General features: G+C 71.5%; 45 protein-coding genes and 4 pseudogenes (2 of these 49 running past the window's edge). 20 read left to right on the forward strand and 29 right to left on the reverse strand.

Translation table 11 applies throughout. The features are described from left to right. The 5 genes and pseudogenes from ENC19_RS18050 to rapZ all read right to left on the reverse strand — a co-directional run. On the reverse strand, window positions 1-538 hold the beginning of the coding sequence (locus ENC19_RS18050; protein WP_164448291.1) for a phosphoglycerate kinase. It extends 662 nt beyond the left edge of the window; the window shows 538 of its 1,200 coding nt (coding positions 1-538); the start codon lies at window positions 536-538; its stop codon lies off the left edge, out of view. Continuing rightward, window positions 535-1,539 (reverse strand): type I glyceraldehyde-3-phosphate dehydrogenase, encoded by a 1,005-nt coding sequence (gene gap / locus ENC19_RS18055; RefSeq protein WP_093401453.1) that lies wholly within the window; start codon window positions 1,537-1,539, stop codon window positions 535-537. The genes ENC19_RS18050 and gap overlap by 4 nt, the downstream gene beginning before the upstream one ends. Window positions 1,540-1,787: 248 nt before the next feature. After that, the gene (gene whiA / locus ENC19_RS18060) at window positions 1,788-2,768 is read right to left on the reverse strand and encodes a DNA-binding protein WhiA (protein WP_093401454.1); all 981 of its coding nucleotides are present in this window, start codon (window positions 2,766-2,768) and stop codon (window positions 1,788-1,790) included. A gap of 54 nt (window positions 2,769-2,822) precedes the next feature. Further along, window positions 2,823-3,793 (reverse strand): annotated as a pseudogene (locus ENC19_RS18065) (gluconeogenesis factor YvcK family protein). After that, window positions 3,790-4,638, reverse strand: a complete 849-nt coding sequence (gene rapZ, locus ENC19_RS18070) for an RNase adapter RapZ (RefSeq protein WP_164448394.1) — start codon at window positions 4,636-4,638, stop codon at window positions 3,790-3,792. Before rapZ ends, ENC19_RS18065 begins: the two are co-directional and overlap by 4 nt. Window positions 4,639-4,905: 267 nt before the next feature. On the opposite strand from rapZ, the gene ENC19_RS18075 reads away from it, so the two are divergent. After that, the gene (locus tag ENC19_RS18075; RefSeq protein WP_164448292.1) at window positions 4,906-5,559 is read left to right on the forward strand and encodes a hypothetical protein; all 654 of its coding nucleotides are present in this window, start codon (window positions 4,906-4,908) and stop codon (window positions 5,557-5,559) included. A 107-nt stretch (window positions 5,560-5,666) separates the two neighbouring features. Then, a pseudogene (gene recQ, locus ENC19_RS18080) lies at window positions 5,667-7,546 on the forward strand (DNA helicase RecQ). A 185-nt stretch (window positions 7,547-7,731) separates the two neighbouring features. On the opposite strand, the gene uvrC reads toward recQ, so the two are convergent. Beyond that, entirely contained in the window at window positions 7,732-9,714 is a 1,983-nt protein-coding gene (gene uvrC / locus ENC19_RS18085) for an excinuclease ABC subunit UvrC (RefSeq protein WP_164448293.1), read from the reverse strand. A 179-nt stretch (window positions 9,715-9,893) separates the two neighbouring features. Between uvrC and ENC19_RS18090 the strand changes: the two genes are divergently transcribed. After that, entirely contained in the window at window positions 9,894-13,151 is a 3,258-nt protein-coding gene (locus ENC19_RS18090; protein WP_164448294.1) for a penicillin acylase family protein, read from the forward strand. A gap of 56 nt (window positions 13,152-13,207) precedes the next feature. Here the strand turns inward: ENC19_RS18090 and ENC19_RS18095 are convergent, their stop codons facing one another. The 3 genes and pseudogenes from ENC19_RS18095 to rsgA all read right to left on the reverse strand — a co-directional run bounded on the left by ENC19_RS18095 (window position 13,208) and on the right by rsgA (window position 18,087). Continuing rightward, on the reverse strand, window positions 13,208-13,678 hold the full coding sequence (locus ENC19_RS18095; RefSeq protein WP_164448295.1) for a Rieske (2Fe-2S) protein: 471 nt from the start codon (window positions 13,676-13,678) through the stop codon (window positions 13,208-13,210). A gap of 162 nt (window positions 13,679-13,840) precedes the next feature. Next, window positions 13,841-16,783: an excinuclease ABC subunit UvrA gene (gene uvrA / locus ENC19_RS18100; RefSeq protein WP_164448296.1), complete on the reverse strand. Its 2,943-nt coding sequence runs from the start codon at window positions 16,781-16,783 to the stop codon at window positions 13,841-13,843. A 262-nt stretch (window positions 16,784-17,045) separates the two neighbouring features. Next, window positions 17,046-18,087, reverse strand: a pseudogene (gene rsgA, locus ENC19_RS31875) (ribosome small subunit-dependent GTPase A). Window positions 18,088-18,299: 212 nt separating this feature from the next. Here rsgA and ENC19_RS18110 point away from each other — a divergent pair. Together ENC19_RS18110 and ENC19_RS18115 are read left to right on the forward strand one after the other, a co-directional pair. Further along, window positions 18,300-19,016 (forward strand): maleylpyruvate isomerase family mycothiol-dependent enzyme, encoded by a 717-nt coding sequence (locus ENC19_RS18110; RefSeq protein ID WP_164448297.1) that lies wholly within the window; start codon window positions 18,300-18,302, stop codon window positions 19,014-19,016. Window positions 19,017-19,022: 6 nt separating this feature from the next. After that, a complete protein-coding gene (locus tag ENC19_RS18115; RefSeq protein WP_164448298.1) occupies window positions 19,023-19,676 on the forward strand; it encodes an MBL fold metallo-hydrolase in 654 nt (217 codons plus the stop codon). 12 nt (window positions 19,677-19,688) lie between these two features. Here ENC19_RS18115 and ENC19_RS18120 read toward each other — a convergent pair whose 3' ends face one another. Beyond that, window positions 19,689-20,012: a nuclear transport factor 2 family protein gene (locus tag ENC19_RS18120; RefSeq protein WP_164448299.1), complete on the reverse strand. Its 324-nt coding sequence runs from the start codon at window positions 20,010-20,012 to the stop codon at window positions 19,689-19,691. A 135-nt stretch (window positions 20,013-20,147) separates the two neighbouring features. Beyond that, window positions 20,148-20,756, reverse strand: coding sequence for a DedA family protein (locus ENC19_RS18125; protein WP_164448300.1), 609 nt, complete (start codon window positions 20,754-20,756; stop codon window positions 20,148-20,150). A gap of 235 nt (window positions 20,757-20,991) precedes the next feature. Here ENC19_RS18125 and ENC19_RS18130 point away from each other — a divergent pair, with 235 nt between their 5' ends. Continuing rightward, window positions 20,992-21,195, forward strand: coding sequence for a cold-shock protein (locus ENC19_RS18130; RefSeq protein WP_164448301.1), 204 nt, complete (start codon window positions 20,992-20,994; stop codon window positions 21,193-21,195). 78 nt (window positions 21,196-21,273) lie between these two features. Here ENC19_RS18130 and ENC19_RS18135 read toward each other — a convergent pair whose 3' ends face one another. The 3 genes from ENC19_RS18135 to ENC19_RS18145 all read right to left on the reverse strand — a co-directional run bounded on the left by ENC19_RS18135 (window position 21,274) and on the right by ENC19_RS18145 (window position 24,529). Continuing rightward, on the reverse strand, window positions 21,274-22,170 hold the full coding sequence (locus ENC19_RS18135; RefSeq protein ID WP_164448302.1) for a hypothetical protein: 897 nt from the start codon (window positions 22,168-22,170) through the stop codon (window positions 21,274-21,276). Window positions 22,171-22,333: 163 nt separating this feature from the next. After that, entirely contained in the window at window positions 22,334-24,010 is a 1,677-nt protein-coding gene (locus ENC19_RS18140; protein ID WP_164448303.1) for a CocE/NonD family hydrolase, read from the reverse strand. Window positions 24,011-24,013: 3 nt separating this feature from the next. Further along, window positions 24,014-24,529, reverse strand: coding sequence for a MarR family winged helix-turn-helix transcriptional regulator (locus ENC19_RS18145; protein WP_164448395.1), 516 nt, complete (start codon window positions 24,527-24,529; stop codon window positions 24,014-24,016). Between the two features lie 165 nt (window positions 24,530-24,694). Here ENC19_RS18145 and ENC19_RS18150 point away from each other — a divergent pair. Continuing rightward, window positions 24,695-26,823, forward strand: a pseudogene (locus ENC19_RS18150) (MMPL family transporter). Here the strand turns inward: ENC19_RS18150 and ENC19_RS18155 are convergent. Both ENC19_RS18155 and ENC19_RS18160 read right to left on the reverse strand, forming a co-directional pair. After that, on the reverse strand, window positions 26,769-27,506 hold the full coding sequence (locus ENC19_RS18155; RefSeq protein WP_408058080.1) for a transglycosylase SLT domain-containing protein: 738 nt from the start codon (window positions 27,504-27,506) through the stop codon (window positions 26,769-26,771). The pseudogene ENC19_RS18150 and the gene ENC19_RS18155 sit on opposite strands and share 55 nt — an antisense overlap. Before the next feature lie 325 nt (window positions 27,507-27,831). After that, the gene (locus ENC19_RS18160) at window positions 27,832-29,184 is read right to left on the reverse strand and encodes a DedA family protein (RefSeq protein ID WP_164448305.1); all 1,353 of its coding nucleotides are present in this window, start codon (window positions 29,182-29,184) and stop codon (window positions 27,832-27,834) included. A 124-nt stretch (window positions 29,185-29,308) separates the two neighbouring features. On the opposite strand from ENC19_RS18160, the gene typA reads away from it, so the two are divergent. Together typA and ENC19_RS18170 are read left to right on the forward strand one after the other, a co-directional pair. Further along, a complete protein-coding gene (gene typA, locus ENC19_RS18165) occupies window positions 29,309-31,177 on the forward strand; it encodes a translational GTPase TypA (RefSeq protein WP_164448306.1) in 1,869 nt (622 codons plus the stop codon). Between the two features lie 8 nt (window positions 31,178-31,185). Beyond that, window positions 31,186-32,088, forward strand: a complete 903-nt coding sequence (locus tag ENC19_RS18170; protein WP_164448307.1) for a serine hydrolase — start codon at window positions 31,186-31,188, stop codon at window positions 32,086-32,088. On the opposite strand, the gene ENC19_RS18175 is transcribed toward ENC19_RS18170, so the two are convergent. Both ENC19_RS18175 and ENC19_RS18180 read right to left on the reverse strand, forming a co-directional pair. Beyond that, entirely contained in the window at window positions 32,042-32,854 is an 813-nt protein-coding gene (locus tag ENC19_RS18175; protein WP_164448308.1) for a tyrosine-protein phosphatase, read from the reverse strand. The two genes, ENC19_RS18170 and ENC19_RS18175, sit on opposite strands and share 47 nt — an antisense overlap. Window positions 32,855-32,994: 140 nt before the next feature. Further along, window positions 32,995-33,993 carry a TerC family protein gene (locus ENC19_RS18180; RefSeq protein WP_164448309.1) on the reverse strand — a complete coding sequence of 333 codons (999 nt, stop codon included), beginning with the start codon at window positions 33,991-33,993 and terminating at the stop codon, window positions 32,995-32,997. 193 nt (window positions 33,994-34,186) lie between these two features. Between ENC19_RS18180 and ENC19_RS18185 the strand changes: the two genes are divergently transcribed. Further along, window positions 34,187-34,480, forward strand: a complete 294-nt coding sequence (locus tag ENC19_RS18185) for an antibiotic biosynthesis monooxygenase family protein (RefSeq protein ID WP_164448396.1) — start codon at window positions 34,187-34,189, stop codon at window positions 34,478-34,480. 163 nt (window positions 34,481-34,643) lie between these two features. On the opposite strand, the gene ENC19_RS18190 is transcribed toward ENC19_RS18185, so the two are convergent. The 3 genes from ENC19_RS18190 to ENC19_RS31025 all read right to left on the reverse strand — a co-directional run bounded on the left by ENC19_RS18190 (window position 34,644) and on the right by ENC19_RS31025 (window position 38,166). After that, the gene (locus ENC19_RS18190; protein WP_164448310.1) at window positions 34,644-35,498 is read right to left on the reverse strand and encodes a helix-turn-helix domain-containing protein; all 855 of its coding nucleotides are present in this window, start codon (window positions 35,496-35,498) and stop codon (window positions 34,644-34,646) included. 109 nt (window positions 35,499-35,607) lie between these two features. After that, on the reverse strand, window positions 35,608-37,716 hold the full coding sequence (gene uvrB / locus ENC19_RS18195) for an excinuclease ABC subunit UvrB (RefSeq protein ID WP_164448311.1): 2,109 nt from the start codon (window positions 37,714-37,716) through the stop codon (window positions 35,608-35,610). A 324-nt stretch (window positions 37,717-38,040) separates the two neighbouring features. After that, window positions 38,041-38,166: a hypothetical protein gene (locus ENC19_RS31025; protein ID WP_268968045.1), complete on the reverse strand. Its 126-nt coding sequence runs from the start codon at window positions 38,164-38,166 to the stop codon at window positions 38,041-38,043. 122 nt (window positions 38,167-38,288) lie between these two features. On the opposite strand from ENC19_RS31025, the gene ENC19_RS18200 reads away from it, so the two are divergent. The 3 genes from ENC19_RS18200 to ENC19_RS18210 all read left to right on the forward strand — a co-directional run bounded on the left by ENC19_RS18200 (window position 38,289) and on the right by ENC19_RS18210 (window position 39,722). Next, window positions 38,289-38,720 (forward strand): hypothetical protein, encoded by a 432-nt coding sequence (locus ENC19_RS18200; RefSeq protein ID WP_164448312.1) that lies wholly within the window; start codon window positions 38,289-38,291, stop codon window positions 38,718-38,720. Next, complete coding sequence (locus ENC19_RS18205; RefSeq protein ID WP_164448313.1) at window positions 38,717-39,160, forward strand: hypothetical protein; 444 nt, start codon at window positions 38,717-38,719, stop codon at window positions 39,158-39,160. The genes ENC19_RS18200 and ENC19_RS18205 overlap by 4 nt, the downstream gene beginning before the upstream one ends. Before the next feature lie 406 nt (window positions 39,161-39,566). Then, on the forward strand, window positions 39,567-39,722 hold the full coding sequence (locus ENC19_RS18210) for a hypothetical protein (protein ID WP_164448314.1): 156 nt from the start codon (window positions 39,567-39,569) through the stop codon (window positions 39,720-39,722). Window positions 39,723-39,767: 45 nt separating this feature from the next. Here the strand turns inward: ENC19_RS18210 and coaE are convergent, their stop codons facing one another. Both coaE and rpsA read right to left on the reverse strand, forming a co-directional pair. After that, window positions 39,768-40,949, reverse strand: a complete 1,182-nt coding sequence (gene coaE, locus ENC19_RS18215; protein WP_164448315.1) for a dephospho-CoA kinase — start codon at window positions 40,947-40,949, stop codon at window positions 39,768-39,770. Window positions 40,950-41,189: 240 nt separating this feature from the next. Next, entirely contained in the window at window positions 41,190-42,683 is a 1,494-nt protein-coding gene (gene rpsA, locus ENC19_RS18220) for a 30S ribosomal protein S1 (RefSeq protein WP_099844791.1), read from the reverse strand. Window positions 42,684-43,000: 317 nt separating this feature from the next. Between rpsA and ENC19_RS18225 the strand changes: the two genes are divergently transcribed. The 5 genes from ENC19_RS18225 to ENC19_RS18245 all read left to right on the forward strand — a co-directional run bounded on the left by ENC19_RS18225 (window position 43,001) and on the right by ENC19_RS18245 (window position 46,603). After that, window positions 43,001-43,807: a class I SAM-dependent methyltransferase gene (locus tag ENC19_RS18225; RefSeq protein ID WP_164448316.1), complete on the forward strand. Its 807-nt coding sequence runs from the start codon at window positions 43,001-43,003 to the stop codon at window positions 43,805-43,807. A gap of 160 nt (window positions 43,808-43,967) precedes the next feature. Then, on the forward strand, window positions 43,968-44,570 hold the full coding sequence (locus ENC19_RS18230) for a Uma2 family endonuclease (protein ID WP_235944861.1): 603 nt from the start codon (window positions 43,968-43,970) through the stop codon (window positions 44,568-44,570). 91 nt (window positions 44,571-44,661) lie between these two features. Further along, complete coding sequence (locus ENC19_RS18235) at window positions 44,662-45,873, forward strand: esterase-like activity of phytase family protein (protein WP_164448317.1); 1,212 nt, start codon at window positions 44,662-44,664, stop codon at window positions 45,871-45,873. A gap of 93 nt (window positions 45,874-45,966) precedes the next feature. Then, window positions 45,967-46,185: a hypervirulence associated TUDOR domain-containing protein gene (locus ENC19_RS18240; RefSeq protein ID WP_164448318.1), complete on the forward strand. Its 219-nt coding sequence runs from the start codon at window positions 45,967-45,969 to the stop codon at window positions 46,183-46,185. Next, entirely contained in the window at window positions 46,172-46,603 is a 432-nt protein-coding gene (locus ENC19_RS18245; protein WP_164448319.1) for a DUF3140 domain-containing protein, read from the forward strand. Before ENC19_RS18240 ends, ENC19_RS18245 begins: the two co-directional genes overlap by 14 nt. A gap of 314 nt (window positions 46,604-46,917) precedes the next feature. On the opposite strand, the gene polA is transcribed toward ENC19_RS18245, so the two are convergent. Then, window positions 46,918-49,617 carry a DNA polymerase I gene (polA, locus tag ENC19_RS18250; protein ID WP_164448320.1) on the reverse strand — a complete coding sequence of 900 codons (2,700 nt, stop codon included), beginning with the start codon at window positions 49,615-49,617 and terminating at the stop codon, window positions 46,918-46,920. 474 nt (window positions 49,618-50,091) lie between these two features. Between polA and ENC19_RS18255 the strand changes: the two genes are divergently transcribed. Both ENC19_RS18255 and ENC19_RS31460 read left to right on the forward strand, forming a co-directional pair. Then, on the forward strand, window positions 50,092-51,591 hold the full coding sequence (locus ENC19_RS18255) for an AfsR/SARP family transcriptional regulator (protein WP_164448321.1): 1,500 nt from the start codon (window positions 50,092-50,094) through the stop codon (window positions 51,589-51,591). Further along, entirely contained in the window at window positions 51,477-52,856 is a 1,380-nt protein-coding gene (locus tag ENC19_RS31460) for a tetratricopeptide repeat protein (RefSeq protein WP_164448322.1), read from the forward strand. The genes ENC19_RS18255 and ENC19_RS31460 overlap by 115 nt, the downstream gene beginning before the upstream one ends. 59 nt (window positions 52,857-52,915) lie before the next feature. Here ENC19_RS31460 and ENC19_RS18265 read toward each other — a convergent pair whose 3' ends face one another. The 5 genes from ENC19_RS18265 to ENC19_RS18285 all read right to left on the reverse strand — a co-directional run. Then, window positions 52,916-53,626 carry an ABC transporter ATP-binding protein gene (locus ENC19_RS18265; protein WP_164448323.1) on the reverse strand — a complete coding sequence of 237 codons (711 nt, stop codon included), beginning with the start codon at window positions 53,624-53,626 and terminating at the stop codon, window positions 52,916-52,918. Next, window positions 53,616-54,539, reverse strand: a complete 924-nt coding sequence (locus tag ENC19_RS18270) for an ABC transporter ATP-binding protein (protein ID WP_208020938.1) — start codon at window positions 54,537-54,539, stop codon at window positions 53,616-53,618. Before ENC19_RS18270 ends, ENC19_RS18265 begins: the two co-directional genes overlap by 11 nt. Continuing rightward, window positions 54,529-55,701: a branched-chain amino acid ABC transporter permease gene (locus ENC19_RS18275; protein WP_164448325.1), complete on the reverse strand. Its 1,173-nt coding sequence runs from the start codon at window positions 55,699-55,701 to the stop codon at window positions 54,529-54,531. Before ENC19_RS18275 ends, ENC19_RS18270 begins: the two co-directional genes overlap by 11 nt. After that, the gene (locus ENC19_RS18280) at window positions 55,698-56,672 is read right to left on the reverse strand and encodes a branched-chain amino acid ABC transporter permease (RefSeq protein WP_164448326.1); all 975 of its coding nucleotides are present in this window, start codon (window positions 56,670-56,672) and stop codon (window positions 55,698-55,700) included. The genes ENC19_RS18275 and ENC19_RS18280 overlap by 4 nt, the downstream gene beginning before the upstream one ends. Before the next feature lie 67 nt (window positions 56,673-56,739). Continuing rightward, on the reverse strand, window positions 56,740-57,671 hold the 3' portion of the coding sequence (locus tag ENC19_RS18285) for a branched-chain amino acid ABC transporter substrate-binding protein (RefSeq protein ID WP_164448327.1). It continues 223 nt past the right edge of the window; only the last 932 of its 1,155 coding nucleotides appear in the window; its start codon lies off the right edge, out of view; it ends in the stop codon at window positions 56,740-56,742.

The raw sequence follows: 57,671 nt of genomic DNA on the forward strand, positions 1-57,671 counted from the left end.
CCAGCCGGCCGGCGAAGTGCGGCAGCCGCGCCGGCACGTCGTGGACGCTGGCGTGCTTGCGGTGCACCGCGCCGAACGCGTCGTCGACGTACACGTCGCCGAGGGCGGCGAGCTGGTCGGCGAAGGCGCCCCGCTCGGCGTCGTCCTTGCTGGTCTCGCCCTTGTTGAAGCGGAGGTTCTCCAGCAGTGCCACCTCACCGTCGGCGAGCGCCGCCACCGTCGCCCGGGCCGACTCGCCGACCGTGTCGGTGGCGAAGTGCACCGCCGTGCCGAGCAGCTCACCGAGCCGCCCGGCGACCGGGGCGAGGCTGAACTGCGGGTCCGGCGCACCCTTCGGCCGGCCCAGGTGGGAGCAGACGACGACCTTGGCGCCGGCCTCGGTCAACGCGCCGAGGGTCGGCAGCACCGCCCGGATCCGGCCGTCGTCGGCGATCTGGCCGGTCTGCTTGTCGAGCGGGACGTTCAGGTCGGCGCGCACCAGCACGCGCCGACCCGAGACCCCCTCGGCGAGCAGGTCGTCGAGGTTACGGATGCTCACAGCGACGAACCAACCAGCTTCACCAGGTCGACCAGGCGGTTGGAGTAGCCCCACTCGTTGTCGTACCAGCCGACGACCTTCACCTGGTTGCCGATGACCTTGGTCAGCGGCGCGTCGAAGATGCACGACGCCGGGTCGGTGACGATGTCGGCGGAGACGATCGGGTCCTCGTTGTAGGTCAGGATGCCCCGCAGCGGGCCCTCGGCGGCGGCCTTCAGCGCGGCGTTGACCTCGTCCACCGAGGTCTCCCGACCGACGGTGACGGTGAGGTCGGTGGCGGAGCCGGTCGGGATCGGCACCCGCAGCGCGTACCCGTCGAGCTTGCCCTTGAGGTCCGGCAGCACCAGGCCGATGGCCTTCGCGGCGCCGGTCGAGGTCGGCACGATGTTCAGCGCGGCGGCCCGGGCCCGGCGCAGATCCTTGTGCGGCGCGTCCTGGAGGTTCTGGTCCTGGGTGTACGCGTGGATGGTGGTCATCAGACCCTGCTGGATGCCGAACGTGTCGTGCAGGACCTTCGCCATCGGCGCCAGGCAGTTGGTGGTGCAGGAGGCGTTCGAGATGATGTTGTGCTTCGCCGGGTCGTACTGGCCGTCGTTGACGCCCATCACGACCGTGACGTCCTCGTTCTTCGCCGGAGCGGAGATGATGACCTTCTTGGCCCCGCCGTCGATGTGCGCCTTGGCCTTGGTGGCGTCGGTGAAGAAGCCGGTCGACTCGATGACCACGTCCGCGCCGACGTCGCCCCACGGCAGCGCCGCCGGGTCCTTCTCGGCGTACGCCTTGATGGACTTGCCGCCGACGGTGATCTCGTCGGCGGTGGCCTTGACCTCCTGCGGGAGGCGGCCCAGGATGCTGTCGTACTTGAGCAGGTGGGCGAGCGTCGCGTTGTCGGTCAGGTCGTTGACGGCCACGACCTCGACGTCAGCGCCGGACGCCAGCACTGCCCGGAAGAAGTTACGGCCGATCCGGCCGAAGCCGTTGATGCCAACCCGGATGGTCACAGGTCCCATCTCCTCGCGTTCTGGTCCGCCGGCGTGGAGACCCTCGGCCGGCGAAGTGGTGTGCGCCGACCGTTGGAGCCGGCCGTTGACGGTTCATCCCGGCCACCTCGCCGCGGTCCGAGGGACCTGACCGCCGTCGAGGCGGTGGATACGGCGGGGAGCACCGGTGCCGGCCCCCTTGCCGTACGCAGCGACCATATCCGAGCGCGCCGAGCCACGCTGCGCCGGGTGGTCGCCCCACCGTCCTATCAGACCACGAGCATGTCGGGCGTGACGGCCGCTTCGGTATCCGGGATGCCGAGGTCGCGGGCCCGCTTGTCGGCCAGGGCCAGCAACCGGCGGATCCGTCCGGCGATGGCGTCCTTGGTCAGCGGCGGGTCGGCGAGCGCCCCCAGCTCCTCCAGGGACGCCTGCCGGTGCTCCAGCCGCAGCCGGCCGGCCGAGGTCAGATGCTCCGGCGCGTCGTCGGCGAGGATCTCCAACGCCCGGGTCACCCGGGCCGCGGCGGCGACCGCCGCCCGGGCCGAACGGCGCAGGTTGGCGTCGTCGAAGTTCGCCAACCGGTTGGCCGTCGCCCGCACCTCGCGCCGGACCCGGCGCTCCTCCCACGCCAGCACGCTGGAGTGGGCACCGATGCGGGTGAGCAGCGCGGCGATCGCGTCGCCGTCCTTGACCACCACCCGGTCGACGCCGCGCACCTCCCGGTTCTTGGCGGTGATGCCCAGCCGCCGGGCCGCGCCGACAAGCGCCAGCGCCGACTCCGGTCCCGGGCAGGTGATCTCCAGTGCGCTGGAGCGACCCGGTTCGGTCAACGAGCCGTGCGCCATGAACGCGCCCCGCCAGGCGGACACCGCGCAGCAGACGCTGGCCGCGACCACGTGCGGCGGCAACCCGCGCACCGGCCGACCGCGCACGTCGAGCAGCCCGGTCTGCCGGGCCAGGGCCTCGCCGTCCTTGACCACCCGGACGATGAAGTGGCTGCCCTTGCGCAGCCCACCGGAGGCGAGCACGTGGATCTCGCTCGGATAGCCGTAGACCTCGGCGATCTCGCGCCGCAACCGCCGGGCCACCGCGCCGGTGTCGAGCTCGGCCTCCACCACCACCCGCCCGGACACGATGTGCAGCCCACCGGCGAACCGCAGCAGCGCCGCCATCTCCGCCCGCCGGCAGCAGGGCTTGGGCACGTCGACCCGACTCAGCTCGTCCTTGACCGCCGCGGTCATCGCCATTGTGCGTCCCCTCACGGACCGGTTCCGGCGTGTCGCCGGAGATTACGTACGTGTCTAACGATCGGCGCCCAGTACAGGCACCAGGGCGGCGCCCAGAGCAGCCGGATCATGACGGGGAGTGCCGTCGTCGACCGCGACGGGAGCGAGGACCAGCCGGGCTCCCAGGGATTCTGCCGCACCGTGGACCGGTTCGGGGTCACCGACCGCCTTGGCGTCGGCGAGCACGAAGTCGACCGTCAGCTCCGGCAGGTACCAGCGCAGCGCCGCCAGGTGGTCGGCGACCGAGAGACCGAGCGTCTCCTTCTCGGCGGCGAGGTTGAGGGTGACCAGTCGCCGAGCCGGGCTGGCCAGGATTGCGGCGGCCAGCTGCGGCACCAGCAGGTGCGGCAGCACGCTCGTGTACCAGCTGCCCGGCCCGAAGATCAGCCAGTCGGCGGCACCGATCGCGGCGACCGCCTCCGCGCACGCCGCCGGCGCCTGCGGGGTTAGCCGCAGCGACTCGACCCGCCCGGTGGTGACCGCGACCTGGTGCTGTCCGCGTACGGTGCACACCTCGTCGGGTCGTGCGGGGTCGGCCCCGCGTACCCGGGCCTCGATGTCGACCGGCTGGCGGGACATCGGCAGCACCCGGCCGACCGAGCCGAGCATCGCCCCGGCGTGCTCCAGCGCCGCCACCGGGTCGCCGAGCAGCTCCATCAGCCCGCAGAGCACCAGGTTGCCAACCGCGTGCCCGGCCAGTCCGTCGGTCCGGCCATCCGCCGCCAGCTCGGCGAAGCGGTGCTGGAACAGCCCCGCGCTGCGCCGGGTCGCGGGATGGTCGCCGGACAGCGCGACGAGCGCCTGGCGCAGGTCACCGGGGGCAACCCACCGCGTTCGGCCCGCAGCCGGCCGCTGGAGCCGCCGTCGTCGCCGACGGTCACCACCGCCGTGATGTCCAGATCCAGCTCCGGTGCGCACCGGCGCAGTGCCCGCAGCGAGGCGGACAGGCCGTGCCCGCCGCCGAAGGCCACCACCCGGATCGTCATTCCCGCCCCAGGTCGCGGTGTTGGGCGTTGGCGGCCAGCCCGGCGCGACGCAGTCGGGCGGCCAGCTCCTCGGCGATCGCCACGCTGCGGTGCTTGCCGCCGGTGCACCCGACCGCCACGGTCAGGTACCGCTTGCCCTCACGCTCGAAGCCGGCCGTGGTGGCGTTCACCAGGTCCGCGTACGCGTCGACGAAGGCGTCCGCGCCCTCCTGTCCCAACACGTACGCGCTGACCGCCTCCTCGCGCCCGGTGTGCTCGCGCAGTTCGGGCACCCAGTAGGGGTTGGGCAGGAACCGGGCGTCCATCACGAAGTCGGCGTCCGGCGGCAGGCCGTACTTGAAGCCGAAGGAGATCACCGTCAGCCGCAGCCGGCGGGCGTCCTCCCCACCGAACAGCTCCTCGACCCGGCGGCGCAACTGGTTCACGTTGAGGTGACTGGTGTCGATGATCACGTCGGCCTGGTCGCGGGCCTCCTCCAGCAGGCCCCGCTCGACGGCGATGCCGTCGGCGAGCCGGCCGTCGCCCTGCAACGGATGCGAGCGGCGCACGCTCTCGAACCGGCGGATCAGCACCTCGTCGTCCGCGTCGACGAAGACCACCCGGGGGGCGTAGCCACGCTCCCTCAGCTCTCGGATCGCCTCGGCCAGATCGGTGGAGAAGGCTCGGGAGCGCACGTCCAGCACCATCGCGGTACGCCGGGCCGCTCCACCCGCCTTGACGGCCAGCTCGGCCATGTCCAGCAGCAGCGCCTGCGGCAGGTTGTCGACGACGTAGAAGCCCACGTTCTCCAGTGCCCGGGCCACGGTGCTGCGGCCCCCACCGGACAGCCCGGTGACCACGACCAGTGTGGTGTCCGCTTCGGCGGTCGCCCCGGTCTGCTCACCGGGTACGCCCGCACGGTGACCGGTCGTGTGCGCCTCGCCCACCCGTCTGCCCCTCCAACCGCGCCGCCCCGGCCGATCCGGCCGGGCATGGTCAAGCAGCGACTCTAGCTCGCCGGGGTCGGGCTCCGCGGGACGCACCGCCGCCGCGTCGCAGGGCCATCGGAAGCGCGCACCCGTCGTGTCGGCTGACTGACGGCGCGCGACGCGCGACGCGGCTATCCTCCGGCCATGGGCAGGCACGGGGCGCGGCTGCGCTGGGTGGTTGCCCTGGTGTCGGTCACGGTCGCCGTGCTGGCCACGGTGGACCGCTACGTCGACCGGGAACGCGAGTGGGCACGCGGCGGCGACCGGGTGGCGGTGACCGTCGAGGCCGTGCTGCCAAAGCCGGACGGGGTGGCGGGCGCGGTCGTCGCGTTCGGCTGGCCCGAGCCGGTGGACAACGTCATCGGCGACCCCGACCGGCAGTCGGTGGTGTTGCGGCTGCGCTGGTCCGGGCCGCCCCGCAAGGGCCACTACCAGGTCATCCTGCTCGACTCTCGGGTGGAACCCGCCCGGGTGGTGCAACCCTACGCGGGCTGGGACGCCGCCGGCGGCACCGGTTCCAACTGGGCCGGAGCGTACGACGTGCTGGCCGACCGCTACCCCTGGCTCGCCGACACCGCCACCCGCGAGGAGCCCGAGGGCACGTTCACCACCGGGCCCAACGTCGGCGCGGTGGGCACCCGCGCCGTCGCCGACGGCAGCCTGATCGCCGTCTTCCGGCTGGTGCCCGGCGCCCTGCCGCTGACCGACCCGTCGCGCCTGGCGGTGGCGTTCTGCTACGTCGATCCCGACGGCGACGTCCGCTGGGCCAAGCGTGTCCCCGTCCCACCCGCCCGATAACCGGCCCCGCTTCGAACTGTGGCAGCGTAGGTAGTCGACACGCCGGGCCGACAGCACCGGCACTGCCACAGATCGAACGGAAAGTCAGCCGCTCGTAGAATTCCCGGATGGTCTCTCCCGCCGACGTGAGCGTCACCGACCTGGCCAGCTCCGACGCCCCGACCGGGGAGAAGGTGACCGCGGCGCTGGACGTGTTGCGGCGGGTCTTCGGGTACGACTCGTTCCGGGGTTTCCAGCGGGAGGTCATCGACCACGTGGTGGCCGGCGGGGACGCGCTGGTGCTGATGCCGACCGGCGGCGGCAAGTCGTTGTGCTATCAGATCCCCGCGCTGGTCCGCGACGGCGTCGCCGTGGTGATCTCGCCACTGATCGCGCTGATGCAGGACCAGGTCGACGCGTTGACCGCGGTCGGGGTACGGGCCGGTTTCCTCAACTCGACCCTCGACCCGGACACCCGCCGGCTGGTCGAGGCGGAGTTCGTGGCCGGCGAGATCGACCTGCTCTACCTCGCGCCGGAGGCGCTGGCCAGCCGGGGCACGTTGAACCTGCTGGACCGGGGGCGGATCGGCCTGTTCGCCATCGACGAGGCGCACTGCGTGTCGCAGTGGGGCCACGACTTCCGGCCGGACTACCTGAACCTGTCGATGCTGCACGAACGCTGGCCGGGCGTACCCCGCATCGCGCTGACCGCCACCGCGACCAGCGCCACCCGCTCCGAGATCGCCACCCGGCTCAGTCTCACCGAGGCACGGCACTTCGTGGCCAGCTTCGACCGGCCGAACATCCAGTACCGGATCGTGCCGAAGCGGGAGCCGCGCAAGCAGCTGCTCGCCCTGCTGCGCGACGAACATCCCGGCGAGGCGGGCATCGTCTACTGCCTGTCCCGCGCCTCGGTGGATAAGACCGCCGAGTTCCTGGTCGCCAACGGCATCGACGCGCTGCCGTACCACGCCGGTCTGGACGCGGCCACCCGCGCCGCCAACCAGCAGCGCTTCCTGCGCGCCGACGCCGTGGTGATGGTGGCGACGATCGCCTTCGGGATGGGTATCGACAAGCCCGACGTGCGGTTCGTCGCCCACCTCGACCTGCCCAAGTCGGTCGAGGGCTACTACCAGGAGACCGGCCGCGCCGGCCGTGACGGGTTGCCGTCGACCGCCTGGCTGGCGTACGGGCTCCAGGACGTGGTGCAGCAGCGGAAGATGATCGACACCTCCGAGGGCGACCTGGCGCACCGGCGCAACCTCGCCGCCCACCTCGACGCGATGCTGGCGCTCTGCGAGACGGTCCGCTGCCGCCGGGCACAGTTGCTTGAGTACTTCGGCGAGCCGGCCACCGGCGGCTGCGGCAACTGCGACACCTGCCTGGAGCCGCCCGAGTCCTGGGACGGCACGGTGGCCGCGCAGAAGCTGCTCTCCACCGTCTTCCGGCTGGACCGGGAGCGCAACCAGCGGTTCGGCGCCGGGCACTGCGTCGACATCCTGCTCGGCCGCGCCACCGACAAGATCACCCAGCATCGGCACGACTCGCTCACCGTGTTCGGCATCGGTGGTGAGCTGAGCGAGGCGGAGTGGCGTGGCGTGGTCCGGCAGCTGCTCGCCGAGGGGCTGCTCGCCGTCGAGGGCGACTACGGCACGCTGGCGCTCACCGACGCCAGTGCCGAGGTGCTCGGCCGGCGGCGCACCGTGATGCTGCGCCGGGAGGCGGCACGCCCGGCGAAGGCGGCCAAGCTCGGGGCGCGGCCACCGTGGTCGCCGAGTTGCCGGCGGAGGCGGCCGGCACGTTCGAGCGGCTGCGGGCCTGGCGGGCGGCCACCGCCAAGGAGCAGGGCGTACCCGCGTACGTCATCTTCCACGACGCGACGCTGCGCCAGATCGCCGCCGACGCGCCGTCGTCGCTGGCCGAGCTGTCCCGGATCAGCGGCGTCGGCGAGAACAAGCTGGCCCGCTACGGCGAGCAGCTCCTCGGGGTGCTCGCCGCCGTCGACTGAGGTGACAGACCGCCGGCCGGTCAGGTTGAGGTGGGGACGCTGTCGAGCTGACCCGTCCACGCTATCGCCGTGGGCGATCCGTTCGTGCTCTCAGCTCGACAGGGGCGACACCCCACACCGGCACCCCGGCCACCGCGGTGCCCGGCCGTCCGACCGCCGGGGGTGCAGCACCGCTGCGACGGCGGTCAGGTGGTGGACTGCTTCTGCTCGCCGCCGGCACCGAGCGCGGCCAGGATCGCCTCGGCGGTGCGCCGGCCGACACCGGGCACCTCGGTGATCTCCTCCACGGTGGCGGCCGAGAGGCGTTTCAGCGAGCCGAAGTGACGCAGCAGCGCCTTGCGGCGTACCTCGCCCAGCCCGGGGACGTTGTCCAACGCCGAGGTGGTCATCCGCTTGGAGCGGCGCTGCCGGTGGAAGGTGATGGCGAAGCGGTGCGCCTCGTCGCGTACCCGTTGCAGCAGGTAGAGCCCCTCGGAGGCGCGCGGCAGGATGACCGGGAAGTCGTCGTCGGGCAGCCAGACCTCCTCCAGCCGCTTGGCCAGCCCGCACAGCGCCACGTCGTCGACGCCCAACTCGGCGAGGGCCTGCGCGGCGGCGGCGACCTGCGGCGCTCCGCCGTCGACCACCACCAACTGCGGCGGGTACGCGAACCGGCGCGGCCGGCCGGTGGTCGGGTCGACAAGGGCACCGATCCGCGGTTCGTCGCCGCCGTCGGTCGCGTCCAGCTCAGCGGGCAGGGCATCGGCTTCGACACCGGCCTCGCCCGTCTCGGCGCGGGCGTCGAGGTAGCGGGCGAAGCGGCGGCGCAGCACCTCGGACATCGCCGAGAGGTCGTCGGTGGCGCCCCGGATGATGAAGCGGCGGTATTCGCTCTTGCGGGGCAGCCCGTCCTCAAAGACGACCATGCTCGCCACCACGTCGGTGCCCTGGATCTGCGAGATGTCGAAGCACTCGATGCGCAGCGGCGCGGTCCGCAGCCCGAGCGCCTCGGTGATCTCGTCGAGGGCCTTGCTCCGGGTGGTGAGGTCACCGGCCCGCTTGAGCTTGTGCCGGGCCAGGGCGTCCTTCGCGTTGCGCTCGACCGTCTCCATCAGGGCCCGCTTGTCACCGCGCTGCGGCACCCGCAGGGTCACCCGGCCGCCGCGGTGGGTGGAGAGCCAGTCGGCGAGGGCGTCGGCGTCGGCGGGCAGCTCGGGCACCAGCAGCTCCCGTGGCACGTCGGCCTCGCCGTGCTCGCCGCCGTAGACCTGAGTGCAGAAGTGGTGCACCAGGTCGCCGGTGGTCAGCTCCTCGGTCTTCTCGACCACCCAACCGCGCTGGCCGCGCACCCGGCCGCCGCGGACGTGGAAGACCTGGACCGCGGCTTCGAGCGGGTCGTCGGCGAAGGCCACCACGTCGGCGTCGGTGCCGTCGCCGAGCACCACGGTCTGCTTCTCCATCGCCCGGCGCAGCGCGGCGACGTCGTCGCGCAGCCGGGCCGCCCGCTCGAACTCCAACTGCTCGCTGGCCTCGGTCATCTCGCGTTCCAGCTTGCGGACCATGGTGTCGGTGCGCCCGGCCATGAAGTCGCAGAAGTCGTCGACGATCTCGCGGTGCCGCTCGGCGGAGACGCTGCCGACGCAGGGGGCCGAGCACTTGCCGATGTAGCCCAGCAGGCAGGGACGGCCGACCTGACCGGCCCGCTTGAACACCCCGGCGGAGCAGGTGCGGGCCGGGAAGACGCGCAGCAGCAGGTCGAGCGTCTCGCGGATGGCCCAGGCGTGCGAGTACGGCCCGAAGTAGCGAACCCCCTTGCGTTTGGCCCCGCGCATCACCTGGAGCCGTGGGTATTCCTCGTCGAGGGTCACCGCCAGGTAGGGGTAGGACTTGTCGTCGCGGTACCGGACGTTGAACCTCGGGTCGTACTGCTTGATCCAGAGGTATTCGAGCTGGAGCGCCTCGACCTCGGTGCCGACGGTGACCCAGTCCACCGCCTCGGCGGTGGTGACCATCTGCTGGGTGCGCTGGTGCAGGCCCCACAGGTCGGCGAAGTAGGAGTTGAGCCGGCTGCGCAGATTCTTCGCCTTGCCCACGTAGATGACCCGGCCGGTGCCGTCGTAGAAGCGGTAGACCCCCGGTGCCTCGGGAATCGTGCCCGGCGCGGGACGGTAGGTCGACGGATCAGCCACACTCCGAGACTAGTCGCCGCCCCCGACAGTCCGAATCATCCCCGGATGACCGTTACCGTGCCGACCGACGCGCCTCGATCGATATCTTCCAATCTCGGGCACGGCGGCCTACCATCCAGTAACCGAATGTTCTTCATGTAATGATCCCGTCCGATGGCCCCCGTCCACAGAGGATCGCCATGACCGGTCACACTCCCGCCCGTCGGCTGCTCGCCGGTGCCGCGACCGCCACCGCCGTCGCCGCCCTCCTCGTCGCCACCCCGACCACCGCCGCCCCGACCACCGCCGCCGCGACCACCGCTTCCGTCGACAGCACGGTGAGCACCCTGACGGCGAACGCCGCCAACGACTACTGCCTCGGTGAATGCTCGGAGATCCTGCCGCCCGGCCAGAACGGCAACGCCACCCTCGTCGAGATCCTCGGCAACCAGGCCTTCGGCACCCTGCCCCGGCACTCTGCCGACCAGCTCGGCAGGTACGCCGACCTCGTCTACGGCTACGCCGGGCTGCGCGAGGACCAGATCGACACCTTCTTCCACGACGCCTCCTTCGGCGTCGCGCCCAGCCAGGTGGAACGCGACTACTCGCCCCGCTCGGACGTGCGCATCCTGCGGGACCGGGCCACCGGTGTCCCGCACATCACCGGCACCACCCGCGCCGGCACCATGTTCGGCGCCGGCTACGCCGGGGCTGAGGACCGGCTGTTCACCATGGACCTGCTGCGGCACGTCGGGCGGGGCACCCTGACCCCGTTCGCGGGCGGGGCACCCGGAAACCGGGCGCTGGAGCAGAGCGTCTGGCGCACCTCCCCGTACACCGAGGCCGACCTGACCGCGCAGGTCGCCGCGCTGCGCCGCAAGGGTGAGCGCGGTGAGCAGCTCTACACCGACGTGCAGGAATACATCGCCGGGATCAACGCCTACATCCGTACCTGCATGGCCAACCGCAACTGCCCCGGCGAGTACGTGCTCACCGGGCACCTCGACGCGATCACCAACGCCGGTGGGCCCGAACCGTTCGTGCTGACCGACCTGGTCGCCATCGCCGGCGTCGTCGGTGGCCTGTTCGGTGGCGGGGGCGGCACGGAGATGCAGTCCGCGCTGGTCCGCATCGCCGCCCGGGCCAAGTTCGGCCCGGTCGAGGGCGACCGGGTGTGGCAGGGCTTCCGGGGACAGAACGACCCGGAGACCGTGCTGACCCTGCACGACGGGCAGAGCTTCCCGTACGGCGACGCCTCCCCCGACGCGCCGAGCGTGGTGCTGCCGGACGCTGCTTCGGCCCGGGTCGAGCCGGTCGTCACCGACCCGACCGGCTCCGCCACCACCACCGGCTCGAACAGCGCCTCGGAGCTGGCCGCCGCGCTGTCCGGGCTGACCATCGACCCGGCGCACCGGGGCATGTCCAACGCGGCGGTGATCTCCGCCGCGCACTCCACCAGCGGGCATCCGGTGGCGGTCTTCGGGCCGCAGACCGGCTACTTCTCACCCCAACTGCTGATGGTCCAGGAGTTGCAGGGGCCGGGCATCAGCGCCCGAGGCGCCGCCTTCGCCGGGTTGAACCTGTACGTCCTGCTCGGCCGGGGCCAGGACTACGCCTGGAGCGCCACCTCCTCCGTGCACGACATCACCGACACGTACGCGGTGCCGCTCTGCGTACCCGGCGGTGGCACGCCGACGCTGGGCAGCGACCACTACCTGTTCCGAGGGCAGTGCCTGGCGATGGAGGAGCTGTCCCACGTCAACCGGTGGAGCCCGACCGTCGCCGACGGCACCGCCGCCGGGTCGTACAAGCTCGTCGCCTGGCGTACGAAGCTCGGCCTGGTGGCGTGGCGGGGCACCGTCGGCGGGGTGCCGCACGCCTTCACGAAGCTGCGCGCCACCTACGGGCGGGAGGCCGACTCCGCGATCGGCTTCCAGATGTACAACGACCCGACCCAGATGGGCTCCGCGGCGGCGTTCTTCACCTCGGCGAACAACGTCGAGTACGCGTTCAACTGGTTCTACGTCAACTCCACCGAGTCGGCGTACTTCAACTCCGGACTCAACCCGCTACGGGCGTCCGGCAGCAATCCGAGCCTGCCGATGAAGGCCGAGCGGGCGTACGAGTGGCAGGACTTCGACCCGGAGACCGGGACCGCCCGGTACGCGCCGGCGTCGGCCCACCCGCAGTCGGCGAACCAGGACTACTACGTCAGCTGGAACAACAAGCAGGCCAAGGACTTCGGTGCCGCCGACGGCAACTTCAGCTTCGGCGCTGTGCACCGCGGTGACCTGCTGGACAAGCCGGTGAAGGCCGCACTCGCGGCGGGTCGCACCTTCGACCGGGCCTCGCTCACCGAGCTGGTGCAGCGGGCCGGGCTCACCGACCTGCGCGGCGCCGAGGTGCTCGGCGAGCTGCTCCGGGTACTGGAGAGCCAACCGGTCACCGACGCCGCCCTGGCCACCGAGATCGCCCGGCTGAAGGCGTGGCGGCAGGCCGGCGCGCTACGCGTGGAGACGGCCAGGGGCAGCAGGGTCTACCAGCACGCCGAGGCGATCCGGACCCTCGACGCCTGGTGGCCGCTGCTGGTCCGGGGCATGTTCCGGGCCCCGCTCGGCGCGGAGCTGTACCAGTCCCTGGTCAACACCCTTCAGGTCAACGAGTCACCCTCCGGCCACCAACAGGGCGACGTGTCGAACCTGCCGTCGTCGGCGAACAGCGCCCAGACGCACAAGGGCTCGGCCTTCCAGTACGGGTGGTGGGGTTGGGTCGACAAGGACCTGCGGGCCGTCCTGGGTGACCCGGTGGCCGGCGGGCCGGGGCGTACCTTCTGCGGCGACGGCGACCTCGCGGCCTGCCGGCAGATCCTGCTCGACACCCTGCGCACGGCGGCGACCACGCCGGCCACGCAGACCTATCCGGGTGACGAGACCTGCGCCGCCGGCGACCAGTGGTGCGCCGACGCCATCGTCCAGTCGCCGCTGGGCGGCATCAAGCACGCCACCATCGCCTGGCAGAACCGTCCCACCTACCAGCAGGTGGTCTCGTTTCCCGCCCGGCGCGGCGACGACCTGACGAACCTGGCCGCCGGCCGCCCGGTCGCCGCCTCCAGCAGTCAGCTGTTCAACGGTGCCGGCCGTGCCGTGGACGGCGACCTGGGCACCCGGTGGGCCAGTTCGTGGTCGGACAACCAGTGGCTGCGGGTGGACCTCGGATCGGTCCGGCAGGTCGGTCGGGTGGCCCTGGCCTGGGAGGCCGCCTACGCCCGGTCGTACCGGGTGGAGGTCTCCACCGACGGTGCCACCTGGCGGTCGGCCTGGTCGACCAGCACCGGCGACGGCGGGACCGACGTGGTCAGTTTCGCTCCCCAGCAGGCCCGGTACGTGCGGATGTACGGGCTGACCCGGGGCACCTCCTACGGCTTCTCACTGTGGGAGATGTCGGTATACGCCCAGTGAGGTCGACGGTCGCGGCCGGGACGACACCGTCCCGGCCGCGACCGCCTTCGATTGGCTCAGGCCAGCGCGATCTGGTCGCCGTCGACCTTGATGTTCTTGGCCGGGAGCGGGGTGGTGGCCGGACCGGCCTTGACGGAGCCGTCCTCGATGGAGAACTTGCTGCCGTGGCAGGTGCAGTTGATGGTGCCACCGTCGACGTTCGACACCGGGCAGCCCTGGTGGGTGCAGACCGGGTCGAACCCCTTGAACTCCCCGGCGGTGGGTTGGGTGATCACCACGCCCTGGGCGGCGTAGACCGCACCGCCGCCGACCGGGATGTCGGTCGTGCGGGCCAGTGACTGGGCACCCTCACGGTCCCCGCCGCCGGCGTCACCGGTGTTGGTGATCTGCGGCCCCGGGCTCGGTGCGCCGTCGTCGTCCGCACCGCCGCAGGCGGCCAGCACCGCCGCGCCGACCGCCCCCGCCCCCGCGAGCAGGGCTCGGCGGGTACGCACGTCAGGCCCGGCCGGCACCTGCTCCTCGCTCATGCCAGTGCTCCGTTGCGCTCGCCCATGCCTCGCCCTCCGTCGGTGACTCCGGTGCATGATCTGTGGCCACTCTCCCCTACACGCACCACTCTGCCCGGCGGTTCACCCGATCGGCCACCCGGGCGCGCCAGGCCGTCAGGCGCCCGCCGACCCCGTGGTGGATCAGCGCGCGGCGGTGGCGGCCTTGCGGCCGCCACGAGCTCGGCCACCGTTGGCCTTCGCCGCCCGGGCGGTGGCCGCCACGGCGCCCTTCGCCGCGCCGTCGAGCTTGAGGACGGTACGCAGGAACTGCCCGGTGTGGCTCTCGGCGACCTCGGCGACCTCCTCCGGGCTGCCGGTGGCGAGCACGGTGCCGCCCCGGTGGCCGCCCTCGGGACCCATGTCGATGAGCCAGTCCGCGCTCTTGATCACGTCCAGGTTGTGCTCGATCGTGATGACCGTGTTGCCCTTGTCGACCAGACCCTCCAGCACCAGCAGCAGCTTGCGGATGTCCTCGAAGTGCAGACCGGTGGTCGGCTCGTCGAGCACGTAGACCGTCCGCCCGGTGGAACGCTTCTGCAACTCCGAGGCGAGCTTGACCCGCTGCGCCTCGCCACCGGAGAGGGTCGGCGCGGGCTGCCCCAGCCGTACGTAGCCCAACCCCACGTCGACGAGCGTCTTGAGGTGCCGGTGGATGGCCGGGATGGCGGAGAAGAACTCGGCCGCCTCCTCGATCGGCATCTCCAGCACGTCGGAGACGGTCTTGCCCTTGTAGTGCACCTCCAGGGTCTCCCGGTTGTACCGGGCGCCCTTGCAGACCTCGCACGGCACGTACACGTCGGGCAGGAAGTTCATCTCGATCTTGATGGTGCCGTCGCCGGAGCACGCCTCGCAGCGACCGCCCTTGACGTTGAAGGAGAACCGCCCGGGCCCGTACCCACGGACCTTGGCCTCGGTGGTCTCGGCGAACAGCTTGCGCACGTGGTCCCAGACGCCGGTGTAGGTGGCCGGGTTGGAGCGCGGGGTGCGGCCGATCGGCGACTGGTCGACGCCGACGACCTTGTCGACGTTGTCCAGGCCGGAGACCCGGGTGTGCCGGCCCGGCACCAGCCGGGCGCCGTTGATCTGGTTGGCGAGCACCGCGTACAGGATGTCGTTGACCAGGGTCGACTTGCCCGAGCCGCTGACCCCGGTGACGGCGATCAGCTGGCCGAGCGGGAAGCTCACCGTCAGGTTGCGCAGATTGTGCTCGCGGGCCCCGTGCACCACCAGCTCCCGCCCGGGGGTCTGCGGGCGGCGGCCCTGGGGCGTCGGGATCTCCCGCCGGCCGGACAGGTACGCCCCGGTCAGTGACTCGGCATTCTCCAGCAGCGCCGGCACCGAGCCGCTGTGCACGATCCGACCGCCGTGCTCGCCCGCGCCGGGACCGATGTCCACGATCCAGTCGGCGGTGCGGATGGTGTCCTCGTCGTGTTCGACCACGATCAGCGTGTTGCCCAGGCCGCGCAGCCGAACCAGCGTCTCGATCAGCCGGTGATTGTCCCGCTGGTGCAGGCCGATCGACGGCTCGTCGAGCACGTAGAGCACCCCGACCAGGCCGGAACCGATCTGGGTGGCCAACCGGATGCGCTGCGCCTCACCGCCGGAGAGGGTGCCGGCCGGGCGGTCCAGGGAGAGGTAGTCCAGCCCGACGTCGAGCAGGAAGCGCAGCCGGGCGTTGATCTCCTTGAGCACCCGCTCGGCGATCAGCTTCTGCCGGTCGGTCAGCTCGATGCCGGCCAGCAGGTCGGCGCACTCGCCGACCGACAGGTTGCACACCTCGGCGATGCTGCGCCCGGCCAGGGTGACCGCGAGCACCTCGGGCTTGAGCCGGGCCCCGCCGCAGGCCGCGCAGGGCACGTCGCGCATGTAGCCCTCGTACTTCTCCCGCGACCACTCGCTCTCGGTGTCGGAGTGCCGGCGCTCGATCCACTGCACCACGCCCTCGAAGCCGGTGTAGTACGAGCGCTCCCGGCCGTACTTGTTGCGGTAGCGCACGTGCACCTGGTCGTCGGAGCCGTGCAGGATCGTCTTCTGCGCCCGCGACGGCAACGCCCGCCACGGCGTGTCGACGTCGAAGTGCTCGGCCTCGCCGAGCGCCTCCAGCAGCCGCAGGAAGTATTCCAGGTTGTGCCCGGTCGCCCAGGGCTGGATCGCCCCCTCGCGCAGGCTGCGCTCCGGGTCGGGGACGACCAGCTCCGGGTCGACCTCCTTCTTCGTGCCGAGGCCGGTGCACTCCGGGCAGGCGCCGTAGGGCGCGTTGAAGGAGAAGACCCGGGGTTCCAGGTCCTCGATCGCCAGGGGGTGGTCGTTGGGGCAGGCCAGGTGCTCGGAGTAGCGCCGCTCCCGGTCGGGGTCGTCCTCGGCCAGGTCGACGAAGTCGAGCAGGACCAGACCGCCGGAGAGGCCCAGCGCCGCCTCGACCGAGTCGGTCAGCCGCTGCTTGGCGCTGGACTTGACGCTGAGCCGGTCGATCACCACCTCGATGGTGTGCTTCTCCTGCTTCTTCAGCTTCGGCGGGTCGGTGAGCTGGTGCACGACCCCGTCGACCCGGGCCCGGGCGTACCCCTTGGCCTGGAGTTCGGCGAACAGGTCGACGTACTCCCCCTTGCGGCCCCGCACCACCGGAGCGAGCACCATGAAGCGGGTGCCCTCGGCCATCGCGAGGACCCGGTCGACGATCTGCTGCGGGCTCTGCCGGGAGATCCGTTCGCCGCAGACCGGGCAGTGCGGTTCGCCGACCCGGGCGAAGAGCAGCCGCAGGTAGTCGTAGACCTCGGTGATCGTGCCGACGGTGGAGCGGGGGTTGCGCGAGGTGGACTTCTGGTCGATGGAGACGGCCGGGCTCAGGCCCTCGATGAAGTCGACGTCCGGCTTGTCCATCTGGCCGAGGAACTGCCGGGCGTACGACGACAGCGACTCGACGTACCGGCGCTGCCCCTCGGCGAAGATCGTGTCGAAGGCCAGGCTCGACTTGCCCGACCCGGACAGCCCGGTGAACACGATGAGGGCGTCCCGGGGCAGGTCGAGGCTGACGTCACGCAGGTTGTGCTCGCGTGCGCCACGGATGATCAAACGGTCGGCCACGGTCCGTGTACTCCCGGGTGAGAACGTAGAGGAAGATCTGTCCGCTTTTGCGGTGAACCCAGCGGTTGTGTCAGCGCGGAGAGTGCGCCCCGGCAACTGTAGACCCGCCCTCCGACAACTTCCCTCACCCCGACATCCCACGCCGTCCCTCCGGCCCGCCGACCATGCGGTTCCGGCAGGTCCCGAAAGTGGTCAAAAGACCTCGTACCGACAGCCGACACCGCATGATCGCGGGCCGGAAGGAGCCACGAGGGGTCGCTGCTCAGCGGGGGTGGGGGGTGCGGCGGGTGGTGCGGGACACGCGGGTGGGGCGGCTGGCACGGCGACGGGTCTCGTGGTTGATCTCCCGTTGCAGCCGGCGCTAGTTCTCGTAGCGGCGGGCGGTCAGCGCACCGTCGTCGAGTGCGGCACGCACCGCGCAGCCGGGTTCGGCCTCGTGCCCGCAGTCGCCGTACCGGCAGTCGGCGGCCAGGTCGGCGATGTCGGCGAAGGCCCGGTCGAGCCCGGCCGCGCCGTCAGGCGGGCCGACGGCCCGAACCCCGGGCGTGTCCACCACGGCACCCCCGCCCGGCAGCGGCACCAACGCCCGCCAGGTGGTGGTGTGCCGGCCCTTGCCGTCCACCCGACGGATCGCCTGGGTGGGCATCACCACCGCCGAGGCGAGCGCGTTGACCAGGCTCGACTTGCCGGCACCGGAGGGACCGAGCAGCCCGAGGGTGCGGCCCGGACCGACTTCGGCGCGCAAGCGCCGGCCCGGTGCCGCGCTCGGCACTGACCGGCAGCACCGGCACACCGGGCGCGAGGGCCGCGAGTTGACGCGCCACCGCCGCCGGGGCGGCCGCCAGGTCGGTCTTGGTCAACACCATCAGTGGCCGGGCACCGGACTCGTGGACCAGCGAGAGCAGCCGCTCGATACGGGCGGCGTCCGGTGCCGGGTGCACCGGCTCCACCACGGCCACCACGTCCAGGTTGGCCGCCAGCAGTTGACCACCGGCGTCCTTACCGGCGGTGCGCCGGATCAACGCGGTACGGCGGGGCAGCACCGCCTGCACCGTCGTCCGCCCGTCCGGCCAGGCGCACAACAGCACCCAGTCGCCCACGCCGGGCAGCCGGGTGGCGTCGCCGACGGCGGCGGCCAGCAGGGCCCCACCGGTCGAGGCGCGCACCGGCCCGTCCTCGGTGAGCACGGTGCAGACGCCCCGGTCGACGCGGGCCACCCGGCCGGGACGGTTGTCGGTACGGATGCGTCGCAGATGTGCCGCCCGGTCGGTGTCCCAGCCCAGGGCGGTCAGCGAGATGGTCATGGCTCCTCGTTCAGTGTCGGTGCGGGTGATACACGGGTGCGGTGACCGGCATGACCACCACCTCCTCCGCTCCGGCGCCGCGCACGAACCTGGTCGACCCCCGCCGGTCGTCCGGCCGAGGAGTCGCTGGCACAGACGGTAGGTCGGGCCGCGCCACGCCGGAAGTGAATTCCCCGGCGACGCGGTGGGCGCGGGCCACTAGGGTCAGCAGCGTGACCCTGGACCCGCTGCTGCTGACCGGCGACGTCGACGACGCCACGGCGCGTCTGCTGCGGACGGCGGCCACCTTCGACGCCGCCGACCTCGCGGCCCCGTCCCTGCTTCCGGGATGGAGTCGAGGACACGTGCTCACCCACGTCTGTCGCAATGCCGACGGCTTCGTCAACCTGCTCACCTCGGCGCGAACCGGAGCGCCGATCCCGATGTACGCCAGCGCCGCGGCCCGGACCGCCGACATCGAGGCGGGTGCCGCGCGTGCGTCGGAGGAGCACCTGGACGACCTGCGACGCAGCGCGGACCGGTTCGCCGAGGCCGTCGCCGCGATGCCGGTGTCGGCGTGGGGTGCCAACGTGGAGACCCTGCACGGCTCGCGGCCGGCGGCCCTGCTCGTCTGGGGCCGGCTGCGGGAGCTGGAGATCCACCACGTCGACCTGGCCGCCGGCTACCGGCACACGGACTGGGCACCGGACTTCGGTCACCGACTGCTGCACGAGGTGACCAGCGGCTTCGCCGACCGCAGCGACGTACCGGCGATGGTGCTGCGCTTCGACGGCAGCGGCCACGAACTGGTGCTCGGCGATCGGGTGCAGGCACCGGTCGTCGCGGGTTCGGCCGCCGAACTCGCCGCGTGGCTGACCGGTCGCGACCCCGGCACGACCCTGACCGTCACCCCCGACGGACAGCTGCCCCGCCCACCCGAATGGATCTAGGAAGCCATGACCTACAGCGGAGAAGTCACCCCCGGCGGTCCGCCGGCGGTACGCGAACTCGACCGGCTGACCATCACCAAGGTGTCGGTCGGTCCGATGGACAACAACGCGTACCTGCTGCGCTGCGGCAGCACCGGTGAGCAGGTGCTGATCGACGCCGCCAACGAGGCGCCCCGCCTGCTGGAGCTGATCGGCGACGCAGGCCTCGCCGCGGTGGTGACCACCCATCAGCACATGGACCACTGGGTCGGTCTGGAGGAGGTCGTGGCCAAGACCGGCGCCCGTGCGTTGGTGCACACCGACGACGCGGAGGGGCTGCCGATCGAGGCGCAGACCCTCACCGACGGCGACGAGGTGCCGGTCGGCGACTGTGCCCTGGAGGTCATCCACGTCCGGGGCCACACCCCGGGCTCGGTGGCGTTGCTCTACCGCGACCCCGCCGGCGTGCCGCACCTGTTCACCGGCGACAGCCTCTTCCCCGGTGGGGTCGGCAACACCGACCGGGATCCGCAGCGGTTCGCCGCGCTGATCGACGATGTCGAGCACAAGCTGTTCGACCGGCTGCCCGACGAGACCTGGTTCTACCCCGGGCACGGCCGGGACTCGACGCTCGGCGCGGAACGCCCCCACCTGGCCGAGTGGCGCGCCCGTGGCTGGTGACCGCCGCGCAGGTCAGGGCGCGATGCGCAGGCGCCGGATCTGGTTGTCGTCGTAGTCCTCGAAGCGGTACCGCAGGCCGGCGAAGGGACTGCCGGGGAAGTCGCCGGTGATGGTGGCGGTCACCACCGTCCCCTCCGGCGTCTGCGCCACGTCGGTGATCTCGTACGACACCAGCGGCACCTCCTGCCGCCAGGCCCGGATCTCGGCGATGCCCGCGTAGGTCCTGCCCTCGTCCTCGACCACGGCGTCGGGGGCGAAGAGCGCGAAGTAGGCGTCGCTGTCGGCCTCGCCGGCGAGCGCGAAGTAGCGACGGATGAGTGGCGGTGCGGCGCTCATGGCGGAACTCCTCACGGAAGCGCGTCGTGCAGCTCTGCGGACCTGCACGATCCTGCCGCACGGGTGCGACGACCACCCCCGGTTCGATCAGTTCCAGGACCGCCTGGCGGCGTTGACCGGCCCTGACCAGCGGGGTCAGCGGGTGACGGTGCGCAACCGTCGCCGGGTGCCGAGCAACACCAGGGCCGCCAGCAGCAGTCCGCCGGCCATGGTCACCAGCAGTGGACTCGCGCCGGCGGGCAGCAGCCCGGCCAGTGTCCGCGACGCGGTACCCACCGCCAGGTAGAGGCCGGTCCAGCCGGTGGCACCGAGCGCCGCGAACCCGAGGAACCGCCGGTACGACATGTGCAGCCCGCCCGCGGCCAGCGGCAGCAGCGCGTTGAACACCGGCAGGAAGGGCGCGATCAGCACCAGTCGACCGCCGTCGCGGCGCAGGATGCCCTCCGCCGCCGCCCACCGCGTCTCGCCGACCCATCCGCCGAAGCGGCTGTGCCGCAACCGGTCGCCCCACAACCGACCGACGAGGAAGCTCAGCGACCAGCCGGTGAGGCAACCGGTGACCACGGCGACGAAGGTCGCCAGCCCGGTGGTGGGGGTGCCGACGGCCACGGCGGCGAGCACCGCCACGTCACCGGGCACCAGGACCCCGAACAGCGGCACCGCGTCGAAGAGCATGACCACCCCGAGCACTGCCATCAGCACCACCACGGGAAGCTCTCCGACCTGGGCCAACTGGTCCACCATGTCCCGTACGCTAGGGCCTGTCCGCCACTGCGGACATCCGGTTTCCTCCCCTATCTCGCGACGGAGCCCCTGAGGGTGAACCCCGACCGCGCCCGTCGGTCGGCGCCATCCGCCGCATCACCTGAGGCGCTTCGCCCGGCAAATCCGCTATTCACCGGTTACTGTCGGGAAGGTACTGGGCGATCACCGGCACGGAAGCCGACGGTCGCCCGCATGGAACAGGGAGAGAGTACGCATGGCAACCGGCACCGTGAAGTGGTTCAACTCCGAAAAGGGCTTCGGCTTCATCGAGCAGGACGGCGGAGGGCCCGACGTCTTCGTCCACTACTCGGCCATCCAGTCCAGCGGTTACCGAGAGCTGGGTGAGGGCCAGAAGGTCGAGTTCGACGTGACCCAGGGGCAGAAGGGCCCGCAGGCGGACAACGTCCGTCCGCTCTGACTCGTACCGGTCCCGCGGGGCTGATCGCACGGCGGTGAGTGGCGGCCGGTACCGGCCGCCACTCGTCGGGACGTCGCCTCAGGCCGCCAGCCGCCGACTCAACTCACTGACGACCTGTTCCGCCACGGTTGGCGGAATCGCCGCCGCGATCTCCTGCGGGGAGAGACCGGCCAGCACACCGGTGACGATCGCCTGCTCGTCGGTGAAGTCCCGGTTCATCAGTGAGTTCACCGTGCTCTGCAGCGCGGTGAGCTGGGCGCCGATGCTGCGCAGTGTCGGGTGGGAGACCCGGAAGTCGGGGTCCGTGTGGTCCTCGCCCATGGTTGTCCGGGTGTAGGTCTGCCCGATGGGGTTGCGTCCGTCCAGCACGGTGAGGTTGCGGTGGACGGTCCTGAGCCAGTTGTGCTCCTCGGGTGTCATCTCGTTCTCCCCCTCCTCGGGGTTCAGCAGTCCGATGGTGGTCAGGTAGCGGCGGAACAGGGGCCGCTGGTCGCGGTTCGCCTTGATTGAGTCCCGGAAGAAGCTGAAGTGGGTGTGCCACAGGTGGGACCGGTCGCCGGTGCTGCGTCGACCGAGCCGGTCCCAGCGCCGGACCACGTTGCCGTCCGGCGAATAGATGATCTCGCGGATGTCGCGGGTGTCCGGGGCGTTGGCGACGCACTGCGCCACGCACCAGGTCGAGAACGTGAACAGGTCGTGGGTACGGCCACCGGAGTTGAGCCGAAACGTTCCCACGTCCAGGGCGGCGGCGTCGAGGGTCAGTCCGTTGCGGTCGCGGGGTGACTCGACCACCGAGTAGTCGTTGGTGACGACCCGGTCCGACCCGCAGTGGTAGCCCCCTCGGTGGTTGGCGTCGCCGACGATGCCGACCTCGTTGGGTTCGAGGTCGGCGTCGCGGCTGCGGTTGGGATCGCGGTTGAGATGCTCAAGCAGCAGACGACGAACGGCGAGAAGATTTGCCGGTGCCCGCGTCATGGATCCCCCTTCGTTTACTCGTCGGGGACCAGGCACGACAGTGACACCGCGTACGCGGTGGAGAGGCTCACCGGCGGGCCCGGCCAATCGGGTGCACGGCGCCGGGCGTATCACCACGATAGCTCGCTCTTTTGGTATATGCCCAGCTCAGGGTCGCCCTGATTCAGCTTGGAGAAGCCTGGGAGGCAGAGTGGACGACCGGTAGGACCACTGCGGACGGATGATCCGGGTCGTGCATGATCTCCCGGAATCCACGACGGAGTGTGACAGCCGCGCCGAGAGGTTCGCCGGTGCCGGGGTTGCGCGCGTAGCGGGGATGAGCCCCGCCGGAGACCTGGAGCCGCAGTCGGTGCCCGGGGGCGAAGCGGTGGGCGGTCGGCCACATCTCGACCGGCACCACGACCGCGCCGGTGCCGTCGGCGGGAAACCGCTGCGGATCGAGCCGGACCAACCCGTCGCAGACGTTCCACGAACGCCCCCGGGCGTCCACGTCGCACAGCCGGACGAAAACGTCCAGGTACGTCAGCTCACTGCGCAGATGGATCTCGGCGCGTACCGGCCCGACCACCTCGATCGCGGCGGTCAACGGCTCGCTGGTCCAGGTCAACACGTCGGGCCGGGCCTCGACCGGACGGTTGTCGAACGGTCCGGCCCGCTGGGCCACCAGCAGTGGGCCGCCGAGCGACGGCGTCGGGTCGGCCGGGTCGTACCAGAATCCGTCCGGCGGCGACGGCACCGGGTCCGCGGGGCTGAGAGCCGCCGCCGGATGCAGGTACCACCGGACGACGTCCGCGGGTGGCGGCCAGTCGGGCAGATCGCGCCAGCCGCCGCCCGCGCCGCCGACGTGCAGACGCACGGCCGCGTCGGCCGGGTGAGCGGCCTCGCCGGCCCCCTCGTCGGACAGATGTGTGTCGAGCCAGCGCAGACCCTCGCGCAGAGCGGCGACGAACAGTCCCGGGCTGCCGTGGGTCCACGGACCGACCACCAGGCGCGGTCGGGCGCCGGTGGCCCGCAGCGCGGTGTAGTCGCGCAGCTGGGCCGGCAGGAAGATGTCGTGCCAGCCGCTGACCATCGCCACCGGCGCGCCGACCAGGTGCAGTCGGTCGTCGAAGACCCGGCTGCGCCAGTAGTCGGCCTGCGGGGTGTGGTGCCTCAGCCACTCCTGAAAGAACGGCACGGTGACCCCGGTGGCGACCCGGTCGGCCTCGATCAACGGAAGGTGGGCCAGGGCGGCGGCCAGTCTCGGCTGGCCGCGCTTGAGCTCCCACTGGCGGGCCAGCCACGGCACGGTCTGCGCCTGCAGCAGCTCCGCCCAGGTCAGCACCGTGTCCAGGGCGAACGACTCCCCCGCGTAGGTGGAGTCGCGGGTGGTCGAGGCGGTGGCGACCGCGACCATGGCCCGCAGTTGCGGGCCGGCGTCCGCCGCGAGCGCCCACTGCACGAATCCCTGGTAGCTGGCGCCGAACATGCCGAACGCGCCGGTCCACCACCGCTGCCGGCGCAGCCAGTCGAGCGTGTCCAGGCCGTCGTCGCGTTCGTGCACGAACGGCTGGAACTCACCACCCGAGCCGCCGGTGCCCCGACAGGACTGGATGACCACGTGGAATCCCTGCTCGGCGGCGAGCCGGCAGAGCAGCCGCATCGGCCCGGCCCGACCGTACGGGGTACGGATCAGCACGGTGGGCGCGGCGGGCAGGTCGGGGGCGTAGTGGTCGGTGCGCAGGATCACACCGTCGCGTACCCGCAGGGCGATGTCCCGGGTGACGGTGACCCGTCGGGTCCGCGCCGGTGGCAGTCGCAGGGCGGCGGCGGCGAGTCCGGCCGCCAGACGATCCAGCACGACTCACTCCGACCGGCGTCGGTGCGGCTCGGTGCGGGCGGCACGGACCTCGTCCCGGTGCTCCCGCAGGGAGGCGCCCATCGCCGTCATGAACCGGTACACCACCTCCAGTTCGTCGTCGCCGAACCCGGCCATCACCCGGTCGGTGCGCTCGCCCAGTGGCCGGAAGAAGCCCATCGCCAGTTCGGCGCCGCGTTCGGCGTAGCGCAGCAGCACCTTGCGCCGGTCCGTGGTGTCCCGGTCCCGGCGCAGGTGTCCGGCGCGTTCGAGCCGGTCGATCAGGGCGGTGACCGAGCCGGAGGAGAGGTCGAGATGTTCGCCGAGCCGGCCCGGCGTGATCGGATCGCCGAGCAGCTCGGCGTCCATCACGGCGATCAGTGCCTGCAGGTCGGTGGCGTTGAGGCCGTGCTGGCCGGCGAAGGCGTGCCCGACGTGCTGTGCGTCCACCCCGTAGCGCCGCAGCTCAGCCGTGATCTCGGCGACCAGCACGTCCCGGCGCGTGTCGCGCCTGCGGTACATACCGTGAGCTGCCACGTCCCGCGCTTCCTCCCGAGGTCCGGGTTCGCAGCATAGCCGAGCCGGAGCCGCGTCTCGGCCGTCGAGATTCTCCACCGGTTGCAGAATATTTCTTGATGAGTGAAAATCTCGACTGTCTAGATACTTGCCGACTGGGGGGTCGTCCTGATGTCCGTGTTCACCCGCGTGGCGGGCGGTCGCCTGAACGCCTTGCTCACCATCCTCGCGGCGCTGGCCGTGGGCACGGCCGTCTTCTGGTTGCCCACCCCCGACAACCCGGCACCCGTCTCCGCCACCGGCCTGTCCGCCCGCTGGCAGTCCACCCAGGTCGAGCGGTTGCAGGAGGAACTGCCGGCCAGCGACGTCCAGCCGGCCATCGTGGTGGTCACCCGTGACGACGGCGCGCCGCTGACCGACGGCGACCGCGCCGCCCTCACCGACGGCACCGGCTCCCTCGGCAGGCTCACCGTCGGCGGTCAGGTCTCTCCGCCGCAACTGTCTCCCGACGGCTCGGTCGCCCTGGTCGCCGTGCCGTTGAGCACCGAGGGCGGTCAGGATGCGGTCGCCGCCACCGTGGCCGAGGTCCGCGAGGCACTTGCCGCGCTACCGGCGGAGCTGACCGTCGAGGTGACCGGCGCGCCGGCCTTCACCGCCGACCTCACCAAGGTCTTCGAGGGTGCCGACACCACCCTGCTCGCGGTCACCGCCGCGGTCGTCGCGCTGCTGCTGCTCGTCACCTACCGCAGTCCGCTGCTGTGGATGGTGCCGCTGGCCGTCGTGGCGGCCACCGAACAGGTGGCGCTGCGGGCGCTCGACACGGTCATCCCCGCCGTCGGCATCAACTACGCCGGCGGAGCCGTCAGCGGCATCGCCAGCGTCCTCGTCTTCGGTGCCGCCACCAACTACGCCCTGCTACTGATCGCCCGATACCGGGAGGAACTACGCCGGGAAGCGGACCGCTTCGCGGCCATGCGGGCCGCGCTGCGCCGCACCGCCGAACCGATCCTCGCCAGCGGCGGCACAGTCATGCTCGGGGTGCTCACCCTGCTGCTCAGCGAGCGGGAACTCAACCGGGCCCTCGCCGTCGCCTGCGCCACCGGCATCCTGCTGGCCATGGCGTCGGCTCTGCTCGTGCTGCCGGCCGCGCTGGTGCTGCTCGGGCGGCGCCTGTTCTGGCCGTTCGTGCCCCGGGTCGGCAGCGAAGGCCGGGAAGGCCGGGTCTGGGGCCGCCTCGGCGCCGCCGTGATCCGCCGCCCGGTGCCGGTCGCGGCCCTGGCCACGCTGCTGCTGGCCGCACTCGCCCTGGACAATCTCGGCCTGCGCACCGGACTGTCGGAGACCGAGCAGTTCCGGGTGCAGCCCGAGGCGGTCGCCGGGGCAGAGACCCTGCCGGCGCGTTCCCCGCCGGCACCACCCAACCGGTGGCGGTGATGACCCGACCCGACACCGTGCCGGCGGTCACCGCGGCCGCCGCCGAGGTGCCCGGGGTGGCCTCCGCCCGCCCCGGCACCGCCGGCCCCACCGTCGCACAGGTCGACGTGGTGCTCGAGGCCGAGCCGGGTACCACCGCCTCCGACCGGACGCTGGCGGCTCTGCGGGACGCGGTCGCCGCCGTACCCGACTCGGCACCACCCGCCGCCGCGGGCGGCGACACCCCGACCGGCGCCATCGTCGGCGGCACCGTGGCCGGCACGTACGACGCGGCGAAGGCCGACGCCGAGGACCTACGCGTCATCCTGCCGCTGATCCTGCTGCTGGTCGGCGCCGTGCTGGTGCTGCTGCTGCGCGGCCTGCTCGCTCCGGTGCTGCTCGTGGTCACCGTCGTCGCCTCGTACTTCGCCAGCCTCGGTGGTGCCTGGCTGCTCTTCGACCACGTGCTCGGCTTCCCCGCGCTGGACACCACCGTGCCGCTGCTCGCCTTCGTCTTCCTGGTGGCGCTCGGCGTGGACTACAACATCTTCCTGGTCACCCGCGCCCGCGAGGACGCGCGCACCGCCGGCACCCGCGAGGGCATGCTCTCCGCACTAAGAGTCACCGGCGGCGTCATCACCAGCGCCGGCATCCTGCTGGCCGCCGTCTTCGCCGTCCTCGGCGTGCTACCGCTGATCACCCTCACCCAGATCGGGATCATCGTCTGCCTCGGTGTGCTGCTGGACACCCTGCTGGTCCGCACGGTCGTGGTCCCGGCCCTGGCGTTCCTGCTCGGGGAACGCTTCTGGTGGCCCGGCCGGATCAACCCGGATCAGAACCCGAGGCAGACGCACTCCGTCATCAACGCCCGGACGTTACGCACGTAGCTCGCGTTGGGGATGTTCAGCGGCTTACCCTCCGGGGCCACCGCGCCGTGCCCGTAGTTGTACGCGGCGATGACCGCGTTGAGCAGGCACGAGTCCAACTCGGCGGTGCACAGGTCGGCGTCGAGCCGGTAGTCGGCGTCGAAGTACATGTCGCCGATGTACTTAGTCAGCCAGGCTAGAAAGGTGCCGCCGAGGTAGGCGTTGTCCCGGTAGTCCCACACGTCGTAGCTCTGCCCGAAACGCTGGTTCATCCAGGACGCGGTCTCCGGCATCACCTGCATCAGACCGATGCCCTTGTCGCAGGCCACGATGTTGGACTGCCAGCCGCTCTCCTGCCATGCGGTCGCCTTGATCAGGCTCACCGGGATGCGGATGTCCGGCGCCGACGTCGGCCAGTACGTCCGCCCGGCCGCCTCGGTCAGCGCCGCCTTTGCCTGCGCACGGCTGGCCTGGTCACCCTTGTAGCTGGGCTTGCAGTCGCTCGCGGGCGGCTTCGGCGGGTCCGGCGGCACCTGCTTCTCCGTCGGCGGCTTCGGCACCGTCCGGGGAGCGGTGGCCGTGGTGCGCTTCGGCTTCGGGCTCCGCTTCGCCGCCGACGGCGACGCGCTGGCGCTGGGGGTGGCCTTCGGCGCGGCACCCATCGACTCCACCGCCGACGGTGTCGCCGACGCGTCCTCCGGCACCGCCGAACCGCTGGGCTCCCCGAAGCGTCCGGCAACTCCTCCGGCAGCGCGACCGGGGCCGGCACCTCCGCCGCCGGAGTGTCCACAGTGGCGCATCCAGCGCCGGCCAGCAGCAGCACCGCCGCGACCACCGCCACGCCCCGTCGTGCGACGCTGCGCCCCATGTCGACCTCCTCCGGCCGTGACCAACCCGCCGCACACTAACAGCTACCGTCGGTCGCGCGTGGCCCCGCGCGACCGTCGCCGAATCCACCCCGGACACCGCTGCCCGCCGCGCGCGTGGCCCGCGCGACCGCCGAACCCAGCCCCGGCGACGGCACCGGCCTCACCGTGCGGCGGAGCCACGGCCGGACACCGCGCGGTCCCGGGTGGCCCAGGCCACCATGAACACCGCCGTCCAGGCGGCGCCGAGCAGCACCGCGCCGACGGTGCCGCTGGCGGTGCTCAGCCCGAGGTACAGCCGGGCACCGCCGATGGTGACGACCCTGACCGCCGCGACGGTCCACGCGGCCACCGCCACCGGCCAGCGGGCGCCCCGCGACACCAGCCACGCCAGCGTGCACAGGCTCGCCGTCACCACCACGTTCTGCGTGGAGAACAGCACCACCCGCCCACCGGCGGCCAGGTCCGCCACGGCCGCGAGCACCACCAGCGGCACGAAGGCGCCGACCGTGCCGACCACACTGAGCAGGTCAGCCCGCCACGGCCGCTGCCGCCAGGCCTGCACCAGGGCCACCACCGCCACCATCACGATCAGCGACCAGCCACGCAGCAGCGACACCGCCGCCTGGGTCGCCTCCACCGCGTCGGGCGTACGACGGGCGGCGAACCAGCCGGCGATCACCCCGTCGACCAGGGCCAGGCCGCTGTGCCGGACCACCACCCGCAGCACCCACGCGATCACCAGCGCCACCACGAACAGCAGCAGCACCCCGGCCGCCAGGTTCGCCAGCAACGCCCACGCCGGCCCGAGACGCAGGCTCAGCAGGAAGAACAGCAGCCCGTAGCGGGCCGACAGCCACCGCAGCGGCGGCAGCCGGGCCGCCCGGGTCAGCAGCGCCCGCGCCGGGTCGGGGTTTCGGCCCAGCCATCGCCCGGCCAGCACCAACGCGACCAACGCGGCCACCAGCACCAGCACCGCTCCGGTGGCCCGGCCCAGCAGCCGGGAGACCGTCTCGTACGACTCCCCGGCCAGGTGCCCGACCAGCACCGAGGCACCCACCCAGGTGCTCACCCCGGCCAGGTTCCACGGCGCGAACCGGCGGTACGACATGCCGGACGCACCGGCCAGCCGAGGCACCAGCGTGCGGGCGAACGCCACCCAGCGCGCGGTCAGCACACCCCGACCACCCATCCGGTCGAGCATCGCGTCGGCACGCGCCCACCGTTGCGGCCCCACCCGCGCACCCCACCTGCTGGCCCGCAGCCGAGGCCCGTAGCGCCGGCCGGCCCGAAACGCCAGCGCGTCACCCAACGCGGCGGCGGCGATCATCGCCAGCAACGCCGGACCGAACCGCAGCGTGCCGGTGTACGTGAGAAAGCCCACCAGCAGCAGGGTCGCCTCACCGGGGGCGACCAGCCCGATGATCAGTGCCGTCTCGGTGGCCACGATCAGCGCCGCCACGACGTAGATCAGCCACGGCGGCAGGCTCTGCACCGAACTGAGCAGATCGTGCACGGCGCCCCCGGATCACCTCGGCAGGACTGCCTTGCCAGTGTGACAGTGCGGTGTCGCGGGAGCGGGACCACCCGGGGTGACCCCGACGCCACGCCGCTACCGCCAAGGCGGGAGGATGGAGCCCATGCAGCTTCGCACGGACCTCCGCAACGTCGCCATCATCGCCCACGTCGACCACGGCAAGACCACCCTGGTCGACGCCATGCTGCGGCAGGCCGGCGCCTATGGCGCCCGGGGCGAGGTGACCGAGCGGGTGATGGACTCGATGGACCTGGAACGGGAGAAGGGCATCACCATCCTGGCCAAGAACACCGGGGTGCGCTACCTGCCCGCCGACGGCTCCGACCCGGTCACCATCAACATCATCGACACCCCGGGTCACGCGGACTTCGGCGGTGAGGTCGAGCGTGGCCTGACCATGGTCGACGGGGTGGTGCTGCTGGTCGACGCCAGCGAAGGTCCGCTGCCGCAGACCCGGTTCGTGCTGCGCAAGGCGCTCAAGGCCCGGATGCCGATCATCCTCGTGATCAACAAGGTGGACCGCCCGGACGCCCGGATCAAGGAGGTAGTCGACGACACCTACGAACTCTTCCTCGACCTCGACGCCGACGAGGAGCAGATCGACTTCCCGATCGTCTACGCCTGCGCTCGCGACGGCATCGCCTCCCTGACCCAGCCCGCCGACGGTTCGGTGCCGGACGACAGCCACAGCCTGGAGCCGCTGTTCCGCACCCTGCTGGACACCATCCCGCCGCCCGCGTACGACGAGAGCGCCCCGCTGCAGGCGCACGTCACCAACCTCGACGCCTCCCCGTTCCTCGGCCGCCTCGCGCTGTGCCGGGTGCGGCAGGGCACCATCGCCAAGGGCCAGTCGGTGGCCTGGTGCCGCACCGACGGCAGCACCCAGCGGGTCCGCATCTCCGAGCTGCTGATGACCGAGGGCCTGGAACGCAAGCCCGCCGACAGTGCCGGCCCGGGCGACATCATCGCGGTCGCCGGCATCCCCGAGATCATGATCGGCGAGACCCTCGCCGACGCCGAGAACCCGATCCCGCTGCCGCTGATCACCGTCGACGAGCCGGCGATCTCGATGACCATCGGCACCAACAACTCGCCGCTGGTCGGCCGGGTCAAGGGCGCCAAGGTCACCGCCCGGATGGTCAAGGACCGCCTGGACAAGGAACTCGTCGGCAACGTGTCGCTGCGGGTGCTGCCCACCGAGCGACCGGACGCCTGGGAGGTGCAGGGCCGGGGCGAGCTGGCCCTGGCGATCCTGGTGGAGCAGATGCGCCGCGAGTCGTTCGAGCTGACCGTCGGCAAGCCCCAGGTCGTCACCCGGGAGATCGACGGGCGGACCTGCGAGCCGGTGGAGCGACTCACCATCGACGCGCCGGACGAGTACCTCGGCGCGATCACCCAGCTGCTGGCCACCCGCAAGGGCCGGATGGAGCAGCTGGTCAACCACGGCACCGGCTGGATCCGGATGGAGTGGCTGGTGCCGGCCCGCGGTCTGATCGGCTTCCGCACCGAGTTCCTCACCGAGACCCGGGGCACCGGCATCCTGCACCACGTCTTCGAGTCGTACGAGCCGTGGTTCGGTGAGCTGCGGACCCGCAACAACGGCTCGCTGGTCGCCGACCGCTCCGGCAGCGTCACCGCGTTCGCGATGACAAACCTCCAGGAGCGCGGCCAGCTCTTCGTCGAGCCCGGCACCGAGGTGTACGAAGGCATGATCGTCGGGGAGAACTCCCGTTCCGACGACATGGACGTCAACATCACCAAGGAGAAGAAGCTCACGAACATGCGCTCGTCGACCGCCGACGAGACCGAGAAGCTGATCCCGCCGCGCAAGCTGTCGCTGGAGCAGGCCCTGGAGTTCTGCCGCGAGGACGAGTGCGTCGAGGTCACCCCGGCCGCCGTGCGCATCCGCAAGGTCGTGCTCGACCAGACCCAGCGGGCCCGCACCGCCGCCCGCCGCAAGCACGCCGGCTGAGGCGACCGATGGCCGCAGCCGATCTCCACGCGCGGCTGGACCGGGAGCCCGGCACGATCTCGGTGTACGCGGGGCGGCTCGACGCCCCACCCACCTGGACCCGGCAGGCCGAGGCCACCCACTACGCGGCGAGCACGATGAAGTTGGCCGTGCTCGCCGCGCTGCACCGCGCCGCGGAGGCCGGCCACCTCGACCCGGACGCCCCGGTCGAGGTCGTCAACCGGTTCACCTCCGCCCGGCCGGACGCCCCGCCGTACTCCTGCCGTCGCGCCTACGACAACGACGGGGCCGTGTGGGACCGCCTCGGCGAGCAGGCGTCGCTGCGCTGGCTCGCCGAACGGATGATCGTCCGGTCCAGCAACCTCGCCACCAACCTGGTCATCGAACACGTCGGACTGCCCGCCGTGGCGCAGGTCTGGCAACGCGCCGGCGCCCGGAACAGCGTCACCGGGCGCGGCATCGAGGACTTCGCCGCCCGCGAGGCGCAGATCACCAACCTGGTCACCGCCGCCGACCTGGCCGCCCTGCTCGGCGCCGTCGCCACCGGCGCCACCCGCCCCGGTCCGATCGCCTCACCGGCCGGCTGCACCGCCATGCTGGACGTGCTCTGTGCCCAACAGATCCGTCAGGACATCGCCGAAGGGGTGCCAGCCGGCGTCCGACTCGCCCACAAGAACGGCTGGGTACGCGGCGTACGACACGGCGCGGCGGTGGTCTACCCCGCCGACGCCGAGGCCTACCTGCTCGTCGTCTGCACCACCGTCGGCGACGACCAGACCGACGCCCGGGCCGACGTCGACGCCAACCAGCTGGTGGCCGACATCTCCCGCGAGGTGTGGCAGGCCCGCCACGACCTCGGCACGCTCACTCCAGCAGGTTCGCCCGCAGCGCCGCCACCGTCTCCTCGGTGATCCCCAGACCGTCGCGCAGGTACGCCCCGAACGACCCGTGCACCTGCCGCACCTGTGCGTACGCGGCGTCGAGGTACTCCGGGCGGACCTCCAGCACCGGCCGGACCGCCGCCTCGTCGAGGCCCGGGTGGCGCTGCCGCATCGCGTCGACGAGCACCTCGCGCAGGCTCTCCGTCAGCGGGTTGTGGGCCAGGTAGTCGGCGCGGATCGCGGCCTCGTCCACCCCCAGGGCGTGCAGCAGCACCACGGTCAGCCAACCGGTGCGGTCCTTGCCCGCCGAGCAGTGATAGACCAACGGCAGGTTACGCTCGTCGGCCACCAACCGCACGGCGGCGGCGAACCCCCGCCGGGCCGAGTCTCCGGTGACGAACCAGCGGTAGATGGCCGCCATCGCCGCCGGTGTCCCCTGCCGCGCCAGCTCCGCGTACTCGCTCAGGTCGTGGCCGAGCAGCACGGCCGAGACGTACGTGAAGACCGGATGCGCCGGGTCGTGCACCGGCAGGTGCACCACGGTCGGCTCGCCGACCAGCCGGTCCGGCGGCGCCACCGACACCTCGGACTCGGCGCGAAGGTCCACCACGCAGGCCGGTTCGAGCTTCGCCAGCACCGGCAGGTCCTCGTCGGTGAGCCGGCCCAACGCCGGCGTACGGATCAGCTGGCCGGGCCGCACCCGCCGGCCGGACACGCCGATCAGTCCACCGAGGTCCCGCGCGTTGGGCGCCCCGACGAGCGTCCAGTCCGAACCGCCCGCTCGCTGACTGGTCATATCGCCCCCTCATGTACAGGGTGCCGTACCCGATGATCGTTTCGAAAGGTGCCCGTCGTTCGAACGCGGCGGCGGGTGCCAACCGACGGACGCCGTCCGGCCGGGACGCGCCCGGTGCGGCACCGCGCCGACGGTAGGGCTCAGCGACGAGCTGAGGCCAGCTCGCGTCGCCGGTCCCGCGAGGATCTGACCAGGCTCGCCGCCGTGGCCACCGCCAGAGTGCCCAGGATGACCAGCAGCGACAGCCAGATCGGGATGTGCGGTGCCCACCCGACGTGCTCACCGTTGTTGATGAACGGGAGGTTGTTGTCCGCGAGCGCCTCCAGGATCAGCTTGACCCCGATGAAACCGAGCACCACCGCGAGGCCGTGGCTCAGGTAGATCAACCGGTCCAGCAGCCCGCCGAGAAGGAAGTAGAGCTGCCGCAGGCCCATCAGCGCGAAGACGTTTGCGGTGAAGACCAGGTACGGCTCCTGGGTGATCCCGAAGATCGCCGGAATCGAGTCGAGAGCGAAGATCAGGTCGGTGGTACCGATGGCGATCATGACGATGAGCATCGGGGTGAACAATCGCCGGCCGTTCTCCCGCACCGTGACCCGGGCACCCTCGTAACTCCGCGAGATGGGCAGCGCCCGCCGGCTCCAGCGGATGAGGACGTTCTCGGTGAACTCCTCCTCGCTCGACTCACCCTGCCGGGCGAGGTTGATCGCGGTGTAGATCAGGAACGCTCCGAAGACGTAGAAGACCCAGGTGAACTGCGAGATCAACGCGGCGCCGGCGGCGATGAAACCGCCCCGCATGACGAGCGCGAGGACGATGCCGATGAGCAGCACCTTCTGCTGGTACTGCCGGGGAACCGCGAAGCGGGCCATGATGATCACGAAGACGAAGAGGTTGTCCACCGAGAGGCTGTACTCGGTCAGCCAGCCGGTGTAGAACTGCCCCGCCACGCTCGCGCCGGCGGTGAGCCAGAGTCCGCCACCGAACAGCAGGGCCAACCCGACGTAGAAGGCGACCCAGAGACTCGACTCCCGCACGCTCGGCTCGTGAGGCCGGCGCCCGATGATGAGCAGGTCCACCACGAGGACCGTGGTCAGCGCCACGAGCGTAGCCGCCCACACCAGTCCGGACACGTTCACAGTTTCATTCCTCCGGCCGCCACCCAGCAACCGGCACACGGTACGCCCTACGCGCGGTGCCGGCCACCTCACCCCCGCTAGGCATCCTAGGAGGATGGGTTACTACGGTGGCTGGTCCGGCACGGGCGGCCAGCGGATGGGGCAACCGACCGGCCCCGGCCTGGACCCGGCAGCGGTGTGGCAGGCTGCCGCCATGGTCCTCGAGGTTGCGCTCATCGACGTCATCCCCGGCCACGAGGAGGCGTTCGCCGCCGCCTACGCCCAGGGGCATCCGTTGCTCGCCGGCACGCCCGGCTGCCGCTCGGTACGCATGACCCGGGGCCTGGAGTCCCCCACCCGCTTCGTGCTGCTTGTCGAGTGGGACACCGTCGAGGCTCACGAGCGGAACTTCCGGGCCACGGAACGCTTCGTCGGCTGGCGGGAGTTGATCGGTCCGCACTTCGCCACCCCGCCGCGGGTCGAGCACTTCGTCGACGTGCCCGCCTGACCGACACCCGAGCACCACGCACCGAGTCGAGAAAGTGTCACACCGTCCACCTATCGTGCGTCTCGCGTCGGCACCGACCCCGACGGCTTCGGGGGCGCCGGGTCCGGTGCCGACGCCTTTGCGTGCGTGACCTGCCGACGCTGCGCACGACCGGGGCGATGTGTCACCCGTCGAGCCGGCGGGCCAGGGCCCGCAGCGTCTCCTCCTCCGGCAACGCCGTCTCCAGCAGGCAGTCGGTCATCCGTTCGTACCTGTCGACGTCCGTCGCGGTGGTCAGTCGCACATCCGTGGTCAGCGCCTCCAACATCACCGTGCGCGGGTCCGCCGGGTCCGGGAAGGAGTAACAGGAGAAGGGGGTCAGCGGCAACGGGCGCCGGCCCGCACCGACCCGCAGCAGCCGGATCGTCACGTGCGGCAGCGCGGCCAGTTCGAGCAGCTGCGCCAACTGCTCGCGCCACACCTCCACCGGGTCGTCGCCCGGTTCACAGGCCAGCTCGGTGAGCAGCGCCGTGTAGCGGGGCGGTTCGACGCGGCGCAGCACCGCCTGCCGGGCGGCCCGGGCCCGCAGGTCGGCCTCCACGTCCACCGTCGCATCGATGAGCTGACCGGCGACGATGCGCAGTCGGGCGTACGCCGGGGTCTGCAGCAGGCCGGGCACGATCGCCGGCTGGTACTCCACGATGCCCGCCGCGCCGGCTTCGAGTTCGGCGTACGTGCGCTGCCGCTCGCCCATCTCCCCGAGCGACTTCCACCAGCCCCGACTGGTCGCGGCGTCCCGGGCGATGACGATCAGGGCGTCGCGCTGCCGCGACGGCACCTCGTAGACATCGAGCAGATCGAGCACGTCGGCCAGGTCGGGGCGGCTCTGCCCCAGCTCGATGCGGGACAGCTTGGAGGTGGACGCCCAACCGAGCCGCTCACACACCTGTTCCAGCGTCAGCGCCTCCCGCCGGCGTAGCTGACGCAGCTCGGCGCCCAGTCGCGCACGTCGAATGACCGGACTCGTTGGCAACGGCATCCCTGCCTCCCACCGAGGGAGAGTACGCACGGCGATCACTTAGCGCAATAGGACGCTCGCATTCCGCTATCCCCCCACCGTAGGAAGTGGATTGTCCAGCCGGCGGCGGCTATCGCACGCCAGCGGCGTCCATGCCGCGCAGCTCCTTCTTGAGGTCGGCGACCTCGTCGCGGATCCGGGCGGCCAACTCGAACTGCAGCTCCCGCGCGGCGGCCAGCATCTGGTCGTTGAGCTCCTGGATGAGCTGCGCCAGCTCGGCCCGTGCCATGCCCTCGCGCGCCGGGGTGGCCGCCCCGCCCCGGGCCCGGCTGCGGGTCTCCTTGACCGGCGCCTTACCCCGGGACAGCTGCCGCACCGCCCCACCGACCCGCGTCGCCTCGGTGTCCTCCGCCTCACGGTAGATGTCGTCGAGGATGTCGTGGATCTTCTTGCGCAGCGGCTCCGGGCTGACGCCGTGCGCCTCGTTGTGCGCGATCTGCTTGGCGCGACGCCGGTTCGTCTCCTCGATCGCGTCCGCCATCGACGGGGTGACCTTGTCGGCGTACATGTGCACCTGGCCGGAGACGTTACGGGCCGCCCGGCCGATGGTCTGGATCAACGACCGGCCGCTGCGCAGGAAGCCCTCCTTGTCCGCGTCCAGGATCGCCACCAGCGACACCTCGGGCAGGTCGAGGCCCTCCCGCAGCAGGTTGATGCCGACCAGCACGTCGTAGTCGCCACGGCGCAGCTCGCGCAGCAGCTCCACCCGGCGCAGCGTGTCGACCTCGGAGTGCAGGTAACGCACCCGGATGCCGTTCTCCAGGAGGTAGTCGGACAGGTCCTCGGCCATCTTCTTGGTCAGCGTGGTGACCAGCACCCGTTCGTCGCGCTCGGTACGCAGCTTGATCTCGTGCATCAGGTCGTCGATCTGCCCCTTGGTGGGCTTGACCACCACCTCCGGGTCGACCAGCCCGGTCGGGCGGATCACCTGCTCCACGAACTCGCCCTGGGCGTGCTCCAGCTCCCACGGACCCGGGGTCGCCGACAGGAAGACCATCTGGCCGACCCGCTCCAGGAACTCGTCGAACCGCAGCGGTCGGTTGTCGGCGGCGCTGGGCAGCCGGAATCCGTGGTCGATGAGCATCCGCTTGCGCGAGGCGTCGCCCTCGTACATGCCGCCGATCTGGGGAATCGTCACGTGCGACTCGTCGACCACGGTGAGGAAGTCGTCGGGGAAGTAGTCCAGCAGGCAGTGCGGCGGGCTGCCGGGCAGCCGGCCGTCGATGTGCATCGAGTAGTTCTCGATGCCCGAGCAGAAGCCCACCTGCCGCATCATCTCGATGTCGTACGTGGTGCGCATCCGCAGCCGCTGCGCCTCCAGCAGCTTGCCCTGCCGTTCCAGCTCGGCCAGCCGCTCGCCCAGCTCCGTCTCGATGTCGCGGACCGCCCGCTCCATCCGCTCCGGACCCGCCGCGTAGTGCGTCGCCGGGAAGATCAGCAGATGGTCCACCTCGCGCACCACGTCACCGGTCAACGGGTTGAGGTAGTAGAGCTTCTCCACCTCGTCGCCGAAGAGCTCGATGCGCACGGCGAGTTCCTCGTACGCCGGAATGATCTCCAGCGTGTCGCCGCGGACCCGGAAGGTGCCGCGCTGGAAGGCCATGTCGTTGCGGGTGTACTGGATGTCGACCAGGCGACGCAGCAGCTGGTCCCGGTCGAGCTCCTGGCCGACCGCCACCCGTACCGCCCGGTCGAGGTACTCCTCCGGGGTGCCCAGCCCGTAGATCGCCGACACCGTCGCGACCACGACCACGTCGCGTCGGGTGAGCAGCGACATCGTCGCCGAGTGCCGCAGCCGCTCGACCTCCTCGTTGATCGAGGAGTCCTTCTCGATGTATGTGTCGGTCTGCGGGATGTACGCCTCGGGCTGGTAGTAGTCGTAGTACGAGACGAAGTATTCCACCGCGTTGTCCGGCAGCAGCTCGCTGAACTCCTTCGCCAACTGCGCGCAGAGCGTCTTGTTGGGGGCCAGCACCAGCGTGGGACGTTGCAGCCGCTCGATCAGCCAGGCGGTGGTGGCGCTCTTGCCCGTGCCGGTCGCGCCGAGCAGCACCGTGTGGCGGTCGCCGCGACGCACCCGCCGCTCCAGGTCGTCGATCGCCGCCGGCTGGTCACCGGCCGGCTGGAAATCACTGATGACCTGGAAACGGCCGTCGAGCCGGGGTATGTCGAGCGCCATGACCTCAACGGTACGCCGGGGCTCCGACAGTCAGAGCCGGTCCGCCCCGGCGACTACGTGCGGCATCTGATCGGCTTCGATATTCGCATTGTGTGGTTCTTCTCACCCCGCTACGCTTTTCCCGTAGGCCGCTCGCGGCGGCCGACCGGGCCGGTGGCGGGCCGCACAGGCCACGCCACCCCCGGCACCGAGGGTCGCAGCACCCGGCATGCCTGGCGTGCGCACCGGACGTGGTCGCGCGGAGCGCGCTGACCGGCCGCCGCGGGCGCCCCTGCTCGTCACCCCCGCGTGGTCCGCACCGTTCATCCTCCCGTGGAGAGCAGCTCACAACCGCCGTCCGACAGCCGTCGCCGCGTACCCGACGAGCCGCGCACCGATCCGACCCGGGCCGGCGCCCCGGCCGGCGGCGGCAGCCCGGGCGGCGGTGGACATGCCGGACCGACCGGTCACGCCCGTGCGCACCCCGCCGGCACCGCGCGGGCAACCGCCACCGGGCCGGTCTCGCACCGCCCGCGGTCCTCAACCTGGCCGGCACCGCGTCGGCGCAGCCACGGCCGGGCGTCCGCCGGGCCGTGGTCTCCGGCGGCCTGCTCGACCTGGCCGCCGGGAACCGGGCCGAGGAGGAAGATCTGGCCGGCACGGCCGCCGCGGCCGACGACCCACGACGGGTACCCAACCGCCGACGCCGCTTCACCCTCGCCGGGCTGGCGCTCACCGCGGTGCTCTCCGGCGTGACGCTGGTGGCCACGCTCGTCAACTGGGCACCGGACGGCCCGCCGCCACGGGACCTGACCCCGGCCGAACGGGAACGCCTGGCCACCATGCGGGTGGCCAACTACCGCGAGTTGCGGGCCGGGTTGCACGTCACCGCCGGCGCCGGCGCCACCCGCACCGACCTGCTCGGCTGGGTCGACTGGGCCCGGGGGCTGGCCTACCTCGACGTGGGGGCCCGGGCGCGGGCGCGTCGCGCGGTCTTGCCCAGGCCACCCCCACCGTGCTGGTGATCAGACCCGACCCGACGGCCGTACCGACGCCGGCCATGCCGCCCCTGGTGCCACCGGCCGACGGTTGGCGGCTGCCCGCCGACCCGGATCTCGCACCGCTGCTCGGGCTGATCTTCGCGCTCGCCGCCGACCGGCCCGATCCGGCGGACCGGTGGGCCGGTCGCTGGGTGGGCCGGGAGCACCTCAACGGTGAGCCGGTCGACGTACTGGAGGTCGCCACCCCGAACCCGGTCGTACCGGCGAGCCGCACCCCCGCTGCCGCCACGCCGGACACCGCCGCCCCCACCCGCTACTGGCTGGACCGGGCCGGCCGCCTGCACCGCGTACTCACCGACGTGACCGGGATCGGACCGGTCACGGTGGCCCTGAACCGGGCCGACCGTCCGACGCTTCGACCCGTCGAGGCGCTCGGCGGTCGCCCGGGCCTGCCCGCGCCCTGACCCCAGCGGAACGGGACCGCTGGCGACGAATGCCGTCCCGCCTGCGCGCCGTCGGCGGGGCGACGGCCACCCTGACCATGCCCGTCTCGGCCGCCACCAACCTGCGCGGCAGCGGCTGGCTGAGCTGGACGTCGGACAGCGCGTACCTCGCGGTGACCGACCTCGACACGGACGCACGACGCACCCTGGTCCGTCACCACCGCCGCCAGGTCACCCGCATCGACGGCGGCGGGTCGGCACGTCCGCCACTGCCGCCACCGGCCACCGGCTGGCGGACGGGACCGCATCGCACGCAGGCCGTCGACCCGCTGGTGGCCGCCGCGCTGCGGGCCGCTCAGCACCCCGACGCGGGGGCGGGACGGTACGGGTACGCGGCGACAGCCTCGCCGGCACCAGCGTCGACGTGGTGCAGGTCGACACCGGCCGCGGACCGCTGCGCTACTGGGTCGACCGGTCCGGGACGCTGCGCCGGCTGGAACTGTCGACCCGCTCCGGCGCCTGGGCGCAGCTCGACCTGACCCCGGGACGGGTACCACGGCTGACGCCGCCGCGGAAACGCTGACCCGACCGCCGGATGCGCACCCACGTCGCCGCGGCAACCCGCCCCTCAGGGGCGCCAACCGGTGCGTGCGGCCCACTCCTCCGCCCGGAGGTGCTCCTCGTCGAACCACGGGTCCTTCGCCGTGGCGTACGCGCCGCTGTCCGGCGCGGACGCCGCCAGCTCCCGCTTGAGCACCAGGTACGCGGCCCGTCGGTCGGGGTCGGCGCGCAGGTGGTCGCGCATCAGCAGGGCGTACCGCCAGCCCGGCGAACCGGTCACCCGCAGGTGCAGATGCACCGGTCGGGCCGGGTCGGCGTTGCCGTGCAGCCGCTTCGCCCACCGGTCGCCACCGGCTGGTCGGGGGCTGTCCCACCAGTCGCCCGGCAACCGGGGGAAACCGGCGTCGGCCAGCCGCTCGGCCAACACACCGTCGGCGTCGGCGAGGGACGGCACGCTGAGCTGGATGTCGATGACATCCTTGGCGGCCAACCCGGTCATCGCGGTCGAGCCGATGTGGTCGATCCGCAGGTCGGCGGGGGCGATCGCGTGCCGGATCCGGTCCGCCAGCCGGGCGTACTGCTGGGGCCAACTCGGGTTCGGCTCGACAAGCGTCACCCGGCCCGCCCGCACCGCCCGCCGGTGACGCACGTTGTCCTCGAAGGGCACCAGCCGGTCACGCCAGAGCGCGTCGACCGCCGCGTGCAGGTCGTCGAGGGTGCCCTCGTTGGCCAGCAACACGTCCGCCACCGCCGCGCGGCGGGCGTCGTCGGCCTGGGCGGCGATCCGGCGCTGCGCCTCCGCCCGGCTCATCCCCCGATCACGGGCCAGCCGCGCCAACCGGATGTGCACCCCCGCCTGCACCACGACCACCAGGTGGTACGTGGGCGCCAACCCCACCTCGGCCAGCAACGGGACGTCGTTGACCACCACGGCGTCCGCCGGGGCGGCGGCGGTCAGCTCGACGGTACGGGCCCGGACCCGACCGTGGACGATCGCCTCCAGCCGGCGCCGGGCCGACTCGTCGGCGAACACCAACTCACCCAGGGCAGCCCGGTCCAGGGCCCCGTCGGCGTCCAGCACCCGGTCGGAGAAGGCGGCGACGACCTCGGCGAGACCCTCGGTGCCGGGCGCGACCACCTCCCGGGCGAGCTGATCGGCGTCGATGAGTATCGCACCCCGCTCGACCAGCCGTCCGGCCACCGCGCTCTTGCCCGAACCGATCCCACCGGTCAACCCCACCCTCAGCACGGCACCCAGTCAACCCGATCACCCCACCCCCGCCAACCCCGCCCCACCCACCCTGCGTTGATCATGAGGTTGACGGCAATTGTTGATCTTCAAAGTGCCGTCAACCTCATGATCAACGGGGACGAGGAGGGCCCCGCTCCGACCCGGAGTACCGGGGTCGGGGCGGGGCCCTCTGTGGTCAGCCGACAGCTTCGGGTCTCGGCGGGGCGTCAGACGCGCCGAACCGAAGGTGTCATCGGGTCACTTGCCGCCGGCGAGCTTCTCCCGCAGTGCGGCGAGCGCCTCGTCGGTGGCCAGCGTGCCCGCCGGCTCCTCGGCCTGCCGGCTCGGCGCCGCGCTGGTCGAGGTGGTGGTGCCGCCGGCCGCGGGGGCCGGCTGCGGGTTCGCGGCGGCCTCGGCCTCGGCGGCCCGGGACGTCTGCACCTGCTTCTGGTGCGCCTCCCAGCGCTGCCGCGCCTCGGCGTACTGGTTCTCCCAGGTCTCGCGCTGCTTGTCGTACCCCTCGAGCCACTCGCCCGTCTCCGGGTCGAAGCCCTCCGGGTAGATGTAGTTGCCCTCGGTGTCGTAGGTCGCGGCCATGCCGTAGAGGGTCGGGTCGAAGTGCTCCTCGCCCTCGACAAAGCCCTCGTTGGCCTGCTTGAGCGACAGCGAGATCCGGCGACGCTCCAGGTCGATGTCGATGACCTTGACCATGACCTCGGAGCCGACCTGGACGACCTGCTCGGGGATCTCCACGTGACGCTCGGCCAGCTCGGAGATGTGCACCAGGCCCTCGATGCCGTCGTCCACCCGGACGAAGGCACCGAACGGCACCAGCTTGGTGACCTTACCCGGCACGATCTGCTGGATGGCGTGGGTGCGGGCGAACTGACGCCACGGGTCCTCCTGGGTCGCCTTCAGCGACAGCGAGACCCGCTCACGGTCCAGGTCGACGTCCAGGACCTCGACCTCGACCTCCTGGCCCACCTCGACGACCTCGGACGGGTGGTCGATGTGCTTCCAGGACAGCTCGGAGACGTGCACCAGGCCGTCCACGCCGCCCAGGTCGACGAAGGCGCCGAAGTTGACGATCGAGGAGACGACGCCCTTGCGGACCTGCCCCTTCTGGAGCTTGTTGAGGAACTCGGTGCGCACCTCGGACTGCGTCTGCTCCAGCCAGGCCCGGCGGGACAGCACCACGTTGTTGCGGTTCTTGTCCAGCTCGATGATCTTGGCTTCGAGCTCGCGGCCGACGTACGGCTGCAGGTCACGCACCCGCCGCATCTCGACCAGGGAGGCCGGCAGGAAGCCACGCAGCCCGATGTCGAGGATGAGGCCACCCTTGACCACCTCGATGACGGAACCGCGGACGACGCCGTCCTCGTCCTTGATCTTCTCGATCGTGCCCCAGGCCCGCTCGTACTGCGCCCGCTTCTTGGAGAGGATCAGCCGACCCTCCTTGTCCTCCTTCTGAAGGACAAGGGCCTCGATGTGGTCACCCACCGAGACGACCTCTGCCGGGTCCACGTCGTGCTTGATCGACAACTCCCGAGAGGGGATGACACCCTCGGTCTTGTAGCCGATGTCGAGCAGGACCTCGTCCCGATCGACCTTGACGACGGTGCCTTCGACAATGTCGCCGTCGTTGAAGTACTTGATGGTCTCGTCGATCGCGGCGAGGAAAGCCTCCTCTGAGCCGAGATCGTCGACGGTGACCTTGGTGGCGCTCGAGGGGGCCTCGATGCTGCTCGTCATGTGGGCGGTTGCTCCGGTCGGATGGTGTGTCACAGCAGGCTGGTGTCGCGGTGACCTGTGCGCGCCAACGGATTTGTCGGCGGGCCCACCTGGAAATCGCTGAACGAGATCTTGATGTGACTCCGTCGACCGCGCACCTGCTCCCTGCCGAGGCACACGATCCGCGAGCGCATCGTCTACCCTACCTGCTGCATTACCACAGCGTGCAAGCCCTCCCGCCTACTCGTCGGCGCACCAGCCGCCAAAGCGGAGATTTCGACCAGACACCCCACCGGCCCGCCGCCCGCCCTCCCAGCGTGAGGGCCTAGCGTGGCCTGGTGAACGACGACGACCGGGTGACCCGCCGCCGGGTGGGTGACGCCGAGGCCCGCACCGCCAACCGACGCTGGTGGGACGCCGACGCCGACGCGTACCAGGCAGAACACGGCGACTTCCTGGGGGACGTGGACTTCGTCTGGTGCCCGGAGGGCCTGCGCGAGGCAGACGCCCGACTGCTCGGTGACGTGTGCAGGCGACGGGTGCTGGAGGTGGGCTGCGGCGCGGCGTCCTGCTCCCGCTGGCTCGCCACCCAGGGCGCCCGGCCGGTCGCGGTGGACCTCTCCGCCGGCATGTTGCGGCACGCGGCCCAGGCCAACACCCGCAGCGGGGTACGCGTACCGCTGGCGCAGGCCGACGCGCTCGCGTTGCCCTTCGCCGACCAGAGCTTCGACATCGCCTGCACGGCGTTCGGCGCGGTCCCGTTCGTCGAGGACTCGGCGGCGCTGATGGGCCAGGTGCACCGGGTGCTGCGTCCCGGCGGCCGGTGGGTCTTCTCGGTCACCCACCCGATGCGGTGGATCTTCCTGGACGATCCCGGGGAGGGCGGGTTGACCGCGGTGCACTCGTACTTCGACACCCGGCCGTACGTAGAGCTGGACGAACACGGCCGGGCCAGCTACGTCGAACAGCACCGCACCCTCGGCGACCGGGTCCGCGAGCTGGTGGGTGCCGGGTTCCGGCTGCTGGACCTGGTGGAACCGCGGTGGCCGGAGGGACACGAGGGGATCTGGGGGCAGTGGAGCCCGCTGCGCGGCCGACTCTTCCCCGGCACCGCCATCTTCATCACCGAGAAACCGGCCGAGTGAGCCTGCCGGCTGTCCGGTCCGGCGCCGTCGCGGACAGCGAGTGCGACGCCGCCGTCCCGGGGTGGCGTTACGCTCACGTCATGAGCGTGCGCCAGCGAGCGAATCATCGACGCGGTGCCGTGGTGCCTCATGCCGGCCCGCAGCTCGGCGGAGGGCCGGCATGAGCGCCGAGCCCGTCCCGACATCACCTGGCCCCTGGTGTCCGGACCCGATGCGGCAGCAGCGTGCGGACTACACGCTGGAGGACCTGCTCGCTCTGCCGGACGACGCCCCCCGCGTCGAACTCGTCGACGGAGTCATCCACGTGACACCTTCCCCCACCCTGGGCCATCAGGACATCTCATTCCTGCTGACGTCGTGGTTGCGAGCCCACGCGCCGGCACACCTGCGCGCCGCCCAGGCGGTCGGCGTCGGGCTCAGCCACAACACCAGCCGGCAACCGGACGTGCTGCTCTGCCGCGCCGGGCTGCCATCCGACCGGTCCCGGCTGCGGCCGGCGGACGTCGTGCTGGCCGTCGAGGTCGTCTCGCCGGGCACCCGCCGGGTCGACCGGTTCGCCAAGCCGGGCGAGTACGCCGCCGCCGGCATCCCCTTCTACTGGCGCATCGAGCAGAACCCGGTGCACGTGTACGCGTACCGCCTCGGCGACCGGATCGGGCCGGGCGGGGAGCGACAGTACGAACTCGTCTCCGACAGCGCCGAGCTGATCGAGCTGACCGAACCGTTCGAGATCAAACTTCCGGTCCGCGACCTCACCGGATAGCCGACCGCCGGACAAACCGGTCACCGGACGCCCGACGGTGGCCATCGCCAGGTTTCCCCCAGTTCACCCGCGCTCCCTAACGTCCGGGCGCATGAGACAGATCACCGCCACCCGCCTGGGGCGGGCACTCGCCGGTGCCGGCGTCCTCACCCTCGCCCTCACCCTGGGCGGCACCGCGTCCTTCGCCGGTGCGCCGACGACCGCCAGGCCGACCCTCACGGGTTTCGCGTCGCTGCCGGCCGCCACCTTCGTACCCGGCAGCGAGCCCTCCGGCAGCCTCGTCACCGGCAACACCAACGGCTACCCCACACCCTTCGCCGACCAGCCGATCCAGGGCTTCTCCGGTATCGCCGACAACGGCGACGGCACCTTCGACGTGCTGTCCGACAACGGCTACGGCAACCAGGCGAACTCGGCGGACTTCCTGCTGCGCATCCAGCGGCTCGCTCCGGTGTTCGCCACCGGCGACGTCGACGTGGTCGGCGGGATCAACCTCACCGACCCCGACGGGCACGTGCCGTGGCAGTTGACCCGCACCGACCGGGTGCTCACCGGCGCCGACTTCGACATCGAGTCGATCGTCAAGGCAGCCGACGGCAGCTACTGGATCGGCGACGAGTTCGGACCGTACCTACTGCACTTCGACCGGGCCGGCCGACTGCTGCGGGCGCCGATCCCGCTCGACGGTGTGGTCGCCCCGGAAACCGCCGCGCGCACCGGCGTCCCCGCCACCCTCGCCAGCAGCCGGGGCTTCGAGGGCCTGGCCGCCTCCCCCGACGGCCGCCATCTCTACGCGCTGCTGGAGGGCACCGTCGCCGGTGACGCTCCCGGCCAGTTGCGGCTCAACGAGTTCGACAGGCGCACCGGCCGCTACACCGGCAAGCGTCTCACCTACCGACTCGAAGCGCCGAACCTCGCGATCGGCGACGCGATCGCGATCGACCGGCACCGCTTCCTGATCATCGAGCGGGACGGCGGTCAGGGCCCCACCGCAGTGGTCAAGCGGCTCTACGTCGCCGACGCCCGCGACCGGGACCGGGACGGCCTGCTGGACAAGACCCTGCTCGTCGATCTGATGAACGTCGCCAACCCGAAGCGGCTGGGTGGCTTCGACACCACCTTCACGTTCCCCTTCCAGACCATCGAGAACGTGGTGATCCTGGACAAGCGGCGGGTGGCGGTGCTCAACGACAACAACTTCCCGTTCTCGACCGGTCGTACCGCCGAGGTGGCCGAGGACAACGAGTGGATCGTCATCACGCTGCCCCGCTCGCTCGACCCGGACCGACGCGTCCTGAGGTGACCGGCGCCGCCGCCCTACCCGTCCGCCGGCCTTCGGCACGGCCGGGGCAGGGCGGCGGCGTTTTCCCCGAAGGTGCCCGGGTACCCGGGCGGCATGGCCGACGAGGAGTTCCGCACCGGCGACCACGTCTCCTGGGCCAGCCACAGCGGCCGGGCCCACGGTGTGGTCAAGGAGAAGCTGACCGAACGCACCCACGTACGCGGGCACGCCGTGAACGCGACACCGGAGCAGCCGCAGTACCGCATCCGCAACGACGACTCGGGCCGGGATGTGGCCCACCGCCCGGAGGTGTTGCGCCGTGAGCAGTCGTGACGACCCCGACCAGACCTACCGGGAGTTCACCGAGGCGGTGAACATGAAGCCCGGCGAGCTGTCCACGTGGCTGGACACCGACGAGTCCAAGCATGTCGGCTGGCGGCGGAAGGGCAGCGGCGGCGGCGAGACGGTCGGCCACGAGTCCGGCCGAAAGATCATCGATCTGTTGCGCCGCAAGCGTGGCCAACTGACCGAGGCCGACTACAAGCACATGCGCAAGGTCGTCGGGTACGTGCGGCGGCACATGGCCCAGCGGCCCAGCGGCGACGTGCGCGACACCCGGTGGCGGTACTCGCTGATGAACTGGGGCCACGACCCGGTCAAGGCACCGCTGCCACCGCCCGGCGGCCCCTCCCGCAAGGCCCTCGACCGCCACGGCACCCCACCCAAGTCCCGCCGCGGCCCCGCCCGCTGAACCCACAACCCGCGCACCCCACCCACCCACCACCACACCAGCACCAGCACCAGCAGGCGACAACTCCGGCGAAGTCGATGTGTCAGCCGGCCCTGGAAACAGCAACTTCCCCGAAACTGCCTGCCATCAACGCACGGTTCGTCCACATGCCCGTGACCGACCCGCGTTCCGCGACCACGTCAGGGTTTCGGGGCAGCCCGACCCGCGCAGGGATCAAGCCTGACCGCCCGGAGCGGGTCGGGCTGCCCCGAAACCCCTTCCACGGGTACCCCGAAGCCCCTCCAGGGCGGCCCCGAAACCCCTCCGAGACCGGCTCAGTGGTCGGCGCTGTTCCAGTCGCGGCCGTCACCCACCGACACCTCCAGCGGCACCGACAGCGGGTACGCCCCACCCATCTCACGTCGGACCAGTTCCTCGAGCGCCGCCCGTTCGCCGGGTGCCACCTCGAAGACCAGCTCGTCGTGCACCTGCAGCAGCATCCGGGAGCGCAGCCCGGCGTCGCGCAGGGCGGTGTCGACGTGCAGCATGGCGACCTTGATGATGTCCGCCGCGGAACCCTGGATGGGGGCGTTGAGCGCCATCCGCTCGGCCATCTCCCGCCGCTGCCGGTTGTCGCTGACCAGGTCGGGCAGGTAACGCCGGCGGCCGAGAATGGTGGAGGTGTAGCCGTCCTGGCGGGCCCGGGCGACCACCTCCTGGAGGTAGTCCCGCACGCCGCCGAACCCGGCGAAGTAGTTCTCCATCAACCCGCGCGCCTCCTCGGCGCTGATGCCGAGCTGCTGGGACAGACCGAAGGCGCTGAGCCCGTACGCCAGGCCGTAGTTCATCGCCTTGATCTTGCGCCGCTGGTCCGGGGTGACCTCCGCCAGCGGCACCGTGAAGACCGACGAGGCCGTCGCGGCGTGGAAGTCGGCGCCGGAGTTGAACGCCTGGATCAGCGCGTCGTCGGCCGACAGGTGCGCCATGATCCGCATTTCGATCTGGCTGTAGTCGGCGGTCAGCAGGCACTCGAAGCCCTCACCAACCACGAAGGCGCGGCGGATCCGGCGCCCCTCCTCGGTACGGATGGGGATGTTCTGCAGGTTGGGCTCGGTGGAGGAGAGCCGTCCGGTGGCGGCCACCGTCTGGTTGAACGTGGTGTGGATGCGCCCGTCGTCGGAGACCGACTTGAGCAGCCCGTCCACCGTCGACTTGAGTTTGGCCACGTCGCGGTGCCGCAGCAGGTGGGCCAGCACCGGATGCGGGTTCTGCGCGTAGAGCCACTGCAACGCGTCGGCGTCGGTGGTGTAACCCGTCTTGATCCGCTTGGTCTTGGGCAGATTCAGCTCACCGAAGAGGATCTCCTGCAACTGCTTGGGCGAGCCGAGGTTGAACTCCCGCCCCACCGCCTCGTACGCGCCCTGCGCGGCCGCCTTCACCTCGGCGGCGAAGTGCGCCTCCAACTCCGTCAGGTAGTCGGTGTCCGCGGCGATGCCGGTGCGCTCCAACTGCGCCAGCACCCGCATCAGCGGCAGCTCCACCCCGGCCATCAGCCGGGCCGACTGCTCCCCGTCGCGGGACAGCTCCGCGTCGATCGCGTCGGCCAGGTCGAGGGTGGCGCGGGCGTGCAGCATGAGGTTCTGCTCGGCCGCGCCGTCGCCGCCAAGACCGTCGAGGGTCAGCTGGCCGGACTCCGGTGCGTCGACCCGCAGCTCCCGATGCAGGTAGCGCAGTGCCAGGTCGGTCAGGTCGTAGGAGCGCTGGTCGGGGCGGGCAAGGTACGCGGCGATCTGGGTGTCGCGGGCGATGCCGGCCAGCGCCCAGCCGTGCGCGGCGAAGGCGAGCACGGCCGGTTTGCTGTCGTGCAGCACCTTGGGCCGGGTCTCGTCGGCCAGCCACGCCGCCAGCGCCGCCTCGTCGGCGGCTTCCAGCTGAGCCGGGTCGAACCAGGCCGCCGCGCCGTCGGCGGTGGCCAGCGCCATCCCGGTGACGGTGGCGGTGTGCCGGCGGTTCGGCCCGGTGTCGAGCTTGACCGCGACGCCGACCCCGGTGCCGGCCGGTGCGTGCGTCGCCAGCCAGCCAGCCAGCGCCCCGGGCTCGGCCAGCACCTCACCGACCAGGTCGAAGCCCGACTCCGCCTCCGGCTCGACCGCCTCCAGGTACTGGTAGAGACGGTCGCGCAGGATGCGGAACTGAAGCGTGTCGAAGACCTGGTGCACCGCCTCCCGGTCCCATCCCTGCCAGCGGGCGTCCTCGGGGCGCACCGGTAGCTCCAGGTCGGCGACCAGCTGGTTGATCTCGTAGTTGCGGATCACGTCGGCGAGCCGTTCCCGGAGACTGTCCCCCGCCTTGCCCTTGATCTCGTCGGCCCGGGCGATGACGCCCACCACCCCACCGTAGGTGTTGATCCACTTCGCCGCGGTCTTCGGGCCGACGCCGGGGATGCCGGGCAGGTTGTCGCTGGTCTCGCCGACCAGGGCGGCCAGGTCACGGTAACGGCCGGGGGTCACGCCGTACTTCGTCTCGACCGCCGCCGGGTCCATCCGCGCCAGGTCGGAGACGCCCTTGCGCGGGTAGAGCACGGTGATCTGCTCGTCGACCAACTGGAACGCGTCCCGGTCACCGGTGCAGATCAGCACCGGCATGCCCTGGTCACGGGCCTGGCAGGCCAGGGTGGCGATGACGTCGTCGGCCTCGTAGCCCTCCTTCTCCACCACCGGCACCCGCAGCGCCGCCAGGACCTCCTTCACCAGGCTGACCTGGCCCTTGAAGTCGGTCGGGGTCTCACTGCGGCCCGCCTTGTACTCCGCGTACTTCTCGGTGCGGAAGGACCGGCGGGACACGTCGAAGGCGACGACGATGTGGGTCGGTTGCTCGTCCCGCAACACATTGATCAACATCGAGGTGAAGCCGTAGACCGCGTTTGTCGGCTGCCCGGTCGTGGTGGAGAAGTTCTCCACCGGCAGGGCGAAGAACGCCCGGTAGGCCAGGGAGTGTCCGTCGACGAGGAGCAGGCGCGGGGTCGTAGCTGTCACGGCTGCGACTCTAGTCCGTACCGCCGACAACAACCGCCCCGACGTGGCCGGCCGGCAGCCGGTGGCCTCCCGGCGAAACCGCAGCTCGCAGCCGAGCGGGAAGGGAACGGGAAGGTCCAGCGGTAATGCTGGCGGGCGGACGTGCGGCGACTTCGGTGACGGGACGCAGACCGACGGCAACGGCCGGCGGTGTCGCGACCCGCCCACCGGCCGATGTCCTCCCAGGCGAGGCGCCGTCACGACCGCACGCACGGCGAAGGACCATTCGGGGGCGGGCGGGCCGACAGGTCCGCCTGCAGCGTCCTTCGCCGACCACTCGGCGCGGGGCCGGCCCGGCGAAGGCCGGCCCCGCCGGTGCCGGACGCCTCGCCGGCACCGGTGGCGGTCCGCCATGTTCCGGTGCCCCGGTAGCAGCCTTCCCGTCTGGTCCTAAACTCGCGGCGAGTCCCGTTCGCCGCGCCGCAGAGGACGTCCGTGGAGTTACACCTGCTCGGTCCCGTCGAGATCCGGCACCACGAGCGGCCCGTCGCCGTCGGTCGCCGGCTGCACCGTCTCCTGCTCGGGATACTCGCGCTACGCGCCAACACACTGGTGTCGACAAGTGAGCTCGTCGACCTGCTGTGGTCCGCCCGCGCACCGCGCACCGCCCGCGCCATGGTGCACTCGCGGGTGTCCGAGCTGCGCACCGCCCTGACCGCCGCCGGCATCGGCGACGAGCAGCTGACCATCCTGACCGACGGCAGCGGCTACCGGATGCTGCTCGATCCCACCACCGTCGACGTGCACCGGTTCCGGCTGTTGGTTGCCCGCGGCGGCGTTGCTGACGGGGCGCTCGACTGGCCGCAGCGGCGAGACCTGCTGCGCGAAGCCCTCGCCCTGTGGCGGGGGCCGGCCTTCGGTGGGTGGCTGCCCCGCCAACCGCCACCACCCGAGGTCGAATCGCTCGAGGATGCCCGGTTGACCGCCCTGGAGCAGCTCTTCGAGGCTGAGCTGAACACGGACGCCGACGCCGGTGTGCTCGTCGAACGGCTGGGCCCGCTCGCCGCGCAGCACCCCAGCCGGGAACGCTTCACCCTGTCGCTCATGCGCGCCCTCGCCGCCAGCCACCGCCCCGGCGACGCGCTGCGGGCCTACGAGCAGCACCGGCGCTGGCTCGCCGCCGAACTGGGCGCCGACCCGAGTGACGAACTGCGGCACCTGCACCTCACCCTGCTCCGCGCCGTCGAACCGGACGGATCGCCGCCAGACGTCGCCATGTCCACCCCGACGCTCCCGCCGGGACCGGCCGAACTGCCCGCGGAACCGGGCGGCTTCGTCGGGCGGCGGGCCGAGCTGACGCACCTCGACGCCGCCGTGCGCACCGGCAGCCGGATCGTCGCGCTCGTCGGTCCCGCCGGGGTCGGCAAGACGGCGCTCGCCCTGCGGTTCGCCCACGCCCGGCTGCACCAGCGGCCCGCCGCCCACCTGTACGCCGACCTGCGCGGCACCGCCGAGCCGGTCGCCCCCGCCACGGTGCTGGAGCGGTTCCTGCGGGCCCTCGGCGTGCCCGGGGACGCCATTCCCGCCGACCTCGACGAGCGGGCCGCCCGCTACCGCTCCGAGCTGGCCGGCCAGCCGGTGCTGATCCTGCTGGACAACGCCGACTCCTCGCACCAGGTCCGGCCGTTGCTGCCGGGCGCCGGTAGCAGTCTCGTGCTGATCACCAGTCGGCGTCGCCTCGACGGCCTGGTCGCCACCCACGGCGCCACCCAGGTCGTCCTCGCCCCGCTCACCGAATCCGACGCACAGCACCTCCTCCGGCAGGGGCTCGCTGCCTCGGCGGCGGACGAGTCGGCGGAGCTGCGCCGGATCGCCGAACTGTGCGACCGGCTGCCGCTGGCGCTCGGATCGCCGCCGCGCGGCTGGGCGAGTTCGGCGGCGGAACGGCGCTGGCCGGGAGGCTCGCCGCCGAGGGCGACCGGATCGGCCTGCTGACGGCGGAGGACGTCTCGGTACGAGCGGCCCTCCAGGTCTCCCTCACCGCGCTGGACGGTCCGAGCCGCACCATGTTCCACCTGCTCGGCGTGCACCCGGGGCAGCGTCCCGGCACCGACGCGTGCGCGGCGCTGGCCGGGCTGCCACCGCCCGTGACCCGGGACCTGCTCGACCGGTTGGCCGCCGTTCACCTGGTGCGCTCCGTCGACGGCCGCCATCAGATGCACGACCTGGTCCGGCTGTTCGCCGCCGAACAGGCTGCCGCCGACCCGGTCGCGGCGACGGCGGCACTGGAGCGGACGCTCACCTTCTACCGGAACACCGCCGCCGCGGCCGACCGCGTGCTGCGTCCGGCGGAACGGCCCAACTTCGACACCGCCGGGTCCCCGGTACGCTTCGCCGACCTGCCGGCCGCGCTGGCCTGGCTGGACGCGGAGGCCGACAACCTGGTGGCGGCCGTCGAGCGGGCCGAGGCGGACCATCCGCAACTCGCCTGGCAGATCGCCGCGGCGATGTACGGCTGGCTGTTCCGCCGTCACCAACGCGACCGCTGGATCGACCTGTACACACGTGGTGTCCGAGCCGCGCGGCAGGTCGGCGACGCCCGGGGCGAGGCCATGCTCAGCGGCCGGTTGGCGATCCCGCTCAGCCTGCTCGGCCGGCACGACGAGGCGGCCGGTCACTGCGCCCGGGCGTACGAGCTGCGGGTCGCCGAGGGCGACCAGCTCGGCGCGGCGACGGCGCTGCTGAACCTCGCGGCGATCGAGAACAACGCCGGGCGTCCCGCCGAGGCGATCCGGCGGCTCACCCAGGCCGAGGAGCGCAGCCGCGCCCTGCCCGACGCCGGTCATCTGCGTGCCCTGGTCGCCAGTAACCTGGGCGAGGCCCACCAGCTCGCCGGACGGCTCGACCACGCGGTGGAGCACTACCGGACGGCGTTGGCGCTCGCCGAGACGCACTGCGGAGCCCGGGACATGGCGGAGATCCTGGTCGGGCTGGCACGGACCCACCGCCGCGCCGGGCAGCCGCTGGAGACCCTACGGCTGGGACAACGCGCCGTCGAGCAGGCCCGGCTGGCCGGGGACGTGCTGATCGAGGCAGAGGCACGCGAGGAACTGGGGCACGCCCACCTGGCCCGCCGCGAGCGCGCTCGGGCACTCACGGAGCTGAGCACCGCGCTGGAGACGTACCGGGAGAAGGGACACCGCGGCACCGCCGAGCTGACCAGCCGGCTGGCGGAGCTGACCCGGTCGGCGCCCGACTGAAACGGGCCGGAACAGCACGGGGCCGGCCGGTGTCACCACCGGCCGGCCCGCGACGCGACTCAGGCCACGCCCAGGTACGCCTCCTTGACCGACGGGTCGTGCAGCAGATCCTGCCCGGTGCCCTCCTTGACGATCCGGCCGGTCTCCAGCACGTACCCCCGGTGGGCCCGGGAGAGCGCCTGCTGGGCGTTCTGCTCCACCAGCAGGATCGTGGTGCCCTGCTGGTTGATCTCCGTGATGATGTCGAAGATCTGCTGGATGATCATCGGAGCGAGGCCCATCGACGGCTCGTCCAGCAGCAGCAGCTTCGGCCGGCTCATCAACGCCCGGCCCACCGCGAGCATCTGCTGCTCGCCGCCGGAGAGCGTGCCGCCGTGCTGGCGGCGCCGCTCGGCCAGCCGGGGGAACAGCGTGAACACCCGGTCCAGGTCGGCGGCGATCCCGGCGTGGTCCCGCCGGGTGTACGCCCCCATGTCAAGGTTGTCCAGCACCGTCATGCCCGGGAAGATGCCCCGCCCCTCGGGTGCCTGGCAGATGCCCCGACGCACCCGCAGGTCGGCCCGCAGGTTGGTGATGTCCTCACCGTTGAATCGGATCGAGCCCAGGGCCACCGGCCGGAGTCCGGAGATGGCCCGCATCGTGCTGGACTTTCCGGCACCGTTGGCGCCGATGAGCGCGACCACTTCGCCTTCCTCGACGTGCAGGCTGATGCCGTGCAGCGCCTCGATCCGGCCGTAGCGCAGTGTCAGGTCGTCGATCTCAAGCAGCATCTGCGGGCTCCCCCAGGTAGGCCGCGATCACCTTCGGGTTGTCCCGCACCTCGGCGGGCGAACCCTCGGCGATCTTCTTGCCGAACTCCAGGACCACGATCCGGTCGGTGACCCCCATGACGAGCCGCATGTCGTGCTCGATGAGCAGGACCGTGAACCCCCGGTCCCGGATCTTGCGGATCAGGTCGAGCAGTTCCTCCTTCTCCGCCGGGTTGAACCCGGCGGCCGGCTCGTCGAGGCAGAGCAACTTCGGCTCGGTCGCCAGGGCTCGGGCGATCTCCAGTCGGCGCTGGTAGCCGTACGGGAGGTTGCGCGCCAGGTCGTTGGCCCGGTCGGCGATGCCCACGAACCGCAGCAGCTCCAGTGCCTTCCGCTCCCCGGCACGCTCCTCCAGCGTGTGCCGGGAGATGCCGAACACCTGCGCCGACGACCGGCGGACCTGCTGCCAGAACCGGAGCAGCCCGTTGGTCGAGTCGACCACCGGCAACTCCTCCGGCTTGGGCTTGACGCGGTAGAGCCGGAACAGCGCCCCGATCACGCTCGTGTGGTGCCGAGAATCCGCCCCCACCAGCACGTTCTCCAGCGCGGTCATCTCCGGGAACAGCCGGATGTTCTGGAACGTCCGGGCGATCCCCATCCGGTTGATTCGGTGCGGCTTACGCCCGCTCACCTGCTCCCCGTCGAAGCGAACCTCGCCCGAGGTCGGCCGGTAGACACCCGTCATCGCGTTGAAACAGGTGGTCTTGCCGGCCCCGTTCGGACCGATCAACCCGATGATCTCGCCCTTGTAGATCTGGAAACTCAGGTTGTCGAGCGCCACCACCCCACCGAAGCGGAGCGTGACCTGGTCCACCTCGAGCAACACCTCGCGCGGGGCGGCGTCCTCGGGCGACGTCATCTGCTTAGGCAACATTGACGGCAGCCTCCTTCGCCCGGTCCTGCAACTCCCGCGTTCGCCGCCGGCTCGGCAGCAGACCCTGCGGACGCAGCAGCATGATGAGCACCAGCGCCAGCCCGAAGGCCAGCACCCGGTACTCCGAGAAGTCCCGGAACCGCTCCGGCAGGTAGGCGAGCAGGAACGCGCCGAGCGCCACGCCCGCCATGTTGCCGGACCCGCCGACCACCACCATCGCGACGAACAGGATGGAGAGCTGGACGTTGAAGGTCTCCGGCTGGATGAAGGTCGACCGGCTGGCGAAGAGCAGACCCGACAACCCACCCAGGGCGGCGCCGATGGCGAACGCCCACAGCTTGAACTTGAACGGGTAGACACCCATGACCGCGGCGGCGTCCTCGTCCTCCCGGATGGCCAGCCACGACCGCCCGACCCGGCTGTGCTCCAGTCGGCGCACCAGCAGGACCATCAGCAGCACCACGGTGAGCGCCAGCCAGTACCAGGGCTCGATCTTGAGCAGCCCGAAGACGGTGTTGTCGGCCGACGGCGGCCCCTCCGGACCCGGGATGCCCGCGACGCCCTGCGCCTGGCCGGCCCACCCCGAGTTCTTGGCCACGATCCGGATGATCTCGCCGAAGCCCAACGTCACGATCGCCAGGTAGTCACCCCGCAACCGGAGCGTCGGCCAGCCCAGCAGCACGCCGGCGACCAGGGAGAAGGCCAGCGCGATCGGGATACAGACCGCCCAGGCGACCGCCCACTCCTCGGACAGGCCGAACTGCCGCTGCATCGACTGCACGACCGGCGACTGGGTCGAACCGAACAGCGCGACGCTGTAGGCACCCACCGCGTAGAAGCCGACGTAGCCGAGGTCGAGCAGACCGGCCAGGCCGATCACCACGTTGAGCCCGATCGCGACCAGCACGTACAGGGCGCACACGAAGAGCACCCCGGCCCAGTTCGAGCCGCCGGCGATGGAGTCGGTCCGGAACCAGTCCAGACCGGGGATGATCAGGTTCGTCCCCGGGATGTCACCAAGGAACGGCAGGTAGTACAGGAACGCGATCCCCGCCAGAACCCCCAGCCAACGCTGCCAGCGGGGCAGCGCCCGCCAACGGTCGGCCATGCCGCCAAAAGCGTGTCGGCGCCGCTCGTTGAACTGTCGCAGTGCCTCTGTCATGCCCTCGCCTTTCCGAGAGACTCACCGAGCAGACCGGTCGGGCGGAAGATCAGCACCACCACGAGCACCACGAAGGCGGCCACGTCCTCCCAGGTCGACCGGGTCAGCGTCGCGGCGTACACCTCGATCACACCGAGCAGCAGGCCACCGAGCAGCGCGCCCCGCAGGTTGCCGATGCCACCGAGCACCGCGGCGGTGAACGCCTTGAGCCCGATCACGAAACCGATGTCGAACTTGGTGATCCCGTACCGCATGTTCCACAACAGAGCGGCCGCACCCGCCATCAGTCCACCCAGCACGAAGACCAGCATGATCACCCGGTCCTGGTGCACCCCCATCAGCGCCGCGGTGTCCGGATTCTGCGCCACCGCGCGCACCCCCCGGCCGTACCGGGTCCGGTTGATGAACTGGTCCAGCCCGTAGAGCATCACCAGGGCCGACACCACCATGATGATCTGCACATTGGTGATGTTGGCGCCGGCCACCGAGATGACCGTCTCCTGCTTCAACATCGCCGGGATACCGATCACGAGCCGGTTCTCGCTGAAGCCGCGTCCCGAGAAGAACCCCGCCATCCACAGCGCGTAGATCTCCACCAGGACGAGCGAGACACCGATGGCGGTGATCAGGAAGATCAGCGGCGGCGCGTTCATCCGACGTAGTCGCCGGTACGCGACCCGCTCGACAGTCAACGCGGTGGCACCGGAGGCCGCCGCGCCGACGAGCAGACCGATGAGCAGGTAGACGATCGCCATGCCGATCGAGGGCGTGTCGGTGATCCCGAGCAGCGACCAGGTACCGAGAATCGCGAACGTGCCGACCATGAAGATCTCGGAGTGCGCGAAGTTGATCAGACGAAGCACACCGTAGACCAGCGTGTACCCCAGTGCGACGAGGGCGTAGATGGCCCCTTTGGACAACCCGTCCACCGTGTGCTGGGCCAGGTTGCCGAACAAGGCATCGAAATTCACGGGTTTCTCCCTTGGCACCGTCGCGCGGCCGGGGAAAAGACCCCGGCCGCGCAACGGTCATCCTGGCTCAGCTGAGCTTGATCTCCTGCTGGGCCGTGATCGCGCCATCCTTGATCTCGTAGGCCCAGATCACCACCCGGGACTTGTCCACGTCACCGGTCGGGTCGAACTTGAGGTACTTCGAGACGCCCTCCTTGTCGTAGGCGTCCACCCACTCCAGGAGGTCCTTACGCGTGGTCTTGCCCTCGGCCAGACCCTCGATCAGCACCTTCGCGGCGTCGAAGCCCTCGGCACCGTAGGAACCCGGAGGCGAGCCGTACTCCTTCTCGTAGTCGGCGGAGAAGGTGCCACCGGCCTTGTCCGGCGGCAGGCACGGGCAGGTCACGATCGCACCGTTGGCACCGGCACCGGCACCCGACGGGAAGGCCGGGTCGTACAGACCGTCGAAGCCGAGGAAGGTCGCCGTGATGCCGGCCTCCCGCATCTGCTTCAGCAGCGGGGCGGCCTCGTTGGTGTAGCCGCCGTAGGCGACCGCGTCCGGCGCGGCAGCCTTGATCTTCGAGATGGTGGCGGCGAAGTTGACCTGCTTCTCCTGAACCTGGTCGGTCCCGCCGGCCAGGTCACCGAGAGCCTTGGTCAGCTCACCCGCGATACCGGCACCGTAGGTGGTGCCGTCGTTGATCACGAAGACCTTCTTAGCCTTCGCCACGTCCCGGAAGTAGACAGCCGCGGCGGCACCCTGGGTGGCGTCGTTACCGACCACCCGGTGGAACGCCTTGTTGTCACCGGCGGTCAGCTCGATCGCCGTCGCCGACGGGCTCACCATGACCATGCCGGCGGCCTCGTAGACGTCCATCGTCGCCTTGGTCTCACCGGAGAACGCACCACCGATGACACCCAGGAAGGACTCGTCACCGACGACCTGGTTCGCGACCGGCGTGGCCTGCGTGGGGTCACCCTGGGTGTCGAACTCCTGCAGGGTGACCTGGCAGTCGGCGT

Origin of the sequence: Verrucosispora sioxanthis, assembly GCF_010560025.1 — a bacterium.
GTDB lineage: Bacteria > Actinomycetota > Actinomycetes > Mycobacteriales > Micromonosporaceae > Micromonospora > Micromonospora palythoicola.

Coding starts and splice junctions, on each gene's coding strand:
- ENC19_RS18270 (WP_208020938.1), bottom strand. CDS start 54,539: ATGTTGCCTAAGCAGATGACGTCGCCCGAGGACGCCGCCCCGCGCGAG.
- ENC19_RS18185 (WP_164448396.1), top strand. CDS start 34,187: ATGGTCCTCGAGGTTGCGCTCATCGACGTCATCCCCGGCCACGAGGAG.
- ENC19_RS18115 (WP_164448298.1), top strand. CDS start 19,023: ATGACCTACAGCGGAGAAGTCACCCCCGGCGGTCCGCCGGCGGTACGC.
- rpsA (WP_099844791.1), bottom strand. CDS start 42,683: ATGACGAGCAGCATCGAGGCCCCCTCGAGCGCCACCAAGGTCACCGTC.
- ENC19_RS18240 (WP_164448318.1), top strand. CDS start 45,967: ATGGCCGACGAGGAGTTCCGCACCGGCGACCACGTCTCCTGGGCCAGC.
- ENC19_RS18095 (WP_164448295.1), bottom strand. CDS start 13,678: ATGAGCGAGGAGCAGGTGCCGGCCGGGCCTGACGTGCGTACCCGCCGA.
- ENC19_RS18190 (WP_164448310.1), bottom strand. CDS start 35,498: ATGCCGTTGCCAACGAGTCCGGTCATTCGACGTGCGCGACTGGGCGCC.
- ENC19_RS18175 (WP_164448308.1), bottom strand. CDS start 32,854: ATGACCAGTCAGCGAGCGGGCGGTTCGGACTGGACGCTCGTCGGGGCG.
- ENC19_RS18130 (WP_164448301.1), top strand. CDS start 20,992: ATGGCAACCGGCACCGTGAAGTGGTTCAACTCCGAAAAGGGCTTCGGC.
- ENC19_RS18135 (WP_164448302.1), bottom strand. CDS start 22,170: ATGACGCGGGCACCGGCAAATCTTCTCGCCGTTCGTCGTCTGCTGCTT.
- ENC19_RS18125 (WP_164448300.1), bottom strand. CDS start 20,756: ATGGTGGACCAGTTGGCCCAGGTCGGAGAGCTTCCCGTGGTGGTGCTG.
- ENC19_RS18075 (WP_164448292.1), top strand. CDS start 4,906: ATGGGCAGGCACGGGGCGCGGCTGCGCTGGGTGGTTGCCCTGGTGTCG.
- typA (WP_164448306.1), top strand. CDS start 29,309: ATGCAGCTTCGCACGGACCTCCGCAACGTCGCCATCATCGCCCACGTC.
- ENC19_RS18235 (WP_164448317.1), top strand. CDS start 44,662: ATGAGACAGATCACCGCCACCCGCCTGGGGCGGGCACTCGCCGGTGCC.
- ENC19_RS18090 (WP_164448294.1), top strand. CDS start 9,894: ATGACCGGTCACACTCCCGCCCGTCGGCTGCTCGCCGGTGCCGCGACC.
- ENC19_RS18120 (WP_164448299.1), bottom strand. CDS start 20,012: ATGAGCGCCGCACCGCCACTCATCCGTCGCTACTTCGCGCTCGCCGGC.
- ENC19_RS18145 (WP_164448395.1), bottom strand. CDS start 24,529: ATGTACCGCAGGCGCGACACGCGCCGGGACGTGCTGGTCGCCGAGATC.
- ENC19_RS18265 (WP_164448323.1), bottom strand. CDS start 53,626: ATGCTGCTTGAGATCGACGACCTGACACTGCGCTACGGCCGGATCGAG.
- ENC19_RS18230 (WP_235944861.1), top strand. CDS start 43,968: ATGAGCGCCGAGCCCGTCCCGACATCACCTGGCCCCTGGTGTCCGGAC.
- uvrB (WP_164448311.1), bottom strand. CDS start 37,716: ATGGCGCTCGACATACCCCGGCTCGACGGCCGTTTCCAGGTCATCAGT.
- whiA (WP_093401454.1), bottom strand. CDS start 2,768: ATGGCGATGACCGCGGCGGTCAAGGACGAGCTGAGTCGGGTCGACGTG.
- ENC19_RS18170 (WP_164448307.1), top strand. CDS start 31,186: ATGGCCGCAGCCGATCTCCACGCGCGGCTGGACCGGGAGCCCGGCACG.
- ENC19_RS18275 (WP_164448325.1), bottom strand. CDS start 55,701: ATGACAGAGGCACTGCGACAGTTCAACGAGCGGCGCCGACACGCTTTT.